A 55,732-nucleotide genomic window follows, 5' to 3' on the forward strand; every position below is an offset into this window, starting at 1 on the left:
CTACGAACCGACCCTCAAGAACACCACGAACTACTTGACGTCAGTTAGGAACTCATCGGCTTCCGGATTTTCGGCGCGCTCAAGGTCGTCCGGTGCGAGGCCGCCACGGGCGCGGCGGGCAGGGCGGCGGTGCCGACGAAGGCGACGGCGGCGGCGAGATCAGAACCAGACCGTACGATCCACCCTTGTGCCGCCGCCGTACGGTCCCGCCTCGCCCGCGTGCACGCCCGCCTCTCCGCGGCCACGCTCGCCCGCGAGCTGGAGGTGTCGACGCGGACCGTGCTGCGGGACATCGACGCACCGCGTACGGCGTGTCCGACGCACCGCGTACGGCGTGCCCGGTGGCGGGTGGCGGATGGCACAGGCCCGCAGCTCCGCCGGACCCTTCACAGCGGAAGATCGTCGGGCAGTACCCGGAACGACTTGTGACGGCTGAGGGGCCGGACCGCCCGGAAGTCGCGGCGGTCCAGAGTGAGGATCGCGTCGGTGTCGTAGTCGGCTGCGAGCGCCATGTTCACCGCATCGGCGAGGTCCAGATCCAGGTCCCGGTAGCGGACGCGTACGGACTGAGCCGCGCCGAGGTGCTCCTCCGTGACCTCCGGCGCGATGATTCTGCCCCGACGCATCCAGCCACGGATGTCGTCGATCGCGCTGAGGGCTGCTTCCCTGCCCAGTTCACGGGTGGCGACATGGTCGAGCTCCGCGAGCAGCAGCGGAGACATCACGAGCAGCCCCGCGGCGAGGATCGCCTCGCCCGCCGCCTCGTGCTCGGGGTGCGTGGAGTCCAAGGCCGCCAGCAGACCCGAGGTATCCGCGATGACGATGATCACGCGGCGGTTCCGCCGTCCGTCTCCCGCTGCACGGCGTCGGCGACGGCGTCCCGTACCTCACTCTTCGCGAGTGTGCGTCCCGGTCCCTCGAACGTGCGCGAGAAGAGCGGCTCGTCCCACACCCGGTTCGCCATGGCGGCCAGATGGATGCCCTGGCGGATTATCTCGGCCTCACTGATCCCGCGGCGCTTGGCTGCTTCCTTGATGATCGCCAGGTCTTCCGGATCGGCGTAGACGTTCGTTCGCTTCATGGACATGTACCAAGAGTAGGCCATGTACCAGATTGATGTACGAGACGACGGGTTTGAGCAATCGCGACCCCGGACTGCAGCAGGGCGATTACGCTGGGCTACGGCTTGAGTTGACGTCGTGAACCGTTCGGCCCGGGGGTGACCGTTCCATGGTCCACATCAGCGACCTCGATCCCAGCGCATCGCCGCTGGACTACTACGGCTCCGAGCTGCGCCGCCTGCGGGAGGCCGCCGGTCTCAAGCAGGTCCAGCTCGGCGAGATCATCTTCTGCACAGCCTCCCTGGTCGGGCAGATCGAGACGGCGCGGAAGGTGCCGACGCGGGACTTCTCGGAGCGGCTGGACGCGGCGCTCGGCACGGACGGGTTCTTCACGCGGCTGGTGGGGCTGGTGCTGCGCAGCCAGTTGCCGACCTGGTTCCGCGCGTATGCGGAGATGGAGGCGAAGGCGAGCTTCATTTCCACGTATCAGGCCCAGGTGGTGTACGGCCTGTTGCAGACGGAGGAGTACGCGAGGGCGGTCCTCGGCGTTGACCATCCCGCCAACCTGAACGACTTGGTCGCCGCGCGGATGGAACGCCAGCGAGTCCTGGCCAGGGAGGCACCACCCGCAGTCTGGGTCGTATTGGACGAGGCGGTTCTCGTCCGGGAAGTCGGAAGTCCCGACACCATGCGGGGCCAACTGCGCCGCTTGTTGGAATGTCAGGACCAGCCGTGGGTGGAGATCCAGGTGCTCCCCTTCTCCGCAGGCCAACACAGCGGCACGCGGGGTTCGTTCAACCTCCTTCGCTTCGAGAAAGATCCCGATCTGTTCTACGCCGAGAGCTACGACTACGGTCACATGACCGCCAACCCACAGGTGATCAGGGAGCGTTCGGTCGGTTACGCTCGCCTCCAGAGCGCCGCCCTGTCAGTGACGGACTCAGCCGCGCTCATTGCTCGCGTACTGGAGGAGCGCTATGGGGACCACGCAGAATCTGGCAAGCGCACGGTGGCGTAAGTCGTCGTACAGCGGCTCCAGCGGCGGTGAGTGCATCGAATGCGCCCCCCTCGGTACCGCAACGTGGCGTAAGTCGTCATACAGCGGCTCCGGCGGTGGCGACTGCGTCGAGGTAGCCGACCTCACCCCCCACATCGCCTTGCGTGACAGCAAGCGCCCCCACGGCCCCGTGTTCACCGTCTCCCCCGAGGCGTTCGCGCGGTTCGTCCGTGCCGCCGCGGGCGGGGCGCTTCGGGGCTGAACTACTTCCTCGCGTAGAGCCGCATCGTGATCGGGCCGAAGACCGCGAGGAGCAGGCCTGCCCAGCCGAGGGACCAGGCGATCTCCGTCGCGGGCCAGTCGCCCGCCATCAGTCCGCGTACGGCGGAGGCGAGGTGGGTGATGGGGCTGTTGTTGACGAAGGCCTGGAGCCAGCCGGGCATCGTGACCGGGTCGACGAAGATGTTGCTGAGGAAGGTCAGCGGGAACAGCACCATCATGCTGACGCCCATCACCGACTTCTCGCTGCGCAGAAGCAGGCCGAACATCGTCCAGATCCAGGAGAACGCGAAGGAGAAGACGATCAGGAGGGCGATGCCGGCGAGCACACCGGTCGCCCCGCCGTCCGGGCGGAAGCCCATGATCAGGCCGACGCTCAGCATCACCAGGGACGCGATCGCGTAGCGCAGGGCGTCGCCCAGGAGGTAGCCGACCATCGGCGCCGGGCGCCAGATCGGCAGGGTGCGGAAGCGGTCGAAGACACCCTTCTCGATGTCCGTGTTGACCGCGACACCCGTGTACATCGTGATCATCACGACGCTCATCACCATGATGCCGGGCAGCAGTTGCTGGATGTACGCGCTCGGCGAGCCCGCGAGCGCTCCGCCGAAGAGGTACGTGTACATCACGACCATCATGATCGGGAACGCGGTCACGTCGAAGAGCTGCTCGGGCACATGCTTGATCTTCAGGACCGCGCGCCAGCCGAAGGCCAGGGAGGTCGACCACGGACCGGGCCGCGGCGGCCGCTCCGTGGCGATGAGCAGTTCGGCGAGGGATTCGGTGGAGACCGGGGCGAGTTCGGCCGCTTCGGTGGTGGTCGCGGTGCTCATGCTGCTGCCTCCTCGGCGAGCGCGGACGCGGAGTCTGAGTCGGCGGGGGTGCCGGCGGGCGCGCCGGGCTTGTGGTCGGTGAGGGCCAGGAAGACCTCGTCGAGGCTGGGCTGGCCGAGGGAGAAGTTGTCCACGGTGATGCCGGCGTGGGCGAGTTCGGCGAGCGCGCGCGAGGCCTGCTCGGCAGCCGCCTCCCCGTTGCCCGCCCCGCCCACGCGGGCGGTCAGCGCCACCGGGTCGGGCTCCAGGGTGACGGCCGCGTCAAGGGTCAGCTCCAGAAGCCGCTCGGCCTCGGGCCGCTGGTGCGGATCGCGCAACCGTACGTGCACGGCCCCCGCGCCCACCGAAGCCTTCAACTCGCCCTTCGTGCCCTCCGCGATCACCTTCCCCTTGTCGATCACGGCGATGCGGGCGGCCAGTTGGTCGGCCTCGTCCAGGTACTGCGTGGTCAGCAGCACCGTCGTGCCCTGGGCGACGACCGCGCGGACGATGTCCCAGACCTGGTTGCGGCTGCGCGGGTCGAGGCCCGTGGTCGGCTCGTCGAGGAAGAGCAGGTCGGGGGTGTTGAGGATGGACGCGGCGATGTCGATACGGCGGCGCATACCGCCCGAGTAGTTCTTGACCTGCCGCCCGGCCGCCTCGGTGAGGCCGAAGGCCTCCAGGAGCTGGGCGCTGCGTTCATACGAGGCCTTCTTGGAGTGGCCGAGGAGGCGGGCCAGGAGCACCAGGTTCTCGGTGCCGGTCAGGTCCTCGTCGACCGAGGCGTACTGGCCGGTCAGGCTGACCCTGCTGCGTACGGCATCCGCCTCCCGTACGACATCGTGGCCGAAGACGTGGGCCTCGCCGCCGTCCGGGCGCAGAAGGGTGGCGAGCATCTTGACGGCGGTGGTCTTGCCCGCGCCGTTCGGGCCGAGGACACCGTAGACGGTGCCGGCCGGGACGGCGAGGTCGATGCCGTCGACCGCGCGGTTCTCGCCGAAGGTCTTCACGAGCGCGGCGGTCTCGATCGCCAGGCCCGAGGAGGGCGGCGATGCGGGGGTCTGCTTGCTCATCTTCCGGTCCTTCCGGGGTTCGGTCGGGGAGCGGGCGAGGCCCGGTCCGATGAGATGCAGACCGGGGCGGGGGCTGGAACTCATCGCGTACGAGGTGATGAAAACGTAGCGCATACGTTCGGACGCGGACTGTGGTTTTCAGGGCGACGCGGGCCCGGGAAGCCCGTGACCAGGGGCTCCGGTGGAGAGACCTCGGGTGCGGGTGTTTCCTGGAGGAGGGGGTTCCGGAGGGGTTCTGGAGGGGTTCCGCAGAGGATTCCGGAGGGAGTTTCCGGAGGGAGTTTGCGCAGAGGGTTCCGGAAGGAGTTTGCGGAGCGGTTCGGGAGGGGTTCGGGAGGGGCTCCAGCGGGGGGTTTCCCGAGGGGGCGAAGGAGGGCGATCATGCGTACGTCCCCGGTTCTGCGAACTCTGGCCGCCTCGTGTGTCGCGGCCGCTGCCCTGACCGTCTCGGCTGCCGGGCCGTCCCAGGCCGCCTCGGTGCCCGCGACGACCTCCGCGGCCGGTGCGCCACCGGGTGCGGTGCCCCTCTGGGAGAACGGGCCGATCTGGGGTACGGCGGTGGCCGGCACACTCAATCTGCGGGCCGAGCCCCATACCTGGTCCGCCGTCGTGGGACAGCTGTCCTACGGGGAGCGTGAGCGGATCAAGTGTGCGGTCTACGGGGAGAACATCAACGGCAACGCGTCGTGGTTCTGGCTGACGGAGTCCCGGGGCTGGGCGAGCGGGGCGTATCTGTCGACGAGCCGGGGTGTTCCCGACTGCGGGGACTGGCGGCCTTCGGGTGGGGGTCACCACCGCGATGACCACCGGCACGGGCATGACAACCCGTGCCGGGTGAATGACGAGTGCGACGCGTGCCGGGACGGCGGGTGGTGGTGGTCCGCCGGGGTGTGGTGGGCGTTCGGTCACGACTGAAGGATCGCCGTCCGGCGGGGTGCCGCCGTGCCCACCCGGGGTGCCGCTGCGCCCACCTGGGGGAGGGCGCAGCGGCACCTGCTGCTCAGCTCGCCGGGGACGCGGTCCCGGAGCCGGGGTGGGTCGTCCCGGAACCGGGGTGGGTCCGGTGGCCCTCGCCGTCCTCCGTCGTGTAGAAGCGGTAGAAGACTGCTGCGCCGAGGACCGTCGCGACGCTGACCGACATGATGATGCTGCGCAGTACGGAGGCGTCGGTGAGGCTGTAGAGCCAGCCGAAGGCGATGCCCACGAAGGAGGCCCAGGCGATGGCTCGCAGTTCGCGCTTGAGGCGCGGGGCCAGCTTCAGCAGGCCCAGGTAGACCACGGCGAAGGCGATCGTGGAGATGATGCCGAGCCAGACGTCACCGGCGGTGATCGGGCCGCCGGAACGGTGGTTCGCCGCGGCCCAGTAGCCGTAGACGAGGGCGAGGACCGGGGTGAGCAGCGCGGCCCTGCCGCCGAAAGCGCTGGTTCTGAACCCGGTGGGCCGGGGTGCCGCATGTGCCATGAGCTCGTCCTCTCTGGGAGCCCCTCTTCCAGAGCACCACCGGGTACCGGGCTCTGGCAACTCCTGACAGAACCTGACAGAACCTGGCAGCCCCCGGCCCCGCCACCCGCCCGTACCGCCTCCGCTGGCGCCCCGCGCCCCCGTCGCCGAGCGTGGAAGGCGTGCACAGGACCCGGGGTGTGGTCGCGCCTCGGTGAGTCTGCGGAAGGAAATGCACATGCTCCAGATCGCAGGGATCTGGCTGCCCGTCGCCGCGGTGCTGTGCGCGGTCGCGGGCATCGCGCTCGCGCTGCGCCGACGCCGCGCCGTGATCGCCACGGCGCTCGGAGTGGCGCTGGCCTCGGCGCTGCTCGGCGTGGGGCTGTGGGTATCGCGCCGCCTGAGCCTCTCGGACCTCCCGCCGGACGTCTCCAGGGGCGCGGCGGGCGCGGTCTTCGACGCGCTGACGTCGAGCCTGCGCACGGCGGTGTGGATCATTGTGGCGGTGGGTCTCATGGTGGCCCTGACGGTCTACCTGACCCGCCGCGTCCCGCTGCCCCGCCGCCTGCCGTCGGTCCGGCGCCGGACATGACCGGCTGGGTGCGGTGGCGCCGGACATGACCGGCTGGGTGCGGTGGCGTCGTAAGTGACCGGCTGGATGCGGTGCCGTCGTAAGTGACCGGCTGGATGCGGTGGCGCACGTGGCGTCGTATGTGACCGCCGGACGCGGGCGTTCTGTGCGATCGCCCGCCGGACACCCCCTACGTTTCCTTCCTCGTCGCCGTCGGCGAGGCGATGGCGCGGGCCGACTGGATCTCGCGGCGGAGCGGGGACAGGACGCTGGTGTCGTCGCCCTCCGGGAGGGGGACGCAGACCGACTCCAGGGTGTCGGTGTCGCGCAGGCCCTCGGCCAGTTCCTCCAGGTGGCGGCAGAGTTCCGCGGATTCGGCGGGCTCGGGGCGCGGGGCGCCGTGGCGGATCCGGACGCGGGCCGCCGTCGTCGCGTCGACGACGCGTTCCACGGCGACGACCAGCGGCCACCACGCGGCGGCCCGGGGCCCGGTGGGCGGCGGTTCCGTCAGGGCGCGCTGGAATTCGGAGCGTACGGTCGACAGGTCGCGGAAGAGCCGGCGCCGCATCCGCGCGCGGGCCGCGGGGTCGGGGACGCCCGGCGTGGCCGGGTCGAGGAAGGCCGTCTCGACATAGCGGGCAGTGTCGGCGACGGCGTCCGCGAGGCGGTCGCCGACGCGGGTGGACCAGCTCTCGGGCCACAGCAGATAGCCCACGGCCAGGGCGATCCCGCAGCCGATGAGGCTGTCGTAGAGGCGGGGCAGGACGAGGGCGAAGCCCTGCTGGTTGAGGGTGTCGGAGAGCAGCAGGATCACCGGGGTGATCGCGGCGGTCTGGTAGCCGTAGCCGCGCGGGGTCAGCGCCGGGATGAGGGGCGCGAGGACGAACAGGACCGGGACGTCCCACCAGCCGCGCGGTACCTCGGCGAGGACCGCGGCGGCGATGATGAGCCCGGCCGCGGTACCGACGGCGCGCAGCACGGCGCGCGAGAAGACCGAGCCGAAGTCGGGCTTCATGACGAAGGTGACGGTGAGCGCCACCCAGTACGAGCGCTCCACCTCGACCAGCGAGACCAGCGCCTGCGCGATGCCGATGCAGAGCGCGAGGCGCAGCCCGTAGCGCCAGGAGTCGCCGGAGATCAGCATGCTGCGCGCGGCGCGGCGGACGCGCTGGGTGAGGGCGGCCGGGGTGCCGAGGCGGTCGTCGACGTTGTCCGGATCGTCGCCGGCGAGCACCTCACCGGCGTGCTGCACGGCGTGTTCGACGGCGCGGCCCGCGGTGGATTCGGCGGGCGGCAGCCCGAGTTCCACCCGCTGCGGATCGCCGCGCTGCACGCCGTCCGCGAGGCGGCGCACGGCGGCGGGCACCTCGGGCGGCAGCGGACTGCCGCTCAGGTGGGCGGCGGGGGCGGCCTCCAGGATCAGGGTCAGCGCGTTGAGCTGGGTGACCAGGCGTACGAGGTCCCGGCTGCGGCCGTGGTCGAGGGCGCGGCGGGCGAGCACCAGGTCGTAGCTCTGGTTCAGCGCCTGTGTGACGTCCTGGCGGGCCTTCCCGTACGCGGCCTGATCGCCGCCCGCCGCCTCCAGCAGCGCGGCGACCCTGCGGTACGCCCCGGCCACCTCGGTCCGCTCGGCCCGCCCCTGCCGCAGCGGCCAGGCGAGCAGCGCGAGAAGGAGGACGAGCAGCCCGCCGCCGGTCATCAGGACCGGCGCGAGCCACCAGGCGCCGGGCATCGGCAGGCCGGCGCCGATGGTCGCGTTCAGGAGCAGCAGCAGCCCGGACACGGAGGCGACCGCGCCGATCGTCGAGATCATCCCGGAGACCAGTGCGACCAGGGTGAGCACGCCGACGGCCACCCAGCCGTGCCCGTACACGAGCGAGCCCAGCATGATGCCCACCGCGCCGAAGGACTGCGGGACGGCGATGTTGATGACCCGCATCCGGTAGGCGGCGGCGGTGTCGCCGATGACGCCGGACAGGGCGCCCATGGAGGCGATCGCCCCGTACGCGGCATGGCCGGTGGCGAGGCCGGCCGCCAGCGGCACCGACATCGCGAGCGCGGCGCGCAGCATGGCCGGCCACGGGATCGGCGCGGGGTTCGGCTTCAGCGTGCCCAGGGTCCTGACCAGCCACTCGGGCGGCGTGAAGGCCGGGGCGGCGGATCGGGGCGGGCGGGGCATGGGGCCATTATGGGCGCCGCGCGTGGCCTCCTGTCGCCTCCTGGCGCCTCTGGTGGCCCGGTGGGCCAGGTGGGATCATTGCCGTAGGAAATCCGGCAAAGGGGGCATCATGTCCGCCATCAAGGAAAGCGTCGAGATCGACTGCCGCCCCGAAGAGGCCTTCTCGTACACCTGCGACCCGTCCCACCTGACGGAGTGGCAGGAGAGCGCGGTGGCCGCGCACGTGATCGGCGAGCAGCCGCTGGGCGTCGGCTCGAAGATCGAGGTGACCCGGCGCATGGGCCGCGAGTTCACCACGACCCTGGAGGTCACCGAGTTCGACCCGCCGCGCAGCTGGCACTACCACGGCATCGAAGGCCCCGTCCGGCCCGACATCCACGGCACGGTCGAACCGCTCGACGGCGGCAGCCGCTGCCGCCTGACCATCGACATCGACTACGAGGGACACGGCCTGGGCAAGGCGCTCATCCCGCTGGCCGTCCGCCCGCGCGCCCGCAAGGAGTTCCCGAGGGACGAGCAGATGCTCAAGAGCCTGCTGGAGCGTGACGACAGGCCCTAGGAGCGCCCGGGAAGCCGCGAGGGCGCGGGGCCTACCCGTCCGTCGCCAGCGCCCAGATCACGAACACCCCGAGCGCGACGGCGATCACGGACCAGACGGGTGCGTACGGCAGGAAGAGGAAGTACTCGACGACGTACAGCGCCGCGAGGCCGATGCCCGCACCCCGCGCCCAGTCCTGGCCCTTCAGGATCCCGAAGCCGACGACCGCGACGACGATGCCGAGCAGGAGGTGGATCCAGCCCCAGGTGGTGAGATCGAAGGAGAAGACGTAGTCGCCGATGCGGGTGTAGACGTCGTCCTCGGCGATGGCCGCGATGCCCTGCAGCGCGCCGATGATGCCGCCGACGCCCATCAGGACCCCGGCGAACAGCGTGCCGCCCTCCGCCCAGGCCCCTCCGCCGTCGCCGGATCCCGTGGGCGGATGCGCGGGACCGCCGGAGGCGGCCGCCCAGCCGGGGTGGGTGTCGCCGGAGCGAGGGGCGCTCGGGTCGGTCGGCTGGGTCATGACGGTCTCCTCGCACGGGCGGGCTCACGCCGCATTTCGGACATCTGTCCTGCCAGGATCACCCCGCGCGGCCCACGTCGCACCCGTAGTCGCACCCGTATACGGGCGAACGGGCCGCCGCGCCCCCTGCCCGCGGCGGCCCCCCAGGCCCTCAGAGCGTGTCGCAAACCCGCTCTCAGACGCCGATGTCGCGGCCGTCCTCGCGCCACACCGCCACCACCGACGGGCGGACGTACGTGCCCGGACCGTCCGGCCAGGACGACAGCGGGTTCTCGACGCTCGCGCCGTCCAACTCGCCCGGGTGCTGCACCGCGACCAGGACGCGGCGGTCCTGGATGATCGGGCCGCAGGTCTCCGCGCCCTTCGGCACCGTCAGAAACTGCTTGAGCTCACCGCGCCGCTTGCCGCGCGTCGCGACGCCGAAGAGGCCGTCGTGGGAGCCGAGCCTGTTGCCGTCGGTGGAGATCCACAGGTTGCCGTGGGCATCGAAGGCCACGTTGTCCGGGCAGGAGATCGGCGAGACCCGGTCCTTCGGGAAGCCCGCGAAGTACGTCGCCGGGTCCTCCGGATCACCGGCGACCAGGAAGAGCGACCAGGCGAACTTCGTCTGCCGCGGGTCGTTCCAGCGCTCGGTCAGCTCCAGGATCTGGCCGTGCTTGTTGAGGTTGCGCGGGTTGGCCTCGTCCGCGCCCGGGTAGCCGTCCTTGCCGCGGTTCTTGTTGTTGGTGAGCGCGATGTAGACCTTGCCGGTGCGCGGCGAGGGCTGCACGTCCTCGGGGCGGTCCATCTTCGTCGCGCCGACCTTGTCGCCCGCGAGCCGCGTGAACACGAAGACTTCCTCGGCGCTCATGCCCTCGACATGCGAGACGGCGCCGTCCGCGGTGGCGGTCGCCAGCGGGATCCACTCGCCGCTGCCGTCGAACTCGCCGTCGCTCGGCAGCTTCCCGGTGCCGTCGATCTCGAACGCGGGCGAGTCGCCGGTGAGCTTCGCGACGTAGAGCGTGCCCTCGTCGAGCAGCGTCATGTTGTACGCGCGGTCCGCGCGGCCCTTGCCGTGCCGCATCCGCTTCGAGGAGACGAACTTGTAGAAGTAGTCGAAGCGCTCGTCGTCACCGCTGTAGACCACCGGGCGGCCGTCGCGCGTGAGCCGCACGGTCGCGCCCTCGTGCTTGAAACGGCCGATCGCCGTGTGCTTCACGGGTGTCGAGTCCGGGTCGTACGGGTCGAGCTCGACGACGTAGCCGAAGCGGTGTGCCTCGTTGGGCTCCTGCGCCAGGTCGAAGCGCTTGTCGAAACGCTCCCACTTGCGCCCGGACGGTCCGGAGCGGAGGCCGTAGCGCTGGTCGGTGTCGCTGGAGGCGTTGGCGAAGTACTGGTTGAAGTTCTCCTCGCCGTGCAGCGTCGTGCCCCAGGGCGTCTCGCCGCCCGCGCAGTTGTTGAGCGTGCCGAGCACCTTGGTGCCGGTCGGGTCGGCGGAGGTCTTCAGGAGGTCGCTGCCCGCCGCCGGGCCCTGCACGCGGAACTCGGTGGTCGCGGTGATCCGGCGGTTCAGGTGATGGCGCGGTACGTAGGTCAGCTTGCCGGACCTGCGCTCCGCCTCGACCACGACGACCCCGAGGCCGTGCGCCGCCCAGGCGATCTCGGCCTGCTCACGGGTCGGGTTCTCGGAGTCGTAGTCACGGAACATCAGCTCTTCGTCGGTGTACTCGTGGTTCGCGACGAGGATCTGGCGGCCGTGACCGTACGGGAGCAGGGCGAGGAAGTCGTTGTTGTAGCCGAACTGGCCGGCCTGCGCCTCAGCGCTCTGGTGCTCCGGATCGAAGTCCGGGGCGCCGCGCAGGATCGGGTCGCCCCACTTGACGACCACGTTCTGGGCGTAGCCCTCGGGGACGGTGACCTGGTCGGCGGTGTTCGGGGCGACCGGCGCGAAGCGCAGGCCGCGCGCCGCTCGGTCGTGTCCGTGACCCCGGCCGTGGCCGTGCCCGTGGCCTCGGCCGTGCGCGGCCGGGGCGGCCGCGGCCTGCGGGGCCGAGCCGACGACCGCGGCGCCCGCGGCGCCCGCGACGGTGACGGCCGCGGCGGCGCGCATCATCGAACGCCTCGACAGGGCGCCGGCTATGACATCGCCGACGTACTCGTTCCCGCTGGTGTTGGGCACCTCGTGGAAGCAGGCATCACCGCAGCGGAAACGGCAGGTCATCGCCGACCGTCCACCCGGGTGCGAGCCGTCCTTCATGATGAGCGGCAGCAGTTTGCGCACGTTTCCCCTCCGCGCCGGACTCGGCATCGGCATCGGCCTCACTGGACGCCGACGTGGTGTCGGCATCCCTGACAGCCGCGACGCTAAGGGGGGTTGCGGGCAGGGCGGCGGCGGGGACGTGAACGGTCAGTGAACCGCGTTCGTCCTGCCGGGAGTTGCGGGCACCTGCGAACGGGTGAAGCTGGGGGCGATGCGTGCGAGTGAGGCTCGGGCGGGGTCCCCCGCCCCTCCCCAAGATCGCCTGGAGCGGCCGCTAACCTTACGTGTCCGCCCTGGCCAGGGGTGAAGGATGACCCGGACATCCGGGGTGAACTCACGTTGAAGGGTTGCGCACATGGGCATTCTGGACCGCCTGCGGAACGTGTTCGGCCGGGGCAGGGTGCCTGCGGCGGCCACGGAGGAATCGTCTGCCCCGTCCGCCACGGAACCGACGATCCCGTCCCCTTCCAGGGAACGGGCTCCGGAGCCCGCGCCGGAACCTGCTGCTGAACCTGCTGCTGAACCTGCCACTGAACCTGGTGCTGAGGCCACCACGGAGTCCGCGTCCTCGGCCTCGGTCCCCGCGCCCGCACAGGAGCCGAAGCCGTCGACCCACGACGACCTGGTCTCGGCCGCCTTCGACAACCCGTCCCTGGGCTCCGTCCCGTCCCCGGCGACCCCGGTCGACCCGGCACCCGCCGCCGAGCCGACCGCCGCGAGCGAGCCCACGGCCAGTGTCGGCACCGTCGACGCCTCCGCCGAAACGGAGGCCGACTCAAGCCCCGCCACCACCGCTGAAGTGGAGGCGGAGGCGGGAGCGAAGGACGACGCGGAGGACGAGGCGGACGCCACCTCCGACCGCTGTGGGCAGGCGTCCCGCGAGGCGACGGATTCCGCGGAGACGGACGCGGAGGTGCACGCAGACACGGCACCCGCACCCGTACAGGAGCCCGCCCTCGCAGAGGAACCCGCCCCCGCCGCCGAGGTGGCCCCCGCCGCCGAGGCGGCCCCCGAGCCCACCTCCGAGGCGGCCCCCGAGCCCGCCGCCGAGGTGCCCGCGGCCGCCGGGAAGCCGGCCAGCACCCTGGCCAGGGTGAAGGGCAAGGCGCCCGGCCTGGCCACCGCCTACAAGGCCGCCGGAGCCGTGCTCAGGAAGCAGGGGCTCACGGGGGCCAGGGCCACCGTGTACCTGGTGCTCGACCGGTCGGGCTCCATGCGCCCGTACTACAAGGACGGCTCCGCCCAGAACCTCGCCGACCAGACCCTCGCCCTCGCCGCCCACGTCCACACCGGCGAGACCCCCACCGGCCCCGCCGTCGACGTCGTGTTCTTCTCGACGGAGCTCGACGGCACCGGCACCCTCACCCTCGAAGAGCACGAGGGCAGGGTCGACGCGCTGCACGCGGGCCTGGGCCGCATGGGCCGTACCAACTACGACCGCGCCATCGCCGAGGTCATCGCCCTGCACGAGAAGTCCGACGACCCCGACCGCCCCGCCCTGGTGATCTTCCAGACGGACGGCGCCCCCGAGTCGAAGACCGCCACCACGCAGGCCCTGAAGGCCGCCGCCGAGCACAACATCTTCTGGCAGTTCGTCGCCTTCGGCGAGACGGAGGCGAAGGCCTTCGACTACCTGCGCAGGCTCGACCTCGACAACACCGGCTTCTTCCACGCGGGCCCGGCCCCGAACGAGCTCACGGACACCGAACTCTTCAAGGGCCTCCTCGCCACCTGGCGCCCCTGAAAGCACAGCGCCCCGAGGGGCCGTCTCACCGGTAAAACCCCGGGGAGGCGGCCCCTTCCCGTCGGCTACGATTTGTGGATTCCAGGCGGCGAGCAGCCATCCAGACGCTCGTCACCGCACGTAGCGACCCGGGAGCAGCCCGCAATGGCTCGACACCTCATCACCAGCGCCCTTCCGTACATCAACGGGATCAAGCACCTGGGCAACATGGTGGGGTCCATGCTCCCGGCGGACGTCTACGCCCGCTATATGCGCCAGCGCGGCCACGACGTCCTCTACATCTGCGCCACCGACGAGCACGGCACCCCCGCCGAGCTGGCCGCCAAGGAGCAGGGTGTCCCGGTCGCCGAGTTCTGCGCGAGCGCGCACGACGCCCAGAAGGCGGTCTACGACGGCTTCGAGCTGTCCTTCGACCACTTCGGCCGCAGTTCCTCGCCGCAGAACGCGGAGCTCACACAGCACTTCGCGCGCAAGCTCCACGAGAACGGCTTCATCGAGGAGCGGGCGATCCGCCAGGTCTACTCGCCCGCCGACGGCCGGTTCCTGCCGGACCGTTACGTCGAGGGCACCTGTCCGCACTGCGGCTACGACAAGGCCCGCGGCGACCAGTGCGAGAACTGCACCCGCGTCCTGGACCCGACGGACCTGATCGAGCCGCGCAGCGCCATCTCCGGCTCCACGGACCTGGAGGTCCGCGAGACCAAGCACCTCTTCCTGCTCCAGTCGAAGCTGCAGCACGAGGTGGAGCAGTGGGTCGCGGCGCACGAGGACCAGTGGCCGCACCTGTCCACGTCGATCGCCCGCAAGTGGCTGAGCGAGGGCCTGCACGACCGCGCCATCACCCGTGACCTGGACTGGGGCGTGCCCGTCCCGGCCGACACCTGGCCGGAGCTCGCCGCCGAGGGCAAGGTCTTCTACGTCTGGTTCGACGCCCCGATCGAGTACATCGGCGCGACGAAGGAGTGGGCCGAGCAGGACGGCGGCGGCGCCCGCGACTGGAAGTCCTGGTGGTACGGGGCCGAGGACGTCCACTACACCCAGTTCATGGGCAAGGACAACGTCCCCTTCCACTCGGTGATGTTCCCGGCGACCGAGCTGGGCACCCGCGAGCCGTGGACGATGGTGCACCAGCTCAAGGGCTTCAACTGGCTGAACTACTACGGGGGCAAGTTCTCCACCTCGCAGAAGCGCGGCGTCTTCACCGGCCAGGCCCTGGAGATCCTCCCGGCCGACTACTGGCGCTACTTCATGATCGCCAACGCCCCCGAGTCGGACGACTCCTCCTTCACCTGGGAGCACTTCGCGGCCACCGTCAACAAGGACCTCGCCGACACCCTCGGCAACTTCGTCAACCGCGTCCTGTCCTTCTCGCGCAAGCGCTTCGGCGACGACGTGCCCGAGGGCGGCGCGCCGGGCGAGGCCGAGGCGAAGCTGGGCGAGGAGATCGCCTCGCTGCTCGCCGAGTACGAGACCCAGATGGAGGCCCTCCAGTTCCGCAAGGCCGCGGCGGCGCTGCGCGCGCTGTGGTCGGCGGGCAACTCCTACCTGGAGGAGAAGGCCCCCTGGCTGGAGATCAAGACCAACCCCGAGGGCGCGGCCCTCACCCTGCGTACGGCCATGAACCTGATCCACCTCTACTCGGTGGTCTCGGAGCCGTTCATCCCGTCCTCCGCGGCGGCAATGCGCTCGGCGTTCGCGCTGCCCGGGGACACGGCGAAGTGGATCACCGCGGACGAGGCCCGCGCCCTGGACAAGCTGCCCGCGGGCACGGCGTTCACGGTCCCGCCGGTCCTCTTCGCGAAGATCCAGGACGAGGACCTGGCGGCGTACACGGAGCGCTTCGGCGGGGATCCGGAGTAACTCCCCGCGCACGTACGGCGATGGCCCTGGAACCGCACGGTTCCAGGGCCATCGCCGTACGCAGGACCATCCCTCGCGGCCGAACGCATGTGCGCTGCTAGAGTCCCGACCTCTGCTCGTACTCGCATGTCGGTGCGTCATACAAGGGGGGACCTTGAGCGCGCAGTTGTATCCGGCGGCCCGGGAACTTGCCAAAGTTCTCTGGCCGCACCACACGCTCTACCGCGAACGCGACGGCGGGATGGTCATCCGCGGGGACTCCGTCCAGCGGTGGATCAGCCTCGGTGTCGCGGGTACCCGCGGAGACGTCCGCATCCGCGCGGGCCTGATCCTCGACGGCGGCACAACAGCCCCCGCCCGCACGGAAACGGTCCTGCCGCTGGCCTCCGGCACACCGGAACTGGCAGCAGCCTGCCGCCGCCTCCTCGCCGACCTCACGTCGGCGGCGGAGCCACCTACGCCCGACGTCCCGGACGACTCCCGGTCGCGACGGTCCCGGAAGCCCGGGAAGCCCGGGAAGCCCTGGAAGTCCGGGAAGCCTGGAAAGCCTGGGAAGTCCGGCAGATCCAGGACGGCTCAGAAGCCCCCGCGGCCCCCGAAGCCGCGACGGTCCAGGGGCCGCCGGGCCATGGTGTGGGCACTCGGCGTGACGGCGGTCAGCGCGGTCACCGTGTACGCGCTGTTCGCATACACGGCCGCGACGGGGGGCTAGCCTCCCGCCCGTCCGGGGCTCCGGAACGAGCTCGGTCCAGCAATCCAGCCTGTCCGGGGCTCCGGAACGAGCTCGGTCCAGCAATCCAGCCCGTCCGGCGCTTGAGGACGAGCGCGTTCAGCGCGATCGGGGGCAAGGGGCGCAGCCCCAGAAGGGGGTCCAGGGGCGAAGCCCCGGGTGGCCCGCCCACCCGTGGGTGCCACCGCACAACCGCGCCCACCCCGGTGGGGGGGTGCCCCGGACGACCAGGGCACCCCCACCTCGTACCCCCTACTTCTCCACCGGCTTGCGCAGCGAGATGTTGAGTTCCCGCAGGCGGGACTCCTCCAGCTCCGTGGGCGCGCCCATCATCAGGTCCTGCGCGTTCTGGTTGAGCGGGAACGCGATCGTCTCGCGGATGTTCGGCTCGTCCGCGAGCAGCATGACCATGCGGTCGACGCCCGGCGCGATCCCGCCGTGCGGGGGCGCGCCGAAACGGAACGCCCGCAGCATGCCGGCGAACTCGGCCTCCACGGTCTCCCGCTCGTACCCGGCGATCTCGAAGGCCTTGAGCATGACCTCGGGCTCGTGGTTGCGGATCGCGCCCGAGGACAGCTCGATGCCGTTGCAGACGATGTCGTACTGCCAGGCCAGGATGTCCAGCGGGTCCTTCTCCTCCAGGTCGGCCATGCCGCCCTGGGGCATCGAGAAGGGGTTGTGCGAGAAGTCGATCTTCCCGGTGTCCTCGTCCTTCTCGTACATCGGGAAGTCCACGATCCAGCAGAACCGGAAGACGTTCTCCTCGAAGTGCCCGGCCCGCTTCGCGGCCTCGACCCGCACCGCGCCCATGATCTTGGAGACCTCGTCGAACTCTCCGGCGCCGAAGAACACGGCATGCCCGGCGACGAGACCGAGGCGCTCGGTGAGGACCTTGTTGTTCTCCTCGGTGAGGAACTTGGCGATCGGGCCCTGGAACGAGCCGTCCTCGCCGACCCGGATCCAGGCGAGCCCCTTGGCGCCCTGCTCGACCGCGTAGTCGCCGAGCGAGTCGAAGAACTTGCGGGTCTGCCCGGCGGTGTCCGGCACGGGCAGCGCCCGCACGTGCTTGCCGGCGAAGGCCTTGAAGTCGGAGCCCTCGAAGACGTCGGTGATGTCGACGAGCTCCAGCTTGGCCCGCAGGTCCGGCTTGTCGTTGCCGTACTTGAGCATCGACTCGCGGAACGGGATCCGCGGGAACGGCGAGGTGACCTCGCGGCCGCCGCCGAACTCGGTGAAGATCTCCGTCATCAGCTGCTCGATCGGCTGGAAGACGTCCTCCTGCTCGACGAAGCTCATCTCGACGTCGAGCTGGTAGAACTCGCCCGGCGAACGGTCCGCGCGAGCGTCCTCGTCACGGAAGCAGGGCGCGATCTGGAAGTAGCGGTCGAAGCCCGAGATCATGAGCAGCTGCTTGAACTGCTGCGGGGCCTGCGGCAGCGCGTAGAACTTGCCGGGGTTCAGGCGCGAGGGCACGACGAAGTCGCGGGCGCCCTCGGGCGAGGTGGCCGTCAGGATCGGCGTGGCCATCTCGTTGAAGCCGAGCGCGACCATCTTCTCGCGGATCGAGGCGATGACGGCGGAGCGCAGCATGATGTTGCGGTGCATGCGCTCACGGCGCAGGTCCAGGAAGCGGTACTCCAGGCGGCGCTCCTCGCCGACCCCGTCGTCCGCGTTCACCTGGAACGGCAGGTGCTGGGAGGCGCCGAGCACCTCGACCTCGGCGACCTCGACCTCGATCTCGCCGGTGGGCAGCTCCGGGTTCACGTTCTCGGCGCCGCGGGAGACGACCTTGCCGTCGATGCGTACGACCGATTCCTTGGTCTGCTTGTCGAGGGTCTCGTAGACGGCCGTGCCGGGGCGGGCGACGAGCTGCGTGATGCCGTAGTGGTCGCGCAGGTCGATGAAGAGGATGCCGCCGAGATCGCGCCGGTTGTGCAGCCAGCCGCTGAGCCGGACGTCCTGGCCGACGTCGGTGGAACGGAGCTGTCCGCAGGAATGGGACCGATAGCGGTGCATGTTCTTCATCCAGTTCTTCGCGGGCGCGGGGCCTCATGGGTCCGGCCGCGGGACTTGTTCGCGTGGTTCGTCGCGAGACAGGCGGGAATCAACGCGCCCAAGGTTACCCGCCGCGCGGAACCACCCCGGTGGAGTCGCGGGGTCCACTCCGGTGGGGTGCGGGACCACTCCGGTGGAGTGCGGGAAGGGATCCGCCGTGGGCACTATCCGCCCGTACCCGCTTAAAGTGGGGCAATGCGAACGGACCCGAACGACGAGCCGGCCATCGGCCTGCCCCCGGTCGGGGACGTGCTGCGTGCCGTCGCCACGGGAATGTGGTGGTGGGAGAGCAGCACCGGGGCCGCGGCGGTGGACGCCGAGGCGGCCCGCCTGATCGGCCTGGACACCAGGGAGGCGCCCGCCGGGGGAGAGGCCGGTACGGGAGAGGCCGGTACGGGAGAGGCCGGTACGGGAGAAGCCGGTACGGGAGAAGCCGGTACGGAGGAAGCCCGGACGGAGGAAGCCCGGGCCGGGGGTGTCATCGCCGTGACCGAGGCCGCCGTCCGCTCCTGCTTCCACCCGGTGGACTGGAGCGAGATCAACGGCGTCGTCAACCTGGCCATCCTCGAAGGCACCCTGGCCGAGGCCCGGCTGCGCGTCATGGACGAGAACCACCAGATCGTCCGTACCGTCCGCTGCCGTACGAAGCCGCTGATCCACGGCGACCGCATCGAGCTGATCGGCACCGTCCAGGAGGTCACCGACCCGCACCCGGCCGCCTCCGCCCGCGCCCCCGTCACCGGCGACTGGCGCCGCTCGCGCGAGGCCTTCCTGCTCGACGCGGGCCGCGCGCTGGCCGAGGCGCGCTCCACCGCCGAGGTGCTGCGCGTGGCCGGCGCCCTGTCCATGCCGGGCTTCGAGCCGAACGGCCTCGCGGTCTTCGGCATCGAGGGCGACCACCTCACCGTCATCGGCCACCACGGCCAGCGCCCGCACGACGAGGCACCCTTCCGCAGCCTGCGGCTCGACAGCCCCTACCCGGCCTCCGAAGTGATCCGCACCGGCCGGGCGGTCTACCTCTCCTCCCCCGACGAATACCGCGCGCGCTACCCCACCATCTGGCCGGTGGCGCAGCGCTTCGGCCGCCAGTCCTGGGCCTTCCTCCCGCTGACCGTCGCGGGCCGCACGATGGGCGCGTGGATGGCGGGCTTCGCGCACCCCGTCGCGTTCACCCCGGACGAGCGCTCCGTCCTGACGACCGTGGCCCGGATGCTCGCCCAGGCCCTGTCGCGCGCGAGCACCGCCGAGACCGAACGGGCCCTCGCCGAGGGCCTGCAGCGCACCATGCTGCCGACCCTCGGCCCCGAGATACCGGGCCTGTCCATCGCCGCCCGCTACATCCCGACCGGCGGCGGTCTGCAGGTCGGCGGCGACTGGTACGACATGATCCCGCTGCCCGGCGGCACCCCCTCGGGCAGCGGCCGGATCGCGCTCGTCATCGGCGACGTCCAGGGCCACGACGTACGCGCGGCGGCCCTGATGGGCCAGCTGCGGATCGCCCTGCGCGCCTACGCCGCCGAGGGGCACCGCCCCGACGCGGTGCTCTCCCGCGCCTCCCGCTTCCTCTACGGCATGACCGAGTCGATCACGTACGGCTCCACCGGTCACACCACGGCCGACGCCGTCGACGACCCGCGCTTCGCCACCTGCCTGTACGTGGAGGCCGACCCTGCGACCGGACAGCTGGAGATCGCCCGCGCGGGCCACCCCGACCCGGTGGTGCGCACCAGCGACGGCATGGCCATGATCCGGCCCACCGCAGGCGGACTGCCGCTCGGCATCAACCCGGACGCCGACTATCCGACGACGTCGATCACCCTCGAACCCGGCGAGATGCTGATGCTGTGCACCGACGGCCTCATCGAGACCGGGGGCCACGACCTGCACACCGGGTTCACCCGGCTCCAGCCCATCCTGGAGGAGCACCGCGGCGAGGACCTCGAACAGCTGGCGGACGCGCTGGTCCAAGGCGTGCACGGGCCGTCCTCGCACCACTCCACGGGCCCCCTCGCCGACCGCCGCGAGGACGACATCGCCCTCGTCCTGCTCGCCCGCCCCGCCCCGGAGGGCGCCGCGGGCGTCCTGCAGCACGAGCCCGTACGCCGCATCCTGCTCTCCGTCGACCAGGCCGAGCCGCAGCGCATCGCCGACGCCCGGCAGCAGCTGCGCCACCTCCTGGACGACTGGACGAACTCCGACCAGATCGACTCGGCGGTCCTGATGGTCTCCGAGATGGTCACCAACGTCCTCGTGCACACCGACGGCGATGCCCTGCTCGTCGCCGAGGCCCGCGGCGAGCCCGGCCGCCGCCGCCTGCGCGTCGAGGTCGCCGACTCCAGCGACGACCTCCCCCACAAGCGCAGCCCGGGCGAGATGGCCTCGTCGGGCCGCGGCCTGATCCTGATGGAACTCCTCGCGGACGCCTGGGGGGTGGACCCGCGCGGCCAGGGCAAGTCGATCTGGTTCGAACTGCACGAGGGGTCTTCCGGCCGCTGAGCACCGCCCGGCGTCCCCGCGGTGTTTCACGCCTCGGCGGTGGACCACACCTCGGTGAGCCCCGGCTCGGCGGTGGACCACGCCCGGCGGTCCGGTTCGCCGAGCAGGGGGCACAGCGGCGCACAAGAGGCCCTACGCGTCGCTCGCCGCGCGCCACTGCTCCGTCGGCGCGACCCCGGGCACCGGCTTGCCGATCAGCGCCAGCGGGATGAAGAAGTTGACCTGCCCGATCAGCATCGCGAGCGTGGCCAGCTCCTTGGCGTCGTAGTGCTCGGCCGCGCGGGCATACAGCTCGTCGGGGACGCGCTCCCCGTGCGGGCTCGGCAGCAGCACGGCCTCCACGAGTTCCAGCGCCACCCGCTCGGCTTCGCTGAAGCAGGGCGCGTCCCGCCAGGAGGCCACGGCCGTGATCTTCTCCTCCGACACCTTCGCGCGACGCAGGTTCCCGGTGTGCAGCACCGTCAGATACGTATTGCCGACGATCTGCCCGGCCCGCAGGTGGACCAGGCCGACCGTGCTCCTCGGGACGGTCCCGGTGCCGAGGATCCTGAACAGGGCGGCGCTGACGTCGCCGAGTTCGGGCACCAGCTGCTGCGGGTCGGAGAACCGGGAGGTGAGGTCCGCGGAGTTGTTCGCGATCATGTTCATGTGGATGTCCCTTCGGGAATGGGGGGGGCCTTCGCCCCGCCCTGCTTTCCGGTTCACCGCTCTGACGACGGGGACGAGCCGAAGGTGACCGCCCCGGGGGACTTATTTCGGACCCCGGGGCGGGCCACTCGGCAGACCCGGCTCAGCCCTCGCTCGGGGCGAGGTTGAGCCGGGCCAGGCGTTCGGGGTCGGAGAGGATGTCGATCGCGCCGATCCTGCCGTCCGCGATGGTGAAGCTCATGACGGAGATCGGTTCCCTGTCGATGGTGTTGACGAGCCCCGCGAGGCCGTTGACCAGCGCGGGATGCGCGGTGGCGGCCGTGGCCATCCGCCGGAACGTGGCGGCCTGACCGGACACGGCCTCGGCACCGCGCAGGACCCGCAGGGCACCGTCGGGGCCGCCGGTGTCCGCGCGCAGCACGACGTCGGGATCGAGGAGGGACACCAGCTCCGCGAAGTCGCCGCCGCGGGCGGCGGCGAGGAAGGCGTCCACCACGCGCCGCTGGCCGGCCGGATCCGGATCCGGCGGCGGGGTCGCGCCCCGGACGCGCTGGCGCGCGCGGCTGGCGAGCTTCTTCGCCGTGGCGGGCGTACGGTCGACGATCGGCGCGATCTGCTCGAACGGCAGCCCGAACATGTCATGCAGGACGAACGCGAGGCGCTCCGCCGGGCTCAGGGACTCCAGCACCACGAGAAGCGCGAGCCCCACCGAATCGGCCAGCAACGCCTGCTGCTCGGGGTCGGCCCCGTCCTCGTTGCTGACCACCGGGTCGGGCAGCCGCGCGTCCAGCGACTCCTCGCCCCGGCGCTTGCGCGCACGGAGCATGTCCAGGCAGACCCGGCCGACCACGGTGGTCAACCAGCCGCCGAGATTGTCGATCCGGTGTTCGTCGGACCGGGACAGCCGCAGCCACGCCTCCTGGACCGCGTCGTCCGCCTCGCTCAGCGAACCCAGCATGCGGTAGGCGACCGCCTTCAGGTGATGACGGTGCTCCTCGAACCGGACGGACAGAAGATCGGGGGAACTCAAGGCCACGGGTCCTTCCCATCGACGGTGTCGTCCCACTGACGTTCTCAACACCGTGAAGGTGACAGGGCACCGCCCGTCAGGCCTCGGCGCTCCTCCCCCTCGCGTACTGCGTCCGCAGCTCCGAATAGATCCCGAACGCGGCCGCCGTCAGCGGCACCGCGAGCAGCATCCCGAGGATCCCCGCCACCGAGGCACCCGCCGTGATCGCGAGCATCACCACCGCCGGATGCATCTGCACGGTCCGGCTCTGGATCATCGGCTGCAGCACATGCCCTTCGAGCACCTGCACGGCGAGCACCACGCCGAGCGCCCACAGGGCGATCACCCACCCCCGGTCGGCCAGCGCGACCAGCACGGCCACCGCACCCGAGATGAACGCCCCGAGATACGGGATGTACGCCCCCACGAACACCAGCGCCCCGAGCCCGACCGCCCCCGGCACCTGCAGGATCAGCAGCCCCACGGTGATACAGACCGCGTCGATCAGCGCGATGACCGTCGTCCCCCGCATGAAGCCCTCGATGGCCTCGAAGGCCCGCCGTGCCATCACCTCGGCCGCCTCCCCCCGCCCGCGCGGCACGAAGGAGTGCAGGGCGCGCACGGCCCGCTGCGAATCCCGCAGGAAGAAGAAGACGAGCAGCAGCGCGAGCACCGCCATCGCGATCATCTGACCGACGACGCTCACCCCGCTGATCACCCCGGACGCGGCGGTACCGCCGAACTTGCTCAGCAGGTCCTTCGAGTTCGCCGCGAGATCGTCGAGCGAGGTCCCGGCCGCCCCGAGGTGCTCGGCGAGCGACTGCGCCGCGTCCCTGAGCGAGGCGACGATCTGGTCCCCGGTCTCGATCAGCGCACTGACGACGATGTACACCGCCCCGCCGACCACGACCACCACGGCCGCACAGGTCAGCCCCGCGGCCAGGGACCTGTGCACCCGCATCCTGAGCAGCCGCCGGTACAGCGGCCCGAGCAGCGCGGTCCCCAGCAGGGCGAGCAGTACGGGGGTGACGGCGGTCTTGAGGAGCGCGCACAGCCAGATCCCGACGGCCAGCACCGCGGAGACCAACAGAACCAGCACACACCAGGCACCGAGCCGCCGGGCACCCTCGGGCAACAGAGTCAGCACGAACCCACCCGACCACCGCCGCCGGGGGCCCGCACCGCGGGCGGTGCCGCGCGGGTGATGGCGCGCGGGTGACGGCGCGCGAGTGACGGCGCGCGAGTGACGGCGCGCGGGCGGTGACGCGCGGGGCCCCGGACGGCGTTCCGCAGCGGCGCCCCGGGGCACGACAGTTCCCGCGGTATCCCGCAGACTCGAAGAAAGCCGTGCCGTCGATCGGGTCTGCGGGGTCGGGGCTGTGTATGACGTGCCGTTGTGGTTGTGGCTGGTGTTCGCCGCCACCGTGCTCGTGTCGCTGGCGGTCGATCTGCTGGCGCACCGCGAGGCGCACGTCATCGGGTTCCGGGAGGCCGCCGCCTGGAGCGGGGTCTGGGTGGGCCTCGCCATCGCCTTCGGCGCGCTGGTCTTCCTGGTGGTCGGGGCGAAGGCCGGGGTGGAGTACACGACGGCGTGGCTGCTCGAGAAGAGTCTGTCGGTCGACAACCTCTTCGTCTTCGCCCTGATCTTCGGCTATTTCCGGGTGCCGCGCGCCTACCAGCACCGGGTGCTCTTCCTGGGCGTGCTCGGCGCCCTGGTCCTCCGGGGCGTCTTCCTCACGGCGGGGGTCGCGGTGGTCAGCCGTTTCACCGCCGTGCTGTTCGTCTTCGCGGTGATCCTCTTCTACAGCACGTACAAGCTCCTGAAGGAGGAGGACGACAGCTTCGACCCGGGCCGGAGCCTCGCCGTGAAGCTGCTGCGCAGGATCGTCCCCGTACAGGACGACTACGCCGGGGCCCACTTCTTCGCGAAGGAGGCGGGGCGGCGTGTGGCCACTCCGCTGCTGGCCGTCGTCGCCGCGATCGAGGCCGCCGACCTCGTCTTCGCCGTCGACAGCGTGCCCGCCGTCCTCGCCGTCAGCAGCGATGCCTTCATCGTCTACACCAGCAACGCCTTCGCCATCCTCGGCCTGCGCGCGCTGTACTTCATGCTCGCCGGGCTGCTCGACCGCTTCCACTACCTGGGCAAGGGTCTTGCGCTGATCCTCGCCTTCATCGGCGTCAAGCTCATCCTGCAGGCGTCGCACGAGACGGTCAGCACCGCCGTGCCCGAGATCCCGTCCCCGGTCAGCCTCGCGGTCATCGTGTCGGTGCTTGCCGTGTCCGTCGCGCTCAGCGCGCTCCGCCCTCCGCCCGAGGGCGCCGCAAGCCCCGCCGCCGAGGCCCGGCCGCCCTCGTCTCCGTCGCCGCCGGAACCTCCCAAAACTACCTAAAGCGGTAGTAAAATATGCGCATGGAACCGCGGCCGAAACGGACCACACCTCCCCCCGACTACTTCTGCGGCGCGTGCGGGAAGCCGGTGGAGGCGGTGGTGGAACGGCACAAGACGATGGGGGTCTACGTGCCCCACTGGATCGCCGGCCCCTGCCACAACCCGAAGTGCGAGGAGTACGTGCCGGAGCAGGTGCCGATCACCTCGGTCCGCAGCTCCACCTGGGAGAAGCTGACCGACTGGTCACACCACTGACCGCTCCTGACACCACCCCCTGCCCGGGCGGGAGCGAGCCGACCCCGCGCTTGACCTCAACCAAGCTTGAGCTTCTACGTTCCTTCCAGAGCCGCCGGAGCCGACCGGCGGCGCCTCAGGGAGGTTCGAAGTGACCGAGCACGCACCCCACGCCGAGATCCCCGACCGCTACCGCTACGCCGTGATCCCGCACATCATGGTCGACGACGCCGCCGCGGCGATCGACTTCTACCAGCGGGCCTTCGGCGCCCGCGAGCAATTCAGGATCGACGCTCCGGACGGCGGGATTCTGCACGCCGAGATCACCATCGGACGCTCGGCCCTGATGCTGGGCGACGTCAGCCTGGACGAGGCGGAGGCCGCCGCCTTCGCCGCACCGGCCTCACTCGGCGGAGGCACGACCGTCACGCTGCACGTCTTCGTGCCGGACGTCGACAGCCTGGCCCAGCGCGCGGAGGCCGCCGGCGCCGAGATCATCCAACCGCCGAAGGACATGTTCCACGGCGACCGCACCGTCATCCTCAAGGACCCTTCCGGTCACCTCTGGGTATTCCTCACCCACGTGGAAGACGTCCCCGAGGACGAACTACGGCGCCGCCTGGCCGCCGCCGGGTGACCGGGCGGGCCCTGCGCGCGCGGCGCTCCGGACCGGGTGCCGGTTACCACAGGGCAGAAACGCCACGGTTCGGTCAGCGCGGACGCCAGCGACAGCCCCGGGGCTACGGCAGTGCCGTGCTGACCGCCTCGACGAGCATCATCCACATCGGCTGACCGCCCGCGCCGAAGGCCGCGGACAGCGCGTATCCGACCGCCGCGTCCAACGGCTCGATCCCGACGCCCTCCTGCCACTGCGCCGTCACCCGCCGGTCGCCGTCCGAGACGAAGTCCCCGAGGTGCTTCCCGTCCCGCGTCAGCCTGCTGCTCGGGACGGAGTCGGGCACCAGCCGGTAGGTCGTGCCCGCGTACGTGACGTCGACCCGGTAGGAACGCCGGCTGAACCTCCCTTTGGCCGGGGCGATCGTCGCTTCGTCACCGTCCACCGTGAGGGTGAGATGCCCGGGGTCGCGGGTGCCGATGGCGATCTGCTCGTCGACCTCGGCCTCCGGGGCCCGGGTGAGCGTGATGCGCGGGATCTTCTCGCCGCTCACCACGAGTGTCTCGGCGTGCTCGCCTTCGAGGGCGACGGTTATTTCCCCGTGGTGGTCGTCCTCGGCCACGGCGGGCGGAGGGGCGGTGTCCGTCATCTGGTTTCTTGACGCCTTCTGTCGGCCCGAAAGGTGGTCAGGGGTGGTCAGGGGTGCTCAGCAGCGCTCAGGGTATTCCGGCCGGTCAAGCCGTGAAGGTGCGCCGGTAGGCGGTCGGGGTCAGGCCCGTGTGGGTGGTGAGGCGGGTACGGAGGTTGGCGGCGGTGCCGAGGCCGCTTCGGTGGGCGACCTGGTCGATGGTCAGGGTGGTCTGTTCGAGGAGCCGGCGGGCGTGCTCGACACGGACGGCGGTCAGCCACTGGTTCGGGGTGCAGCCGAACTCGCTGCGGAAGCGGCGGTGCAGGGTCGCCGGGCTCATCGCCGCCCGGGAGGCGATGTCGGTGACCGTGATCGGGCCGGTCGCCCGCTGCTCGGCCCAGGCGAGCGCGGCCGCGAGCGGGCTCTCCGGCTCCTGCGGCAGCGGACGTTCGATGAACTGCCGCTGCCCGCCCGGCCGGTGCCCCGGGAACACGAGGCGGCGGGCGACGGCCGCCCCGGTCTCGGCGCCGTGGTCGCGGCGTACGACGTGGAGTGCGAGGTCGAGAGCGGCCGCGCTGCCGGCCGAGGTGAGGATGTCTCCGTCGTCGACGAAGAGGACGGCGTCGTCGACACGGACCCGTGGGTACCGGGCCCGGAACTCGTCGGCCCACTGCCAGTGCACCGTGACACGGCGCCCGTCCAGCACACCGGCCTCGGCGAGGGTGAACGCCCCGCTGCACATCCCGATCATCCGCGCCCCGCGGTCACCGGCGCGCGCGATGGCCCGGAGCACGTCGGGGTGGTGGGGTGCGGCCGTGTCGGGGCGGTTGGGGACGATCACCGTGTCCGCCTGTTCCACGGCCGAAAGGTCCGCGATGCCGGTCATCGCGAAGAAGCCCTGCCGCATGGACACCTCCGGCTCGCGTGCGCACATCCGGAAGTCGTAGAGCAGCCCGCCGGCCTCGGGCCGGTCGATACCCAGGACTTCGGTCAGGCATGCCAGCTCGAACGGGTTCGAGCCGTCGTCCACGAGAGCGACGACGGAGTGCAGGTGCGAGGAATCTTGCGGCATGCGCCATTCCTCGCACTGTCGGGGCGATGGGCGCAAGCCCGAGGATCGGGCCATGACGCACCGGACAACGAACATCGACACCGTCCTGGCCTCCTTCCAGGAGACCTGGAGCCCGCGGATCCTCACCCGCGTCAACGACTACGACGTCCGCCTCGCCAAGGTCGAGGGCGACTTCGTATGGCACTCCCACCCGGACACCGACGAGCTGTTCCTCGTGCTCGACGGCAGTCTCGACATCCGCCTGCGGGAGGCCGGAGCCGAGACCGCCGTACACCTCGAACGTCACGACGTCTTCGTCGTCCCGCGCGGAGTCGAGCACTGCCCTCGGTCGCCGGACGGCGCGAGCGTGCTGCTGCTCGAACCGGCCGGGACGCTCAGCACCGGCGACTATGTGGGAGAGGTTCCGGGTCACATCGACTCGACGACAGGAGTCGAGTCGACATCGGGCGGCGAGTCGACGACGGGCGGCGAGGTCTGACCCCCGGCACCCTCCGCACGGCGGCGACAGCACTCACGTGTGCGGCAGACGCTCCGTCGTCGGGATGACGCCCAGGCGGCCCGCCTGGAAGTCGTCGAAGGCCTGCTGGAGTTCGGCCCGGGTGTTCATGACGAACGGGCCGTAGTGGGCCATCGGTTCGCGGATCGGCTGCCCGCCGAGCAGGACGACCTCCAGGTCGGGCGTGTGCCCGTCCTGCTTCTCGTCCGCGCGGATGGTGAGCGAGCCTCCGTCGCCGAAGACCGCCGTCTGACCCAGGTGGATCGGTCGGCGCTCCTCGCCGACCGCGCCGCGTCCGGCCATGACGTACGCGAGGCCGTTGAAGTCCGGGCGCCAGGGGAGGGTGACCGAGGCACCGGGGCGGACGGTCGCGTGGATCATCGTGATCGGCGTGTGGGTGATGCCCGGGCCCTCGTGCCCGTCCAGCTCACCGGCGATGACGCGGAGCAGCGCGCCGCCGTCGGGGGAGCTGAGGAGCTGGACCTGGCCGCCGCGGATGTCCTGGTAGCGGGGGTTCATCATCTTGTCCTTGGCGGGCAGGTTCACCCACAGCTGCAGCCCGTGGAAGAGGCCGCCGGACATGACGAGGCTCTCCGGCGGGGCCTCGATGTGGAGCAGGCCGCTGCCGGCGGTCATCCATTGGGTATCGCCGTTGCGGATGGTGCCGCCTCCGCCGTTGGAGTCCTGGTGCACGAAGGTGCCGTCGATCAGGTACGTGACGGTCTCGAAGCCGCGGTGCGGATGCCAGGGGGTTCCCTTCGGCTCGCCCGCTTCGTACTCCACCTCGCCCATCTGGTCCATCATGATGAACGGGTCGAGGTACTTGTAGTTGATGCCCGCGAAGGCGCGGCGCACCGGGAAGCCCTCGCCCTCGAAGCCGGACGGTGCGTCCACCACGGCCAGGACCTTGCGCGCCGGCGCATCGGCGGGGGCGGTCACCTTGGGCAGGGTCAGCGGGTTCTCGACGGTCACTGCAGGCATGGTCGGTACCTCCTTCGCAGGTTCGAGAATAGTTGAATCTCGAACTTCCTGCCACCTGGAACATGGCAGACCCCGGAGGAATTCCCCCGGACGCGCACAGCTCCCTCAGACCCGGGCCCGCACCGGCACCTCGCGGGCCAGCAGCAGGGCGACGGCGCCCAGGAGCGTTCCGGTGATGCGGCGCTGCACGGTGGCCAGGCTCGGGCGCGCGGCGAGGAAGGCGGCGACGGTGCCCGCGGCGAGGACGATCAGGGCGTTGACGGTGAGACTCACGGCGATCTGGACCGAGCCGAGCACCAGGCCCTGTACGGCGGGGTGGCCGCGCTGCGGGTCGATGAACTGCGGGATCAGGGTCAGGTACATGATCGCCGCCTTGGGGTTGAGCAGGTTCGTGAGCAGACCCATGCGGAAGAGGCGGGACGGGCTGTCGCGGGGGACGTCCCGGACCTCGAAGAGGGCCCGCCCGCCCGGACGCAGGGCCTGCCAGGCGAGGTGCGCGAGGTAGAGGACCCCTGCGGCCTTGAAGGCGATGAACAGCCAGGGCACGGCGACGAAGACGACCGCGAGGCCGAGGTTGGCCATCAGCAGGTACACGACGAAGCCGAGTCCGGTACCGGCCAGCGAGACAAGGCCTGCGGTGCGGCCCTGGCCGATGCTGCGCGAGACCAGGTAGACCATGTTCGGCCCCGGGGTCAGGACCATGGCCAGCGCGGTGAGCGCCATGGCGAGGACGGCTGCAGTGGAGACGGGCGCGGACGGCAGGGTGAGCTGGGCGAGCGGCATGGCGTCACCCTGATGTAATGCCCTTGTGCATCTCAACCCTTACGGGGAGTACGCGGTGCTCCTCGCCGGTTCCCTGGCCGACGACTGGCCCGCCACGCGGTCCGGGATCGTGGAGCGGACCCGTGCGTACGGCATGACGATGGCCTTCCCGGAGCGGGCCGACGACCACGCCCGCTGCCGGGCCGTACTCGACGACTGGCTGCGGATCGTCGACGCGCCCGGCCCGGACGAGCGGGCGGCACTCCTCAACGCGCAGATGGCCGCGGCCACGGCGTACCCGCGGATGACCGACCACAACGGCGAGGGCTGGCATCTGCACTACCGCGACGTGGACGACGACCTGCCGCGCGTGCTGCACGCCGTCCTCAGCGTGGGCACCGCCCTGCACCTGACCACGCGCGGCATGCACCGCCTCGGCCGCTGCGCGGCGGCCCCGTGCACGAACGTCGTCGTGGACGTCTCCCGCAACGGCACCCGGCGCTACTGCTCACCGCGCTGCGGCAGCCGCGACGCCGTCCGCCGCCACCGGGCCCGCCGAAGCGGGCGCTGACGGCCTCGGACCGGGCGGGGACGGCCCGGCTCGGCCGTGCGTACGGACTGCTGGTCAGCGTGCTGGTCAGCGGGTCCCGGTCTCGGGCTCCGGGCGGGGGAGCTCGTCGAGGTCGAGAGTGAAGGTGCGGCCGTCCGCCAGGGGGATGGGGAGCTTGCCCGTGCCGTACTTGTGGGTCTGCGCGGTGATGTAGCCGGTGGCGGTCGGCTGGGTGTGGAGGACGACTTCCTGGGCGTAGGGGTCCACGACCAGGTAGACGGGAATGCCGTAGCGGCCGTACTTCGCGGTGCAGTCGTCGTAGTCCTTGCGGGCGGACGAGGTCGAGACGACTTCGGAGATCAGCAGGACGTCTTCGAAGCCGTAGCGCTTGCCTTCCCGGCGGGCGTCCTCGCGGAAGATGGCCAGGTCGGGGGCGGAGTTCTCGTCGGCCGGGAAATCGACGTAAACGTCGGAGGCGGTCTTCGCATGACGCCCGAGGGACACGATCGTGTCGTATTGCATTGCCTTGATCGTGCTCGAGTGCTCGAGGCTCTGCGGGGTCATGATCACCTTCCCGTCGGCACCGAAGAAGACCGTGTACCCCTCGGGGAACTCGGTGTGCACGATCGCGTCCACGCTCATGTGACGACTCCTTCCCGTGTGCAGCCAGGATACGGCGGAGGTCAGCCGTACATCCGCCGCATCGCGAAGTCGACCATCTCCTCCACGGCCTTCGCGTCGAAGACCATGCGGTGCTCGCCCTCCATGTCGAGGACGAAGCCGTAGCCGGTGGGGAGGAGGTCGATGACCTCGGCGCCGGTGATGACGAAGTACTTGGACTCCTTGCCCGCGTACCGGCGCAGCTCCTTGAGGGAGGTGAACATCGGAATGACCGGCTGCTGGGTGTTGTGCAGGGCCAGGAAGCCGGGGTTGTCGCCGCGCGGGCAGTAGACCTTCGACGTGGCGAATATCTGCTGGAAGTCCTCGGCGGCCATCGAGCCGGTCGTGAAGGCGCGCACGGCGTCCGCGAGGGAGGGCGGGGACGGCTCGGGATAGAGCGGTGCCTGCTGGCCGTATCCGCCGGCCACGCCGCCGCCCGGCATGGCTCCGGGCGCGCCGCCCTGCATGCCGCCGGGTACGCCGCCCGGCATCCCGCCCGGCATGTGCTGGCCGCCCTGGGGCGGTGCGTACTGCTGCCCACCGGGGTTCTGGTCGTAGCCGTACATGGCCACGAGCGTACTGGGTCACCGGATGGCGACGGTCACAGATGGCGGGTTTGGGGTTGCGCCTTATTACCGACGGGTAGCATCATGGTTGTTACCAGTTGGTACGCATACGAGGATCCTGCCGGAGCAACGGTGTGATCCGCCCACTCCCGGACTTAACGGAGCCGTCGCCATGGGGCACTACAAGTCGAATCTCCGCGACATCGAGTTCAACCTCTTCGAGGTGCTCGGCCGCGACAAGCTGTACGGCACCGGCCCGTTCGCGGAGATGGACACCGACACCGCCAAGAGCGTGCTCGCCGAGCTCACCCGCCTCGCGGAGAACGAGCTGGCCGAGTCCTTCGCCGACGCCGACCGCAACCCGCCGGTCTTCGACCCGGAGACCAACACGGCCCCGGTCCCGGCCTCCTTCAAGAAGTCGTACAAGGCGTTCATGGACTCCGAGTACTGGCGTCTGGGCCTGCCCGAGGAGATCGGCGGCACCACCGCCCCGCCGTCCCTGATCTGGGCGTACGCGGAGCTGATCCTCGGCGCGAACCCGGCGATCTGGATGTACTCCTCCGGCCCGGCGTTCGCCCGGATCCTCTTCGAGGAGGGCACCGAGGAGCAGAAGAAGTGGGCGAAGATCGCCGTCGACAAGCTCTGGGGCTCCACGATGGTCCTCACCGAGCCGGACGCCGGCTCGGACGTGGGCGCGGGCCGCACCAAGGCCGTGCAGCAGCCTGACGGCTCCTGGCACATCGAGGGCGTGAAGCGCTTCATCACCTCCGGTGAGCACGACATGGAGGAGAACATCCTCCACTACGTCCTCGCCCGCCCCGAGGGCCACGGCCCCGGCACCAAGGGCCTGTCCCTCTTCCTCGTCCCGAAGTACCACTTCGACTTCGAGACCGGCGAGCTGGGCGAGCGCAACGGCGTCTACGCCACCAACGTCGAGCACAAGATGGGCCTCAAGGCCTCCAACACCTGTGAGATGACCTTCGGCGACCAGGCCGACAAGCCGGCCGTCGGCTGGCTCATCGGTGACAAGCACGACGGCATCCGCCAGATGTTCCGCATCATCGAGTTCGCCCGCATGATGGTCGGTACGAAGGCGATCTCCACGCTCTCGACGGGTTACCTGAACGCCCTGGAGTACGCCAAGGAGCGCGTGCAGGGTCCCGACCTGGCGAAGTTCATGGACAAGACCGCGCCGAAGGTCACCATCACGCACCACCCCGACGTGCGCCGCTCGCTGATGACGCAGAAGGCGTACGCGGAGGGCATGCGCGCCCTCGTGCTGCACACGGCCTCCGTGCAGGACGAGATCGCCCTCAAGGAAGCGGCCGGCGAGGACACCGCCCAGGCCGAGGCGCTCAACGACCTGCTCCTGCCGATCGTCAAGGGCTACGGCTCCGAGAAGGGCTACGAGCAGCTCGCCCAGTCGCTGCAGACCTTCGGCGGCTCCGGCTTCCTGCAGGAGTACCCGATCGAGCAGTACATCCGCGACGCGAAGATCGACACCCTCTACGAGGGCACGACCGCGATCCAGGGCCAGGACTACTTCTTCCGGAAGATCGTCCGCAACCAGGGCGCGGCGCTGAACTCGCTCGCCGAGGAGATCAAGAAGTTCCTCGCGGTGAACACCGGCGGCGAGGAGCTCGCCACCGCGCGCGGGCAGCTCGCCAAGGCCGCCGCCGAGCTGGAGGCCATCGTCGGCCTCATGCTCACCGACCTCGCGGCGACCGAGAAGGACGTCCGCGAGATCTACAAGGTCGGTCTCAACACGACCCGCCTGCTGCTCGCCTCCGGTGACGTCGTCGTCGGCTACCTGCTGCTGCGCAACGCCGCGGTGGCCGCCGAGAAGCTGCCGAACGCCTCCTCGAAGGACGTCGCCTTCTACACCGGCAAGATCGCGGCCGCGAAGTTCTTCGCCGCCAACGTCCTGCCCGGCGTCACGGGTGCCCGCAAGCTCGCCGAGGGCGTGGACCTGGACCTGATGGACCTGGACGAGGCCGCTTTCTGATCCCTCGTCCGCCGCACGTGACGGCCCGCCCCGGTCGGGGGGCGGGCCGTTCACGTTTCCGCGCCGCACAGGCGCCGGATACGCCGACCCCGAATTCCCGGCCCCCGGCGGCGTGTCGGTAACGGTCGTTAAGGTGAAGCCATGAGCAGCAGCGCAGCCGCCCGGTTCGACCGTGGGCACACCGATGACCTGATGACCTATCTCGCCGCCAGCCCCACGCCCTACCACGCGGTCGCGAGCGCGGCCGAGCGGCTGGAGAAGGCCGGGTTCCGGCAGGTGGACGAAGAGGCCGCGTGGGACGGCTCAAGCGGCGGGAAGTACGTGCTGCGCGGCGGCGCGCTCATCGCCTGGTACGTGCCCGAGGGCGCCTCGGCGCACACCCCGTTCCGCATCGTCGGCGCGCACACCGACTCCCCCAACCTGCGCGTGAAGCCGCTGCCGGACTCCGGTGCGTACGGCTGGCGGCAGGTCGCCGTGGAGATCTACGGCGGCCCGCTGCTCAACTCCTGGCTGGACCGGGACCTCGGGCTCGCCGGGCGCCTCTCGCTGCGCGACGGCAGCACCCGGCTCGTCAACGTCGGGCGCCCGCTGCTTCGCGTACCGCAGCTCGCGATCCACATGGACCGCGGGATCTACGACAAGGGCCTGCAGCTCGACAAGCAGAAGCACATGCAGCCCGTCTGGGGCCTCGGCGAGACGAGCGAGGGCGACCTGATCTCCTTCCTGGAGGAGGAGAACGGAATCGCGGCCGGTGACGTGACCGGCTGGGACCTGATGGTGCACTCCATCGAACCGCCCGCCTACCTCGGCCGCGACAAGGAACTCCTCGCGGGACCGCGGATGGACAACCTCCTTTCCGTGCACGCCGGAACGGCCGCGCTCACCGCCGCGGCCCACTCGGGCAGCCTGAACCACATCCCGGTCCTCGCCGCCTTCGACCACGAGGAGAACGGCTCCCAGTCCGACACCGGCGCAGACGGACCGCTGCTCGGCAGCGTCCTTGAGCGTTCCGTGTTCGCGCGCGGCGGCACGTACGAGGACAGGGCGCGGGCCTTCGCGGGCACCGTCTGCCTGTCCTCCGACACCGGGCACGCCATCCACCCCAACTACGCCGAGCGGCACGACCCGACGCACCACCCGCGCGCCAACGGCGGCCCGATCCTCAAGGTCAACGTCAACAACCGCTACGCCACGGACGGTTCGGGCCGCGCCGTCTTCGTCGACGCCTGCGAACGCGCCGGCGTCCCGTACCAGCACTTCGTCTCCAACAACGCGATGCCCTGCGGCACCACGATCGGCCCGATCACGGCCGCGCGGCACGGCATCAAGACGGTCGACATCGGCGTCGCGATCCTGTCCATGCACAGTGCCCGTGAGCTCTGCGGCTCGGACGACCCGCATCTGCTCGCCAGTGCGCTGACGACGTTCCTGGAGAGCTGAGGACGCTTCGACACCGGCCGTGCCCCGGCCGTACGGAACTGCGGGCGCGACCCGTGTCGTCTTCGTGCCCGGGGCGGCCCTCCCGGACGGAAACGACACCTACGAGGACCGTGCCCACCGGGGGTACGGTCCTCGTGCCCGTCACACCACCCATTCCGGCTCGGGGGATTCATCCATGCGTACGAAGCTGCGTCGGCGCGCCGCACTCACCATCGCCGCCACGGCCGCCACCGGCCTGGTCCTGTCCGGCTGCTCGGGCTCGGGGTCCGGGCACAAGTCGAAGGGCAAGAACCGCGGCTCGTCCTCACGCGGCTCGTCCTCCGTCGGGAAGTCCTCCGGTTCCTCGTCCGTCGGGAAGTCCTCCGGCGGGGTGGGCAAGGACGACGACCACGCCACGTCGACGGGTGGCACGAGCACGGGCGGCACGAGCACGGGCGGCACGAGCACGGGCGGCACAAGCACCGGCAGCAGGTCCGGGCCGTGTACGAGCAGCGAGACGAGGATGTCGGTCCGGGCCGTGTCCCGCCCGGTCAACTACCGGCTGATCACCCTCACCAACACCTCGAAGCGCACCTGCACCGTGCTCTCCTACCCGGTGGTGAGCTTCGCCCCGGACCTCGACGGCACGGCGGAGGCCTTCGCGGGCTCCAGGCCGCAGGCCGTCGTCACGCTGAAGCCCGGCGCCTCCGCGTACGCCGGGCTCAACACCAGCCCGGCCAACCGGGCGGACGACGGCAACAAGCCGCACGCCAAGACGCTCGCCGTCGACCTGATCAGCAAGGTCGAGGCGAACGGCTCGACCCGCCAGTTCGGCCGCCCTCAGACCGTCCGGGTCGGCGACCTGTTCGTGTACGAGCCGAAGGTGACGTACTGGCAGCAGAACCAGGCGGCCGCGCTGCGCTGAGCAAGGGGCCCGCGCAGGGCGGCACGCAGATCCGCTGGCGGCGGTCCCTGCCGACGCCGTCCTACGCGTCCATCCCCGCGAGCACCAGCGCCAGCCGGTCCGTCGCGCCCTCGGCGAGGCGGACCGGGACGCCCCAGTCCTGCTGGTGGACATGGCAGGCCGGGTACTCGTTCGCGGGGTCGTCGTCGCAGGAGGCCGCCATCGCCGAGACATGCAGCACGCCCTCCGGCACGGCGGGGTTCAGCTCAAGGCCGCGGCTGAGGTCCGTGTCCGCGCCCTCGCCCGAGAGCAGCAGCTCCGGCGGCGTGGACGAGACGAGCAGCCGGGTCGACGGGCCGTACCTGGTGTCGAGCTTCTGCCCCGTCGGCGCCTGGAAGACCACGTCCAACCGCAGCTTGCCCGGCGCGACTTCGGTCGCGGCCCGCTGCGTACGGTGGGCCACCGCCTCCACCCGTACGGCCTCCTCCGGCAGCCGCAGCCGGGTCAGCCGGTGGCGGGCCGACTCGACCACCACGATGTCGTCCCCGGCCAGCACGGCGGCGCTGGGCTCACGCAAATCCGTGGCCAGCGTGGTGACTTCGCCGCCCGAGCCACCCGCGCCGCCCGCCGGGTCGTAGCGGCGCAGCGCGTGGTTGTACGTGTCGCTGACCGCGACCGAGCCGTCGGGGAGCGCCGTGACGCCCAACGGGTGCTGCAGAAGCGCCTGGTCGGCGGCCCCGTCGCGGTGGCCGAAGTCGAAGAGGCCGGTTCCGACGGCCGTGTGGACGGTCCGGTCCCGGTCGATCCAGCGCAGCGCGCTCGTCTCCGAGTCGGCGATCCACAGCCGGTCCTCGGTGGCCGCGAGACCGGAGGGCTGGGCGAACCAGGACTCGGCCGCGGGCCCGTCGACCAGGCCCTCGTTGGTCGTACCGGCCGCGACCCGCACGCTCCCGTCCGCCGGGTCGTACGTCCACAGCTGGTGCACCCCGGCCATCGCGATCCACACCAGGGAGTCGAACCAGGCCACGTCCCACGGCGAGGACAGGTCCACCTCGCGCGCGGGCCCGGAGGTGGGCGAGCCCTGCCACCACTGCCGCCCGGTCCCGGCCACCGTCTCCACCGCGCCGGTCTCCGGGTCGTACGTGCGCAGCGCGTGGTTGACCGTATCGGCGACGATCACCCGCCCGTCCGGCAGCAGCGCGAGCCCCTGCGGCTCGCTGAACCGCGCCTCGCCCGGGCCGCCGTCCGCGAGCCCCCGCTCCCCGCTGCCGATCCGCCGAACGACCGTCTCGCCGTCCTCCGCCAACTCCACCAGCTGGTGCCGGGTCGTGTCCGAAACCAGGAAATTCCCGCCCGGCAGCAGCAGCGCCTTGCCGGGGAAACGCAGATCGCTCGCGACCGGCTCCGGCGGCACATACGGCCCGTCCCCGCGCCGCAGCGTCCCCTTCGCCTCGTGCTCGGCCTCCAGCTCCTCGACCAGCTTCGCGATCGCGTGCGCATGCCCCTCACCGGCGTGCTGCGCGACCACGTACCCCTCGGGATCGATGACGACCAGCGTCGGCCAGGCCCGTACGGCGTACTGCTTCCAGGTGCTCAGCTCGGGATCGTCGAGCACGGGGTGGTGCACCTCGTACCGCTCGACGGCATCGACGACGGCCGCGTGCTCGGCCTCGTGCACGAACTTCGGCGAGTGCACCCCGACGATCACCAGGGTGTCCTTGTGCTTCTCCTCCAGCTCACGGAGCTCGTCGAGGACGTGCAGGCAGTTCACACAGCAGAAGGTCCAGAAATCGACGACAACGCACTTACCGCGCAGGTCGGCGAGGGTGAGCTCTTTGCCCCCCGTATTGAGCCAGCCGCCCTTGCCGGTCAGCTCGGGGGCACGGACTCGGGCGCGGCGCGGGGCAGGGGAGGCAGCGTTGTTCATGCTTCAAGGGTGCCATCCCCGGACGGCAGGGCCGCCACCCATTCCGGGGAGGGAGAGCCGTCGGGATCCAGACCGTGTGGCCAGTGCTCGTGGAACCGGAAGGTCCTGGCCACATGCATCGTGGTGAACTCACCGGTCCAGACGGATTGATGCACGCCGTCCGACCCGCCGGCGTCGGCGAGTTTCAGGGCCAGGGCCTGCGCCCCTTCGGCATCCCCCGCGTCCTCGCGCAGTCTGATCAGAAGAACCAGGGGAAACGTGCTGTCGAGGTCGATCGCCGTCATCGCCATGCGCTCGGCGCCCTCGTGGGCCCCCGCCTCCTCACACATGCGTGTCAGCTGCAGAAGTATCTCCACGTCCTCGCTCCGGACGGCCCGCTGGACGAGGGCGTCCAGTCCCTCCAGGTCCTCCGCCTTCCGGCGAGCACGGGCCAGATGCATCAGTCCGCCGATCGCGTGCCGGTCCGCCGCTCGCCAGGCCATGTCCTCGGCCCCGCGTCGGTCTCCCGCGTCCTCCAGGATCATTGCGAGGAGACCCAGGACGGTGCCTTCGGCACCCTTCTCCTCGGCTTCCCCGAGGAGGGCGTCGAGGCCCGTACCGTCCCCTGCCCGCCTTCGCCCATGGGCCAGGTGCGCCAGGGCAGCGCGGGAACCCGCGTCCGCGGCCTCCCGGAAGAAGGCGTCGGCGCCCTCGTCGTCGCTCGTGCTCTGCAGCATCAACGCCAGGATGACCAGGCCGTCCGGGTGACCGGCCGCCGCAGCCGCCCGCGCGGAGGCCTGCGCTCCCTCCCGGTCACCGGCTCGGCTGTGCAGTTGTGTCAGAAGCACATGCGCGCCTGACTCGCCGGCCTCAACGGCCCGTCGGTACAGTGCTTCGGCGCCTTCGAGGTCATCCTCCCTCTCCCGCAGCCCGCCCAGTGCCGTCAGGGCATGGGCGACGCCGGCGTCGACAGCCGCCTGGTAGTAGTGCGCGGCACCTACGAGGTCACCCCGCTGTTGACGCAGGTCGCCGAGGCGCATCAGCGCGTCGGTGTCGCCGCTCTGCGCAGCCAGCAGCTCGAACATCTCCTGCAACGCCGCCACGGCGTCGGGGTCGCCTTCGGAGACCCGGTCGAGGAAGGCCCTGCCGGCCTCGTCCCGCGCCACGACGGGAGCCCAGCTCACTTCGAACGGCGAATCCTCGTCGTCGGAAACCGGCATCAGCACGGCTTCGGGGCCTCCCTGACCCTCCTTCAGCTTCCGCAGGCGGGCGAGTTCATGCCCGGCGTCGGTGCTGCCCGCGTCTTCGGCCTGGCGGAACAGCCTCTCGCCCTCTTCCACGGCGCCCCGGTCCAGCTTCAGGCGTGCCAGCCGGATCAGCGCGTCGGTGCTCCCCGCGTCCGCGGCCCGCCGGTACAGCTCCTCGGCCTCTTCCACCGCCCCCTCATCCTGCTTCAGACCCGCCAGCCGGATCAGCGCATCGGTGCTCCCCGCGTCCGCGGCCCGCCGGTACAGCCGCTCGGCCTCTTCCACGGCACCTGCCGTGGTGCGCATGGCTGCCAGCCGAAGCGTTGCTTCCTGGTCGCCGTCCTGGACACACCGGAGCAGCAGGTGGTGAGCCCACTGAAGGCGGTGGCGGTCCGAGGCCGCCTGTGCCAGGGCGATGAGGTCGTCGGACCGGGTGAGGTGGTTGAGTGCGGCCTCCCAGAAGGACGCGGGGGGACAGGATCGTCTGCGTGAGTCGCGTCCGTGTTCGTCGAGGTAGTCGGCGAGGCGGAACGTGGGACCGGACACCGCGGTGTGGGCTGGACGCTGTGTCGGGGTGCCCGGGGAACGACGGGTCGGACGCTGGTTGGTACGGCGCAGGGGCGCCTGCTTGCCGTGCACCAGCCGTGCGAGGTCGGCGAAGGCCGCCTCGGCCCAGTCCGTGGTGAGCTGGTCATAGTCGTCGTCGGCCAGGTAGTCGATGGCCGCATCCGTCAGAAAGGCCTGCGGGAGCTGGAGGCCGACGCCCAGGCGGCGGGCGTCCATCGCCGCCTCCAGCACAGCCCGGCAGGCGGGCGAACCCTGTTCGAAGCGGCGCAGGAGTTCCGGGGCTCCGGCCAGGTCCTGCGTGACCCGCCCGTGCACGCGGGCGCGGCTGAGCGAGTCCGCGAGGAGTTCGTCGCCGTCCTGCGCGTACGACTCCGCCGTACGCAGGTCTCGTTCGTCGAAGGCGTCGGGAACAGTCAGGACGCGACCGGTCAGAAGTGCCCGGGCCTGACTGTGGGGATCTTCGCCGCCGGGATCCGGCAGGCTCAGGTACCGGTCGGCGTGGTCGGGCCACAGGGTGCCGAGGACCAGGAGAGGCCCGTGGTCGGGGTGGCTGAGGAGGCGTTGCAGCGCGGCCGCGACCTTCTCCCCGTGCCGGGGGTGGCCGAGGTAGTGCTGGGAGTCGTTGAGCCAGACCACGGTGCGCGACGGCACCCGGTCGAGAACCGTCGGTACGGCCGGATCGCGGCCGGAGGGGACCGGTGGCCGCCAGAGGCGCCACCCCAGATCCGCGAGTGGCTGGACGGCCTCCCAGCACGCCCGGGTCTTGCCCGTCGACGACGAGCCGACCAGCACCACCATGCGGCTGTGGCCGTGTGAGGCTTCTTCGACGACCTCGGCGAGCGTTTCGTCGTGGCCGCGCCTGACGTAGCGTGGCAGGGTGCGCGCGGCCAGACCGCCTGGAGCCGTGCCGGCCGGATGCACGTCCAGATCGAGTGGGTTCCATGCCTGGATCGACCGTCCCGGTCCATCGTCTCCGGAGGGCCGCCCGGCCCTGTCCCGTCCCTCTTCCACCACATCGCCCCCGGCCCTCTGCCCGATTCCCGCCTTCATCCTGCCCCGCGGCACCCGGGCACGAACGGCATCGCGGTGAGGTTCGGAACCGCAGCGGTTTCGACCGCGAACGGCTCGGGCAGATCCGCAGACGGGAGGGCGTGTGGACCAGGAGTTGGTGACGGCCTTGGTCGCGGCGGGCTCCGCGCTGGCCGGCGGAGGGCTCACGGGCTGGTTCACCCTGGGCGCCGCCAGGCGTCAGGCGGATGCGGCATGGGCGGCCGGGCAGCGGCAGGCGGACGCCGCATGGGCGGCCGGAAGCAGGCAGGCGGATGCCGCGTGGGCGGCGGGGCAGCAGCAGGCCGACGCCCAACTGGCTGTCGCCCGGCAGGCGATGCGGGAACAGGCGCGTGCGGTCGAACGCGATATGCGCCGCTCGGCCTACAGCGCGTTCCTCGGGAAGGCGGAAACCGCGCACCAGGCGAAACTCGCCTATCAGGCGGTCGTGGGCACGCCGTCGGCGGCGACGCGGATGCAGGAGCTGGCGGCCGCGATGAACACACTCAACGGTGCCCTGAACCTGGTGAGGCTGGAAGGGCCCGACCCTGTGGTCGCGGCCGCGGAAACCCTGACGGGACACCTCACTCCCACCGCCGCACCCACGTCGTACGAGACGGACCGTGGCGCTTTCGTCGCCGTCGCCCGCGCTGCGGTGAGCGCGCCCTGAGGGCTGTTCCGGCCCGAGCCACCACTCTTGCGGACCCGAGCCGCCACTCGTGCGGGCCCGCTCAGCTCCGCGTCCGCCGGGTACGCATAGCGGCATGAAATTTCTCGTACGCGACCGGATCTTCGGGATCGGGGACGACTACTGGATCGAGGACGAGCAGGGGCGCAAGGCCTTCCTCGTCGACGGCAAGGCGATGCGGCTCAAGGAGACCTTCGAGCTCAAGGATCCGCAGGGGCGGGTGCTCATCGACATCCGCGAGAAGATGTTCGCCCTGCGGGACACGATGACCGTCGAGCGGGACGGCGAGGCGCTCGCGAGCGTGAAGAAGAAGCGGTTCTCGCTGCTGCGCAACCACTATCGCGTGGAGCTCGTGGACGGCACCGAGCTGGATGTCAGCGGGCGGATCCTCGACCGCGAGTTCGTCATCGAGTACGAGGGCGAGATGCTCGCGCACATCTCGAAGCGGTGGCTGCGGCTGCGGGACACGTACGGCGTCGATGTCGTACGGGAGGAGGCCGATCCGGCGCTGATGATCGCGCTGGCGGTGTGTGTGATCCGGCTGGCGGAGAAGGAGGGGCTGGGGGACTGAGGTCTCAGCCGCGAGGCGGTGTGGCCAGGCCCAGGACGCGGTCCTTGAGGGCAGGAAACTGCTCCCGGGTGGCGCGTACGCGGGCCGGGTCGAAGTCCACCCGCAGCACCTCCTCGCCGGGCCCTGCCTCGCCGAGGATCTCGCCCCACGGGTCCACCGCGAGGGAGTGCCCGGCCTGTTCGACGCCCGCGTGGGTGCCCGCCGTGCCAGTCGCGAGGACGTAGCACTGGTTCTCGACCGCCCGCGCCTGCGCGAGCAGCGTCCAGTGGGCGCGGCGGCGCTCGGGCCAGCCGGCCGAGACGACGAGGGTCTCGGCGCCGCGGTCGACGAGCGTGCGGTACAGCTCGGGGAAGCGCAGGTCGTAGCAGGTGGTGATGCCGAGCGTGGTCTGCGGGAGCACGGCGGTGACCGGTTCGGTGCCCGCGCCCATCATGACGGCCTCGCCCTTGTCGAAGCCGAAGCGGTGGATCTTGCGGTAGGTGGCGGCGAGTTCGCCGTCGGGGCTCAGGATCAGCGCGGTGTTGTAGAGGGTGCCGTCGGCGGCGCGTTCCACGATCGAGCCCGCGTGCAGCCAGACGCCCGCATCGCGCGCGGCCTTCGCCATCGCGGTGTGCGTGGGGCCGTCGAGGGATTCGGCCTCGTCCGTGAAGAGTTCGTAGGCGAAGGCCCCGACGGGCCACAGCTCGGGCAGCACCACGAGGTCGGCGTCCGACTCCTCCCGTACGAGAGAAGCGGCCCGCTCACGGCGGGTATCGGCCGAGTCGTCCGGGTTTACCGCGATCTGGATGAGCGAGGCGCGCACAGTACCACCGTCCTGGCATTCGAACCGGCAGGCCACGCGAGAACAGCGCCTACGATCGTCAGTCGAAAGCACTGCGTGGGGCCCTCGCGGCAGCGTAACTTAAGGTGCGCGAGAGCCTCCCCCGCAGACTCCAGTCCGATGCCGATATCGATGCCGATGCAGAACGTCTTCGCCGAGCCCGCGCAACCGAACCGCCCGAGGGGTCCCGTCCTGTGAGTCTCCATCCCAGCCTTCAGTCCTACGCCGATGCCTGGACCCACTCCGTGGAAGCGATATCCGAGCTGCTGCAGCCGCTCGCGGAGGACGAGTGGAACAGGGCGACGCCCTGCCCCGGCTGGTCGGTGCGGGACATCGTCTCCCACATCATCGGCGTCGACTGCGAGATGCTCGGCGACCCGCGGCCCATCCACACGCTGCCACGCGACCTGTACCACGTGCAGACCGAATCCCAGCGGTACATGGAGGTGCAGGTCGACGTACGCCGGCACCACACCGCGCCCGAGATGACCGCCGAGCTGGAGTACACGATCATCCGGCGCTCCCGGCAGCTGCGGAACGAGTCGCGGCAGCCCGAGGCCAAGGTGCGCGGCCCGCTGGGCAGCGAGGAGAGCCTGGAAGACGCCATGCGCAGGCGGGCCTTCGACATCTGGGTGCACGAGCAGGATCTGCGTACCGCCCTGGACAAGCCCGGCAACCAGGACTCGCCCGGCGCCCTGGTGGCCCGCGACCTGCTCCTCGACGCCCTGCCCAAGGTGGTCGCGAAGCGGGCGTCGCCGCCCCCGAACTCGGCCGTCGTCTTCGATGTGCACGGCCCGGTGGAGTTCCTGCGTACGGTGCGGATCGACGCCGAGGGCAGGGGCAGCGTCGACAGCGCCCCCTCGCTCGGCCCCGCGGCCACCCTCGCGCTCGACTGGGAGACCTTCCACCGGCTTGCCGCCGGGCGCCTCGCGCCGGAGAGCGTCACCGACCGCGTCAAGGCGGAGGGCGACCAGGGCCTGGCCCGCGCGATCGTCGACGGCTTCGCGATCACGCCGTAGCGCACGGGGTTCGTGGCGCAGCGCGCAAGTTCGTGGCGCGCGGGTTCGTGGCGCGCGGGTTCGTGGCGCGCGGGTTCGTGGCGCGCGGGTTCGTGGCGGCTCGCCCCGTCGCGGCTCGCGCCGTGACCGCCCGCGCGCGCCGTCACGCCGGTACGTGCAGGGTCTCCACGCGGCTTGCCACGAGCCGTTCGCGCTCGCGGCGGGCCGCGTGCCGGCGCAGACGCAGGATCTGGCTGAGCCCGAGCGCCTGCAGGACGAAGAGCGAGCAGAAGGCGATGCGGTAGTTGTCGCCGGTCGCGTCGAGCAGCACACCGACCGCGAGCAGCGTGGTCATCGAGGCCATGAAGCCGCCCATGTTGACGATGCCGCTCGCGGTGCCCTGGCGTTCGGGCGGATTGGCGGGGCGCGCGAAGTCGAAGCCGATCATCGAGGCGGGCCCGCAGGTGCCCAGGCCGATGCAGAGCAGCACGAGCAGCCACGTCGGCGCCCGGTCGCCGTAGGCGCCGAGGGTCAGCGCCCAGAGCAGCGCGGTCAGGCCGATGGTGCCGAGGGCGATCGGGGTGCGGGCGCGGTGGCTGCGGGCGATGATCTGGCCGTAGACGAGGCCGATGGTCATGCTCGACAGGACGGTGAGCGTGAGCAGTTCACCGGCGGCGCCGCGGGTCAGGCCCTGTGCCTCGACGAGGAACGGCAGCCCCCACAGCAGGGTGAAGACCATCATCGGGAACTGGGTGGTGAAGTGCACCCACAGGCCGAGCCGCGTGCCGGGTTCCCGCCAGGCCTCGGCTATCTGGGCGCGCACGAAGGCGAATCCCCGGGCCTTCACGGGTTCCGGTGCGTGGCCTTCGGGGTGGTCCTTGAGGAAGAGCAGCATCAGGGCGAGGACGACCACGCCCGCGAGCGAGCTGCCGACGAAGGCGGCGGTCCAGCCGATGCCGTGCAGCAGCCTGGACAGGACCAGGGTGGAGACGAGGTTGCCGCCCATGCCGATCAGTCCGGCGAGCTGCGCGACCAGCGGGCCGCGGCGGGCGGGGAACCAGCGGGTGCCCAGGCGCAGCACGGAGATGAACGTCATCGCGTCCCCGCAGCCCAGCAGGGCTCGGGCGGCGAGCGCCATCCCGTACGAGGGGGCGAGGGCGAAGGACAGCTGGCCGAGCGTGAACAGGACGGCCCCCATGGTGAGGACCCTCTTGGTGCCGAGGCGGTCCACGAGCAGGCCGACGGGTATCTGCATGCCTGCGTAGACGAGCAGTTGGAGGATCGAGAAGGTGGAGAGCGCGGAGGCTCCGACGTCGAAGCGTTCGGCGGCGTCCAGGCCCGCGACGCCCAGGGACGTGCGGAAGATGACGGCGACGAAGTAGACCGAGACGCCGATCGACCAGACCAGGACGGCGCGCCTGCCGCCGGGCGGATCACCGGGCAGGCGCACTGCCGCAGCGCTCATCGGGCTTCCCCGCGGGCCAGCGTGTGGAACCAGCCGATGTGCCGGTGGACCGCGGCGACCGCCGTCTCCGCCTCTCCGGCGCGCAGGGCCTGAAGGATCTCGGAGTGCTCGGCGAGGGTCTTGGCGGTGCGGTCGGGATGCGAGTGCATCACGGCGATGCCCATGCGCAGCTGGCGGTCGCGGAGCTGGTCGTAGAGGCGGGAGAGGATCTCGTTGCCGCCGCTGCGGACGATCTCGGCGTGGAAGCAGCGGTCGGAGTGGGCGGCGGCCGTGTAGTCCCCGGCGGCGGCCTGTTCGCGCTGCTGTGCGAGGAGTTCCTCCAGGCGGGCGATCAGCTGCGGCGGTGCGGGGACGGCCTTGCGCAGCGCGTGCTCCTCGACGAGCAGCCGGGTCTCGACCACGTCGGCGATCTCCTGCGCCGATACAGGCAGGACCAGGGCGCCCTTCTTCGGATACAGCCGGATCAGGCCCTCGACCTCCAGTTTGAGCAGCGCCTCGCGGACGGGCGTGCGGGAGACGCCCACGTCGGCGGCGAGTTCGCCCTCGGTGAGGAGGGTGCCGCCTTCGTAACGCCGCTCCAGGACGGCCTGCTTGACGTGCTGGTAGACGCGTTCGGCGGCGGGTGGCTGCTTGAGGGAGGGTACGGGCGCGGCGGGCATGCGCACAGCATAGATACATCATGTGCGCAACACAGGTCCCGCCCACAATGCGGACGGGACCTGCGGGCTACGGGGCGTGAGCACGATACGGGCCGGACCTGCGGGCTACGGCGCGCGCGGGTGACCTGCGGGACTACGGCTGTGCGGGCTTGCCTTTCCCGTACAGCCAGACGTCGAAGATCTTCCGTACGTTCTTCCCTGACGTGAACTCCGCCACCGCGATGAATTCCTTGATCCTCGCCGGCTTGCCTGCGAACTCGGAGGTCCAGAACTTGAGGATCTCCTCGAACTTCGCGTCGCCGACCGCCTCGCGCACCTTGTGCAGGGCCATCGCGCCGCGGTAGTAGACGGCCGGGTGGAAGATGTTCCCGGCCTTGCCCGGATCGCCCGGCGCCACCTTCCACAGGTCGTCGTCGGCGGGCACGGTGTCGTAGAGGTGGTCGAACCAGTCCTGCGCGCTCGCCTCGCCGTGGTCCTCCTCCCACAGCCACTGCGCGTACGTGGCGAAGCCCTCGTTCAGCCAGATCTGCGACCAGTCGGCGAGCCGCACGGAGTTGCCGAACCACATGTGGGCGTATTCGTGGGCCATCACGACGTCCTCGGGCGCCTGCCCGTAGATGGGACGGCCCATGGTCTCCAGGGCCGCGCCCTGGTCAAGGTCGTGGTCGACGATCGCGCCCGCGGAGTCCACCGGGTAGGGGCCGAAACGCTCCTCGGCCCACTCCACGAACTCGGTGATCCGGCCGAGGGTCCGCTCCGCGTCCTTCGCCTGCCGCGGGTCGGCAGCGGTCACCACGGGCACGCCGGAGGCCGGCTTGCGCGTCTTCACCTCGAAGCGGCCGACCGCGAGCACGGTCTGGTACGGGGCGGTCGGGGTCGCGTTGTGCCAGCTGAAGCTGCGCATCCCGGACCCGGCGGGCTCACCCTCCGACTTGCCCACGAGCCGGCCTGCGGCGATGCCGCTGAGCCCCTCGGGGACGGTGATCTTCGTGTCGTACGTGGCCGGATCCAGGGTCGTGTTGTTGACGGGGTACCAGGTCATCGCGCCGAGTGGCTCGCCCATGACGTAGGCGCCGTCGTCGGTGGTGTACCAGCCGTCCTTGTGCTCGTCGCCTTCGCCGAGCGCCTTCGGATTGCCGGAATAGCGCACCTCGACGGTGAAAACGCGGGCCCCGACAAGGGGTTCGGCAGGCGTGACGGTCAGCTCGGTTCCCTCGTGCCGGAACTCGGCCTCGGCCTTGTTGACGGTGACCGCGGAGACCTTCAGGCCGGACAGGTCGAGGTTGAAGGCCGAAAGGTCCTGGGTGGCCTTCGCCTTGAGGGTGACCACGCCGTCGAGGACCCTGTCCGTCTTCGGGCGGACGGTGAGGTCGAGGGCGTAGTGCAGGGCGTCGTAGCCGCCGTTGCCGGCGTCCGGCAGCAGGGAGTCGCCCGCGCCTGGGGCGCCAGGGGTGCCCTGGACCGCCGCCGGGGGCTTGGCGTCGGTCGGCGGGGACGAGTCGGCGGGGTCGTCCCTGCCCGGGCCGCCGGAGGAACACGCGGTCAGGAGCGTGAGTGCGCTCAGCGCCATCAGCGTGGGAACAGGTCTTCGCATGACCGCATCAGACACGAAGGCGATCACCGGAAGAAAGGGTTCTTCGGCAACCGTGCCCAAGGGGTTACGGCTGTCACGGCTGGTGGCGCGTCACGGAGGGGCTGGTGGCGCGTCACGGACAGGCCGGTGGCGCGTCGCGGACAGCCCGGTGCCGCGTCACGGACAGCCCGGTGCCGCGTCACGGACAGGCCGGTGGCGCGTCACGGACAGGCCGGTGGCGCGTCATGGAAGGGACAAGTACGCACCCTTGCCTGTGGAACCCCCAGCATGTTGGCTGTACACCGCCAAAACTGAACATCCGTCAGGAATGACCGCCGACTGTGCCGGAGGCCGCCCGTGTCCCGAGTCCGCCGCGCGTACCGCTTCGCCCTCGGCGCGCTCCTGTCCTGCGCCTTGCTGGCCGGACTGACCGTGCTCACCGCCCCGGCCCCGGCACGTGCCGCCGCGGCGCCGCAGGACCACAGGTCGCCGGGACGGCCCGGCCACCAGGAACCGCCGCCGCTCACCGACGACCGCGGCCGGGTGCTCACGCTGCGCGGCTGGAACGTGGAGGACAAGACGAACCGGGGCGACAAGGCCCTGTCCGCGATCACCGAGCAGCACTTCCGCGATCTGCGGGCCCAGGGCTTCAACTTCGCCCGTCTGCTGGTCTTCTGGGACGACCTGGAGCCACGGCGCGGCCAGTACAGCGAGCGCTATCTGCGCAAGATCGAACGGATCCTCGACTGGGCGCGGCACCACGACATCCACGTACTGATCGACGCCCACCAGGACGTCTTCGGCCCGGCCTTCGACCACCGCGGCATCCCGGAATGGGCCACCCGCACCGACGGCCTGCCCTTCACCCCGCACCCCGAGGACTGGTTCTCCGAGTACTTCGAACCCGCCGTGCAGCGCGCCTTCACCCATCTCTACGAGGACGCGGACCTGCAGCGCGCCCAGGCCGCGATGTGGCGGGTCCTCGCCGCGCGGCTCGGCGACCACCCGGCCGTGCTCGGCTACGACCTGATCAACGAGCCCATGGGCGAGATCCGCCCCGGCGAGGACCTGCCGACGGCCGCCCGACGGATCGAGAGCGAGCAGGTCACCCCCATGTACCGGCGCCTGGCGCGGGCCATCCGCACGGTCGACCGGGACAGCTGGCTGTTCGTCGAGCCCACCCCGATCGTCGGCGAGGCGGTCCCGACGGGCCTCGGCGAGGTCAGGGACCCGAAGGTGGTCTACGCCCCGCACTTCTACAACACCGCGATGGAGGCCGGCCAGGACTACGATCCCTCGGCGGGCTGGATCGAGGCCTACGAGGCGGCGATCGTCCAGTACCCGACCCGGTACCGCGTCCCCGTGGTGGTCGGCGAATGGGGGCCGCTGAACAACTCGCTCCCGAACATGGGCCGCTTCTACGCGGACGCGCTCGACTCCCTGAACCGCTACAGCTCGGGCTGGGCGGGCTACGTCTGGTGCTACGGCGGCGGCTACTGCGCGGTCGACGGCGAGGGCCGGTTCCGTACCAACAAGGAGCAGACCGCGTCCCCGTACGCCCCGGCGGTGGCGGGCCGGGTCCGCACCGACCACTGGCAGCCCGACACCTCGGTCTACCGCCTCGACTACCGGGCCCGCCCCTCGTGGGCCGGGACCGAGCTCTCCCTGCCCCCGTCCCCGGACGGCTGGCGCATCGAGGTCCACGGCGCGGCCCGCGCGGACACCACGACGGTGGCCCGGGACCGGCAGGCGACGGTACGGATCCACGCCCGGCCCGGCGCCCGGGTACGCGTCACCGTCACCCCGCGGTGAACGGCACGGAGGTGACGGCACGGAGGTGACGGCACGAAGCCCCGCCGTGGGTGCGCGGTCTGCGCACCCGGGGCGGGGCTTCGGGCGTACGGGGTCGTACCGGGTCGGGCTATGCCCAGGTCATCAGGCGCTTCGGCCGTTCCAGGACCGCCGCGATGTCCGCGAGAACCTTGGAGCCGAGTTCACCGTCGACCAGGCGGTGGTCGAAGGACAGAGCCAGCGTCATGACGTGACGCGGCTTGACCTTCCCCTTGTGCACCCACGGCTGGAGCTTGATCGCGCCGACCGCGAGGATCGCCGACTCACCGGGGTTGAGGATCGGCGTACCGGTGTCGACGCCGAAGACGCCGACGTTGGTGATGGTGACCGTGCCGCCCTGCATGGCCGCCGGGGTCGTCTTGCCCTCGCGGGCCGTGGCGACGAGTTCACCGAGCTCGGAGGCGAGCTGGGGCAGCGTCTTGTCGTGCGCGTCCTTGATGTTCGGCACGATCAGACCGCGCGGGGTGGCGGCCGCGATGCCCAGGTTCACGTAGTGCTTGAGCACGATCTCCTGGGCTGCCTCGTCCCAGGACGCGTTGACGTCCGGGTTGCGCTTGATCGCGACGAGCAGCGCCTTCGCGATCAGGAGCAGCGGGTTGACCCTGAGGCCCTGCATGTCCTTGTCGGACTTCAGTTCCTCGACCAGCTTCATGGTGCGCGTGACGTCGACCGTCACGAACTCCGTGACGTGCGGCGCGGTGAAGGCCGAGCCGACCATCGCGGCCGCGGTGGCCTTCCGTACGCCCTTGACCGGGATACGGGTCTCGCGGCCACCTGCCACGGGAGCCGGAGCCTGAACGGGGGCCGCAGCGGCGGGCGTTGTTTCACGTGAAACAGCGGGGGCGGGTTCGGCCTCGGGAGCCGGGGCGACCGCCGCGTGCACGTCCTCGCGCGTGATGATCCCGTCCGGGCCGCTCGGCGTGACCGTGGCGAGGTCCACGCCCAGGTCCTTGGCGAGCTTGCGCACGGGGGGCTTGGCGAGCGGGCGGGCGCCGGGCACCGCGGTGGCGGCGGGTGCCGCGGGAGCGGGGGCGGCCGGGGCGCGGCCGTTCAGCTCCGCCTGCACGGCCGCGGCGGGCGAGGCGGGGGTGGCCGCGGACGCGGTCTCCTGGGCGGGTGCCCCGGAGACGTCCTTGCGGGCGCGTCGCTTCGTCGAGCTCTGCGAGACGCCGTAGCCGACGAGCACCGGCTGGCGGCCCTCGGGCTCGGCGGCGCCCTCCTCCGCGGCGGGGGCGGCGGGGGCCTCGGGGGCGGCGGCAGCGGGTGCCGCGGCCGGTGCCTCGGGAGCGGCACCCGAGCCGGGCGCCACGTCCACGGTGATGATCACCTGGCCGACGTCGACCGTGGTCCCCTCGGGAAAGCGCAGCTCGTGCACCACACCGTCGTAGGGGATGGGCAGCTCGACCGCGGCCTTCGCGGTCTCGACCTCGCAGACGACCTGCCCGTCGGTGACGCTGTCACCGGGCTTGACGTACCAGGTGAGGATCTCGGCCTCGGTGAGTCCTTCGCCGACGTCCGGCATCTTGAACTCGCGGAAGCGGGCTTCAGTCATGGTGGTCACGACCCTCTCCTCAGTACGCCAGCGAGCGGTCGACGGCGTCGAGCACCCGGTCGAGGCCCGGCAGGTACTCCTCCTCCAGCCGCGCCGGCGGATACGGCGCGTGGAAGCCGCCGACCCGCAGCACGGGGGATTCGAGGTGGTAGAAGCACCGCTCGGTGATCCGCGCGGCGATCTCCGCACCCGCACCGTAGAAGACGGGGGCCTCGTGCACCACCACGAGGCGGCCCGTCTTCTCCACCGAGGTCTGGATCGAGTCGAAGTCGATCGGGGACATCGACCGCAGGTCGACGACCTCAAGGGACTTGCCCTCCTCCTGGGCGGCCGCGGCGGCCTCCAGGCAGACCTTCACCATCGGGCCGTAGGCCACGAGGGTCGCGTCGGTGCCCTCGCGGACCGTGCGCGCCTTGTGCAGGGGCGCCGGGATGGACTCCCCCGCGGCGGAGCCGCTAATAGGCGCAGTGACCTCGGACTTGTCCCAGTAGCGGCGCTTGGGCTCGAAGTAGATCACCGGGTCATCGCTCTGGATGGCCTGCTGCATCATCCAGTAGGCGTCCTGTGAATTGGACGGCGAGACGACCTTCAAACCCGCGACATGCGCGAACAGCGCCTCCGGCGACTCGGAGTGGTGCTCGACCGCGCCGATGCCGCCGCCGTAGGGGATACGGATGACGACCGGCAGCTTGACCTTGCCGAGCGAACGGGCGTGCATCTTCGCGAGCTGCGTGACGATCTGGTCGTACGCCGGGAAGACGAAACCGTCGAACTGGATCTCCACGACGGGCCGGTAGCCGCGCAGCGCGAGGCCGATCGCGGTGCCGACGATGCCGGACTCGGCGAGCGGGGTGTCGATGACCCGGTCCTCGCCGAAGTCCTTCTGCAGGCCGTCGGTGACCCGGAAGACACCACCGAGTTTGCCGATGTCCTCGCCCATGAGCACGACCTTCGGGTCGGTCTCCAGGGCCTTGCGCAGCGATTCGTTGATCGCCTTCGCGAGGGGAAGCTTCTGTGCGGCCATGGTTACTTGCCCTCCCCGTGAGCACCCGCGGCGGAGCCGCTGATGGATTCCGTGGCGAAGGACGCCTGGTAGGCGGCGAACTGGGCGCGCTCCTCGTCGACGAGGGCGCTCCCGTCCGCGTAGACATTCTCGAAGATCGCCATCATGTCCGGGTCCTCCATGGCGCGCACGGCCTCACGGACCTGCTTGCCGAAGGCCTCGGACTCGGTCTCCAGGTCCGCGAAGAAGGCCTCGTCGGCCATCTTCTCGGCGAGGAGGTAGCGGCGCAGGCGCAGGATCGGGTCCTTGGCCTCCCAGGCGGCGCGCTCCTCGTCCTGGCGGTACTTCGTCGGGTCGTCGGAGGTGGTGTGGGCGCCCATGCGGTACGTGAAGGCCTCGATCAGCATCGGGCCCTCGCCGCGGCGGGCACGCTCCAGGGCCGCACGGGTGACGGCGAGGACGGCGAGCACGTCGTTGCCGTCGACGCGGACGCCCGGGAAGCCGAAGCCCTCGGCGCGCTGGAACAGCGGGACGCGGAACTGCTTCTCGTTGCTCTCCGAGATCGCCCACTGGTTGTTCTGGCAGAAGAACACGACCGGGGCGTTGTAGACGGCGGCGAAGTTGAAGCCCTCCATCACATCGCCCTGGCTGGAGGCACCGTCGCCGAAGTACGCGACGACGGCCGAGTCGGCGCCGTCCTTGGTGATGCCCATGGCGTAACCGGTGGCGTGCAGGGCCTGGGAGCCGATGACGATCGTGTACAGCTGGAAGTTGTTGGTGTTCGGGTCCCAGCCGCCGTTGTTCACGCCGCGGAACATGCCGAGCAGCTTCGACGGGTCGACCCCGCGGCACCAGGCGACGCCGTGCTCGCGGTAGGTCGGGAAGACGTAGTCGTCGTCCTTCGTGGCGCGTCCTGAGCCGATCTGGGCGGCCTCCTGGCCGAGCAGCGAGGGCCACAGGCCCAGCTCGCCCTGGCGCTGCAGCGCGATCGCCTCGGCGTCGAACTGCCGGGTCATGACCATGTCCCGGTACAGGCCGCGCAGTTCGTCGGCGCTCAGCTCGATCGCGTAGTCCGGGTGCTCGACGCGCTCGCCCTCGGGGGTGAGGAGCTGGACGAGCTCGGGCTCACCGGGCTTCGCGTTCTTGGCGGCGGTCTTGCTCGCTGCGGTCTTGGCGGCCTTGGTGCCGGCTGCCTTGCCACCGGCTCGCTTGCCACCGCTGGTGCGGCGCGGTGTGCGCGCGGCGGTGCTTTCCACGGTCACGTGTACTCCTCCGTCGGTCCGGCCCCCGGGATCGGCCGGGAACCAGTGCGGCTCACCTGGATCCGTACCCGCGCACGGGGTGGGTGCGTTCGGGAATGGCGGGTTCAGGTGTGACAGGTGCCCCGGCGAGCGCCCTGTACAAAGCACGTTACCCACGGGATCGCATATCTGCGAAACCCCATCTGACCTGCGATTTTGCTTGGATTTCCAAGTAAATCCCAGATCCCGGGAACAGCCGCTGGTCAGCGCCGTGCAAGGGGCCGGAACCCGTGCACGTTATCCCGGTCACCCACGCCTTTGGAAGAGTCATTTTTCCGGGCGGGCACCGCACCGGCCTCCCGGCGGGGGCCGGGCGGGTGCTTTCCGGGGCGCATGGGGCGGCATCGCCCCGGGCGGCGGAAGGGGCCGTGTGTGACACTGGCGACGTGCGCGAAGATGGAAAAATCACCGTATTCCTTCTCGACGATCATGAAGTAGTACGTCGAGGAGTCCATGAGCTGCTGTCCGTCGAATCGGATATCGAAGTGGTCGGCGAGGCGGGAACGGCCGCGGACGCGCTCGTGCGCATTCCCGCCACCCGCCCCGACGTGGCCGTACTCGACGTCCGGCTGCCCGACGGCAGCGGAGTCGAGGTATGCCGGGAGATCCGCTCGCAGAACGAGGACATCAAATGCCTGATGCTCACGTCGTTCGCGGATGACGAGGCGCTTTTCGACGCGATCATGGCGGGTGCGTCCGGATATGTGCTGAAGGCGATCCGCGGAAACGAGCTGCTCACGGCGGTACGGGATGTGGCGGCCGGCAAATCGCTCCTCGACCCCGTCGCCACCGCACGCGTCCTGGAGCGCCTGCGGGACGGGAACAGGCGCGGCGACGACCGGCTCGCGAACCTCACCGACCAGGAACGCAGGATCCTGGACCTGATCGGCGAGGGCCTCACCAACCGCGCCATCGGCGAACGCCTCCACCTCGCCGAGAAGACCATCAAGAACTACGTCTCCAGCCTCCTGTCCAAACTGGGCATGGAACGCCGCTCGCAGGCGGCGGCGTATGTGGCGCGGATGCAGGCGGAGGAAAGGCGCTGAGGGGTTCGCGGGGCTGACGTCCCGTGCGTCCCGTGCGCCCCGTGCATGGGCTCCGCCCCCTGCGCCCCGGGCGGCGGGACACCTCGTCGGCGTACGGCAGCCGCCCTCGGGCGTCCTCGGACGTCCTCGGGGGGGGCGTCCTCGGGCGTCCTCGGGGGGGGCGTCCTCGGGCGTCCTCGGGGGGGCGTCCTCGGGCGTCCTTCGCAGCCGCGCTCGGACACCTTTCGCAGGCACCCCGGGGTGTCTTTATTCGGGACTTACGTCCTGAGTGTGGGGGGCGGGAGGCTCTTTCGGAGGCGGCGGGCCGCGCCGATCGTGGAAGCATGCCCACCGATGCACATGACGCGCCCCGCGCGCTGCAGCTCCTCTCCGACGTTCCGTACGGGCGGGTGGCCACCAGCATGCGGGCGCTTCCCTTCCTCGCCCTGGCCCGGCACATCGTCGTGGACGGCCGCGTCCTGCTGCGGATGCACAAGGGCTTCGGCTACCACCAGGCCTGCGTCGGCAGCGTCGTCGCCTACGGCTGCGACAACATCAACTCCGACGCGGACGACCTCTGGTCCGTGCAGGTCGTCGGCCTGTGCGAGGCCGTCGAACCGGGCATCGAGGAGCTCGACGGCTTCGGCCCGACCCCGCACTTCGTGAACGAGACCCCGTACGAGCCCGTCTACCTGCGCATCGACCCGCAGGTCTTCACCGTGCACAGCATCAGCCGGGCGCATGCCTGGCAGCTGGAGCAGGCGGGCTGAGGCCCGGCCTGCGGGGGGTGGTTCAGGCCCCGTCGGGTTCGTCACCCGGGTCAGGGCTGCCCGACCCGCCGCCCGTGGACGGCTCCGAGGGCTCGTCCGTCGGATCCTCCGTCGCGGGCTCGGAGCCGTCCGTGGGGTCCGGCTCCGTCGTCGGGTCCTCGGTCGGCGGCTGGGTCGTCGGGTCCTCCGTAGGCGCCTGGGTCGTCGGCGCCTCGGTCGTCGGGTCCTGGTTCGTCCAGTTGCCGCCCGTGCCGCCCGGCTCCGTCTCCTCCTCGGTGGTCGGGTCCTTCGAAGGCTCCTCGGTGGGTTCCTGTTCGGACTGCGTCACCGACGGGGACTCGGTGGGGTTCTCGCCCTTGTTGCCGCTCGTCTGGGAGAGCGCGAGCGCGACGCCCGCGATCACGGCGATCACGGCGAGCACCACGAACATCCAGGCCTTGCCGCCACGGGAGCCCCCGTTGCCCTGCCCGCCGTAGCCGCTGCCATAGCCGCCGCCGTAGCCGCCGTCGTCGTAACCGTCGCCACCGGGGCCGCCCGGGCCGTACGGCAGCATCGGCTGCGGAATCTGCGAGGTCCCCCCGCCGTCCGGATGGCCCGCCGCGGGCGAACCCATCGGGGGCGTACCGCCGCCGCCCTCGTGCATCAGGACCGGGCCGGTGTTCCAGGTCCCGGTGTGCCCGCCCTTCTCCTGCAGCATCTGCAGTGCGTACTGGACGAGCCCGCGCATCTCCTCGGCGCTCTGGAACCGGTCGTCCGGCTCCTTGGCGAGCGCGCGCAGCGCGAGCCCGTCGAGCTCCGGCGGCACCCCGTCGGACATCTCGGACGGCGGGATCGGCTGGTCCTGTACGTGCTGGTAGACCACCGACAGCGGCGTCTCACCCATGAACGGCGGCCGCAGCGCGAGCAGTTCGTAGAGCAGACAGCCCGTGGCGTACAGGTCGGAGCGGTGGTCGACGGCCTTGCCGAGCGCCTGCTCCGGGGACAGGTACTGGGGCGTGCCCATGACCATGCCGGTCTGCGTCATCGTGTTGGACGCGCCGTGCAGGGCGCGCGCGATGCCGAAGTCCATCACCTTCACCGCACCGGTGTGGGTGATGATCACGTTCGCGGGCTTGATGTCGCGGTGCACGATCCCGTGCTGATGGCTGT

At 70.9% G+C, this 55,732-nt stretch carries 51 protein-coding genes and 1 pseudogene (1 of these 52 cut by a window edge); 24 read left to right on the plus strand and 28 right to left on the minus strand.

Annotation, left to right across the window (positions count from 1 at the left end; translation table 11 throughout):
• Positions 1-177 precede the first annotated feature (177 nt).
• A pseudogene (locus ACLF6P_RS01340) lies at positions 178-312 on the plus strand (HTH domain-containing protein); the annotation flags it as partial.
• Positions 313-386: 74 nt separating this feature from the next.
• On the opposite strand, the gene ACLF6P_RS01345 reads toward ACLF6P_RS01340, so the two are convergent.
• Positions 387-830 carry a PIN domain-containing protein gene (locus ACLF6P_RS01345; RefSeq protein WP_415947410.1) on the minus strand — a complete coding sequence of 148 codons (444 nt, stop codon included), beginning with the start codon at positions 828-830 and terminating at the stop codon, positions 387-389.
• The gene (locus ACLF6P_RS01350; RefSeq protein WP_415947411.1) at positions 827-1,087 is read right to left on the minus strand and encodes a ribbon-helix-helix domain-containing protein; all 261 of its coding nucleotides are present in this window, start codon (positions 1,085-1,087) and stop codon (positions 827-829) included. The genes ACLF6P_RS01345 and ACLF6P_RS01350 overlap by 4 nt, the downstream gene beginning before the upstream one ends.
• Before the next feature lie 143 nt (positions 1,088-1,230).
• On the opposite strand from ACLF6P_RS01350, the gene ACLF6P_RS01355 reads away from it, so the two are divergent.
• Positions 1,231-2,079, plus strand: coding sequence for a helix-turn-helix domain-containing protein (locus ACLF6P_RS01355; protein ID WP_415947412.1), 849 nt, complete (start codon positions 1,231-1,233; stop codon positions 2,077-2,079).
• Entirely contained in the window at positions 2,039-2,320 is a 282-nt protein-coding gene (locus ACLF6P_RS01360) for a DUF397 domain-containing protein (protein ID WP_415947413.1), read from the plus strand. Before ACLF6P_RS01355 ends, ACLF6P_RS01360 begins: the two co-directional genes overlap by 41 nt.
• Position 2,321: 1 nt before the next feature.
• Here ACLF6P_RS01360 and ACLF6P_RS01365 read toward each other — a convergent pair whose 3' ends face one another.
• Both ACLF6P_RS01365 and ACLF6P_RS01370 read right to left on the minus strand, forming a co-directional pair.
• Complete coding sequence (locus tag ACLF6P_RS01365) at positions 2,322-3,170, minus strand: ABC transporter permease (RefSeq protein ID WP_415947414.1); 849 nt, start codon at positions 3,168-3,170, stop codon at positions 2,322-2,324.
• Positions 3,167-4,222, minus strand: coding sequence for an ATP-binding cassette domain-containing protein (locus ACLF6P_RS01370; RefSeq protein ID WP_415947415.1), 1,056 nt, complete (start codon positions 4,220-4,222; stop codon positions 3,167-3,169). Before ACLF6P_RS01370 ends, ACLF6P_RS01365 begins: the two co-directional genes overlap by 4 nt.
• A gap of 381 nt (positions 4,223-4,603) precedes the next feature.
• Between ACLF6P_RS01370 and ACLF6P_RS01375 the strand changes: the two genes are divergently transcribed.
• Positions 4,604-5,137: an SH3 domain-containing protein gene (locus tag ACLF6P_RS01375; protein ID WP_415947416.1), complete on the plus strand. Its 534-nt coding sequence runs from the start codon at positions 4,604-4,606 to the stop codon at positions 5,135-5,137.
• An 85-nt stretch (positions 5,138-5,222) separates the two neighbouring features.
• Here the strand turns inward: ACLF6P_RS01375 and ACLF6P_RS01380 are convergent, their stop codons facing one another.
• Complete coding sequence (locus ACLF6P_RS01380) at positions 5,223-5,684, minus strand: hypothetical protein (protein ID WP_415947417.1); 462 nt, start codon at positions 5,682-5,684, stop codon at positions 5,223-5,225.
• Between the two features lie 217 nt (positions 5,685-5,901).
• Between ACLF6P_RS01380 and ACLF6P_RS01385 the strand changes: the two genes are divergently transcribed.
• Positions 5,902-6,255 (plus strand): hypothetical protein, encoded by a 354-nt coding sequence (locus ACLF6P_RS01385; RefSeq protein WP_415947418.1) that lies wholly within the window; start codon positions 5,902-5,904, stop codon positions 6,253-6,255.
• Between the two features lie 169 nt (positions 6,256-6,424).
• Here the strand turns inward: ACLF6P_RS01385 and ACLF6P_RS01390 are convergent, their stop codons facing one another.
• Positions 6,425-8,413, minus strand: a complete 1,989-nt coding sequence (locus ACLF6P_RS01390; RefSeq protein ID WP_415947419.1) for an FUSC family protein — start codon at positions 8,411-8,413, stop codon at positions 6,425-6,427.
• Between the two features lie 109 nt (positions 8,414-8,522).
• Here ACLF6P_RS01390 and ACLF6P_RS01395 point away from each other — a divergent pair, with 109 nt between their 5' ends.
• Complete coding sequence (locus ACLF6P_RS01395) at positions 8,523-8,972, plus strand: SRPBCC family protein (protein WP_415947420.1); 450 nt, start codon at positions 8,523-8,525, stop codon at positions 8,970-8,972.
• Between the two features lie 31 nt (positions 8,973-9,003).
• Here the strand turns inward: ACLF6P_RS01395 and ACLF6P_RS01400 are convergent, their stop codons facing one another.
• Both ACLF6P_RS01400 and ACLF6P_RS01405 read right to left on the minus strand, forming a co-directional pair.
• Positions 9,004-9,477, minus strand: a complete 474-nt coding sequence (locus tag ACLF6P_RS01400; protein ID WP_415947421.1) for a DUF7144 family membrane protein — start codon at positions 9,475-9,477, stop codon at positions 9,004-9,006.
• A gap of 175 nt (positions 9,478-9,652) precedes the next feature.
• Positions 9,653-11,737 (minus strand): PhoX family protein, encoded by a 2,085-nt coding sequence (locus ACLF6P_RS01405; RefSeq protein ID WP_415947422.1) that lies wholly within the window; start codon positions 11,735-11,737, stop codon positions 9,653-9,655.
• Positions 11,738-12,071: 334 nt separating this feature from the next.
• On the opposite strand from ACLF6P_RS01405, the gene ACLF6P_RS01410 reads away from it, so the two are divergent.
• The 3 genes from ACLF6P_RS01410 (at position 12,072) to ACLF6P_RS01420 (ending at position 16,032) form a co-directional block, all read left to right on the plus strand.
• Positions 12,072-13,460: a VWA domain-containing protein gene (locus tag ACLF6P_RS01410; RefSeq protein WP_415947423.1), complete on the plus strand. Its 1,389-nt coding sequence runs from the start codon at positions 12,072-12,074 to the stop codon at positions 13,458-13,460.
• Positions 13,461-13,604: 144 nt separating this feature from the next.
• Positions 13,605-15,320, plus strand: coding sequence for a methionine--tRNA ligase (gene metG, locus ACLF6P_RS01415; protein ID WP_415947424.1), 1,716 nt, complete (start codon positions 13,605-13,607; stop codon positions 15,318-15,320).
• A 154-nt stretch (positions 15,321-15,474) separates the two neighbouring features.
• Entirely contained in the window at positions 15,475-16,032 is a 558-nt protein-coding gene (locus ACLF6P_RS01420; protein WP_415947425.1) for a hypothetical protein, read from the plus strand.
• 270 nt (positions 16,033-16,302) lie between these two features.
• Here ACLF6P_RS01420 and aspS read toward each other — a convergent pair whose 3' ends face one another.
• The gene (gene aspS, locus ACLF6P_RS01425; RefSeq protein ID WP_415947458.1) at positions 16,303-18,066 is read right to left on the minus strand and encodes an aspartate--tRNA ligase; all 1,764 of its coding nucleotides are present in this window, start codon (positions 18,064-18,066) and stop codon (positions 16,303-16,305) included.
• A 234-nt stretch (positions 18,067-18,300) separates the two neighbouring features.
• Between aspS and ACLF6P_RS01430 the strand changes: the two genes are divergently transcribed.
• A complete protein-coding gene (locus ACLF6P_RS01430; protein WP_415947426.1) occupies positions 18,301-20,601 on the plus strand; it encodes a SpoIIE family protein phosphatase in 2,301 nt (766 codons plus the stop codon).
• Between the two features lie 132 nt (positions 20,602-20,733).
• Here ACLF6P_RS01430 and ACLF6P_RS01435 read toward each other — a convergent pair whose 3' ends face one another.
• From ACLF6P_RS01435 to ACLF6P_RS01445, 3 genes are all read right to left on the minus strand, one after another.
• Entirely contained in the window at positions 20,734-21,249 is a 516-nt protein-coding gene (locus tag ACLF6P_RS01435) for a carboxymuconolactone decarboxylase family protein (protein ID WP_415947427.1), read from the minus strand.
• A 142-nt stretch (positions 21,250-21,391) separates the two neighbouring features.
• Positions 21,392-22,279: an RNA polymerase sigma factor SigJ gene (gene sigJ, locus ACLF6P_RS01440; protein ID WP_415947428.1), complete on the minus strand. Its 888-nt coding sequence runs from the start codon at positions 22,277-22,279 to the stop codon at positions 21,392-21,394.
• 76 nt (positions 22,280-22,355) lie between these two features.
• Positions 22,356-23,402, minus strand: coding sequence for an AI-2E family transporter (locus ACLF6P_RS01445; protein WP_415947459.1), 1,047 nt, complete (start codon positions 23,400-23,402; stop codon positions 22,356-22,358).
• Positions 23,403-23,637: 235 nt separating this feature from the next.
• Here ACLF6P_RS01445 and ACLF6P_RS01450 point away from each other — a divergent pair, with 235 nt between their 5' ends.
• From ACLF6P_RS01450 to ACLF6P_RS01460, 3 genes are all read left to right on the plus strand, one after another.
• Positions 23,638-24,648, plus strand: a complete 1,011-nt coding sequence (locus tag ACLF6P_RS01450; RefSeq protein WP_415947429.1) for a TerC family protein — start codon at positions 23,638-23,640, stop codon at positions 24,646-24,648.
• A gap of 20 nt (positions 24,649-24,668) precedes the next feature.
• Positions 24,669-24,902, plus strand: a complete 234-nt coding sequence (locus ACLF6P_RS01455; RefSeq protein ID WP_415947430.1) for a hypothetical protein — start codon at positions 24,669-24,671, stop codon at positions 24,900-24,902.
• A gap of 196 nt (positions 24,903-25,098) precedes the next feature.
• Positions 25,099-25,518, plus strand: a complete 420-nt coding sequence (locus tag ACLF6P_RS01460) for a VOC family protein (protein ID WP_415947460.1) — start codon at positions 25,099-25,101, stop codon at positions 25,516-25,518.
• Positions 25,519-25,621: 103 nt separating this feature from the next.
• Here ACLF6P_RS01460 and ACLF6P_RS01465 read toward each other — a convergent pair whose 3' ends face one another.
• Both ACLF6P_RS01465 and ACLF6P_RS01470 read right to left on the minus strand, forming a co-directional pair.
• Positions 25,622-26,146, minus strand: coding sequence for a hypothetical protein (locus ACLF6P_RS01465; protein ID WP_415947431.1), 525 nt, complete (start codon positions 26,144-26,146; stop codon positions 25,622-25,624).
• Positions 26,147-26,231: 85 nt separating this feature from the next.
• Positions 26,232-27,197, minus strand: a complete 966-nt coding sequence (locus tag ACLF6P_RS01470) for a GlxA family transcriptional regulator (protein WP_415947432.1) — start codon at positions 27,195-27,197, stop codon at positions 26,232-26,234.
• A 52-nt stretch (positions 27,198-27,249) separates the two neighbouring features.
• Between ACLF6P_RS01470 and ACLF6P_RS01475 the strand changes: the two genes are divergently transcribed.
• Positions 27,250-27,675, plus strand: a complete 426-nt coding sequence (locus ACLF6P_RS01475; RefSeq protein ID WP_415947433.1) for a cupin domain-containing protein — start codon at positions 27,250-27,252, stop codon at positions 27,673-27,675.
• A 33-nt stretch (positions 27,676-27,708) separates the two neighbouring features.
• Here ACLF6P_RS01475 and ACLF6P_RS01480 read toward each other — a convergent pair whose 3' ends face one another.
• Positions 27,709-28,674: a pirin family protein gene (locus ACLF6P_RS01480; RefSeq protein WP_415947434.1), complete on the minus strand. Its 966-nt coding sequence runs from the start codon at positions 28,672-28,674 to the stop codon at positions 27,709-27,711.
• Positions 28,675-28,779: 105 nt separating this feature from the next.
• The gene (locus ACLF6P_RS01485; RefSeq protein WP_415947435.1) at positions 28,780-29,457 is read right to left on the minus strand and encodes a LysE family translocator; all 678 of its coding nucleotides are present in this window, start codon (positions 29,455-29,457) and stop codon (positions 28,780-28,782) included.
• A 25-nt stretch (positions 29,458-29,482) separates the two neighbouring features.
• Between ACLF6P_RS01485 and ACLF6P_RS01490 the strand changes: the two genes are divergently transcribed.
• On the plus strand, positions 29,483-30,007 hold the full coding sequence (locus ACLF6P_RS01490; protein WP_415947436.1) for a CGNR zinc finger domain-containing protein: 525 nt from the start codon (positions 29,483-29,485) through the stop codon (positions 30,005-30,007).
• A gap of 66 nt (positions 30,008-30,073) precedes the next feature.
• Here the strand turns inward: ACLF6P_RS01490 and ACLF6P_RS01495 are convergent, their stop codons facing one another.
• On the minus strand, positions 30,074-30,628 hold the full coding sequence (locus tag ACLF6P_RS01495) for a Uma2 family endonuclease (RefSeq protein WP_415947437.1): 555 nt from the start codon (positions 30,626-30,628) through the stop codon (positions 30,074-30,076).
• 41 nt (positions 30,629-30,669) lie between these two features.
• Positions 30,670-31,212 carry an SseB family protein gene (locus ACLF6P_RS01500; protein WP_415947438.1) on the minus strand — a complete coding sequence of 181 codons (543 nt, stop codon included), beginning with the start codon at positions 31,210-31,212 and terminating at the stop codon, positions 30,670-30,672.
• 172 nt (positions 31,213-31,384) lie between these two features.
• Between ACLF6P_RS01500 and ACLF6P_RS01505 the strand changes: the two genes are divergently transcribed.
• The 3 genes from ACLF6P_RS01505 to ACLF6P_RS01515 all read left to right on the plus strand — a co-directional run bounded on the left by ACLF6P_RS01505 (position 31,385) and on the right by ACLF6P_RS01515 (position 35,561).
• A complete protein-coding gene (locus ACLF6P_RS01505; protein WP_415947439.1) occupies positions 31,385-33,217 on the plus strand; it encodes an acyl-CoA dehydrogenase in 1,833 nt (610 codons plus the stop codon).
• A 141-nt stretch (positions 33,218-33,358) separates the two neighbouring features.
• Positions 33,359-34,657 (plus strand): M18 family aminopeptidase, encoded by a 1,299-nt coding sequence (locus ACLF6P_RS01510; RefSeq protein ID WP_415947440.1) that lies wholly within the window; start codon positions 33,359-33,361, stop codon positions 34,655-34,657.
• Positions 34,658-34,832: 175 nt separating this feature from the next.
• A complete protein-coding gene (locus tag ACLF6P_RS01515; RefSeq protein ID WP_415947441.1) occupies positions 34,833-35,561 on the plus strand; it encodes a DUF4232 domain-containing protein in 729 nt (242 codons plus the stop codon).
• A gap of 61 nt (positions 35,562-35,622) precedes the next feature.
• Here ACLF6P_RS01515 and ACLF6P_RS01520 read toward each other — a convergent pair whose 3' ends face one another.
• Both ACLF6P_RS01520 and ACLF6P_RS01525 read right to left on the minus strand, forming a co-directional pair.
• Positions 35,623-37,467, minus strand: a complete 1,845-nt coding sequence (locus tag ACLF6P_RS01520; RefSeq protein WP_415947442.1) for an NHL domain-containing thioredoxin family protein — start codon at positions 37,465-37,467, stop codon at positions 35,623-35,625.
• The gene (locus ACLF6P_RS01525) at positions 37,464-40,181 is read right to left on the minus strand and encodes a tetratricopeptide repeat protein (RefSeq protein WP_415947443.1); all 2,718 of its coding nucleotides are present in this window, start codon (positions 40,179-40,181) and stop codon (positions 37,464-37,466) included. The genes ACLF6P_RS01520 and ACLF6P_RS01525 overlap by 4 nt, the downstream gene beginning before the upstream one ends.
• A 232-nt stretch (positions 40,182-40,413) precedes the next feature.
• Between ACLF6P_RS01525 and ACLF6P_RS01530 the strand changes: the two genes are divergently transcribed.
• Together ACLF6P_RS01530 and ACLF6P_RS01535 are read left to right on the plus strand one after the other, a co-directional pair.
• Entirely contained in the window at positions 40,414-40,977 is a 564-nt protein-coding gene (locus ACLF6P_RS01530; protein ID WP_415947444.1) for a hypothetical protein, read from the plus strand.
• A gap of 94 nt (positions 40,978-41,071) precedes the next feature.
• The gene (locus ACLF6P_RS01535; RefSeq protein WP_415947445.1) at positions 41,072-41,566 is read left to right on the plus strand and encodes an LURP-one-related/scramblase family protein; all 495 of its coding nucleotides are present in this window, start codon (positions 41,072-41,074) and stop codon (positions 41,564-41,566) included.
• Between the two features lie 4 nt (positions 41,567-41,570).
• Here ACLF6P_RS01535 and ACLF6P_RS01540 read toward each other — a convergent pair whose 3' ends face one another.
• Positions 41,571-42,368, minus strand: a complete 798-nt coding sequence (locus tag ACLF6P_RS01540; protein WP_415947446.1) for a carbon-nitrogen family hydrolase — start codon at positions 42,366-42,368, stop codon at positions 41,571-41,573.
• 212 nt (positions 42,369-42,580) lie between these two features.
• Here ACLF6P_RS01540 and ACLF6P_RS01545 point away from each other — a divergent pair, with 212 nt between their 5' ends.
• Complete coding sequence (locus ACLF6P_RS01545; RefSeq protein ID WP_415947447.1) at positions 42,581-43,405, plus strand: maleylpyruvate isomerase family mycothiol-dependent enzyme; 825 nt, start codon at positions 42,581-42,583, stop codon at positions 43,403-43,405.
• Positions 43,406-43,547: 142 nt separating this feature from the next.
• On the opposite strand, the gene ACLF6P_RS01550 is transcribed toward ACLF6P_RS01545, so the two are convergent.
• From ACLF6P_RS01550 to ACLF6P_RS01560, 3 genes are all read right to left on the minus strand, one after another.
• On the minus strand, positions 43,548-44,849 hold the full coding sequence (locus ACLF6P_RS01550; RefSeq protein WP_415947448.1) for an MFS transporter: 1,302 nt from the start codon (positions 44,847-44,849) through the stop codon (positions 43,548-43,550).
• On the minus strand, positions 44,846-45,508 hold the full coding sequence (locus tag ACLF6P_RS01555; protein WP_415947449.1) for a GntR family transcriptional regulator: 663 nt from the start codon (positions 45,506-45,508) through the stop codon (positions 44,846-44,848). Before ACLF6P_RS01555 ends, ACLF6P_RS01550 begins: the two co-directional genes overlap by 4 nt.
• 133 nt (positions 45,509-45,641) lie before the next feature.
• Positions 45,642-47,102, minus strand: a complete 1,461-nt coding sequence (locus ACLF6P_RS01560) for a M1 family metallopeptidase (RefSeq protein ID WP_415947450.1) — start codon at positions 47,100-47,102, stop codon at positions 45,642-45,644.
• 381 nt (positions 47,103-47,483) lie between these two features.
• Between ACLF6P_RS01560 and ACLF6P_RS01565 the strand changes: the two genes are divergently transcribed.
• A complete protein-coding gene (locus ACLF6P_RS01565) occupies positions 47,484-48,893 on the plus strand; it encodes a cellulase family glycosylhydrolase (RefSeq protein ID WP_415947461.1) in 1,410 nt (469 codons plus the stop codon).
• A gap of 109 nt (positions 48,894-49,002) precedes the next feature.
• Here ACLF6P_RS01565 and ACLF6P_RS01570 read toward each other — a convergent pair whose 3' ends face one another.
• From ACLF6P_RS01570 to pdhA, 3 genes are read right to left on the minus strand one after another with little or no spacing between them, the layout of a single operon-like run.
• Positions 49,003-50,493, minus strand: a complete 1,491-nt coding sequence (locus ACLF6P_RS01570) for a dihydrolipoamide acetyltransferase family protein (protein ID WP_415947451.1) — start codon at positions 50,491-50,493, stop codon at positions 49,003-49,005.
• Positions 50,494-50,503: 10 nt separating this feature from the next.
• Positions 50,504-51,508 carry an alpha-ketoacid dehydrogenase subunit beta gene (locus tag ACLF6P_RS01575; RefSeq protein WP_415947452.1) on the minus strand — a complete coding sequence of 335 codons (1,005 nt, stop codon included), beginning with the start codon at positions 51,506-51,508 and terminating at the stop codon, positions 50,504-50,506.
• Positions 51,509-51,510: 2 nt separating this feature from the next.
• Entirely contained in the window at positions 51,511-52,749 is a 1,239-nt protein-coding gene (gene pdhA / locus ACLF6P_RS01580; protein ID WP_415947453.1) for a pyruvate dehydrogenase (acetyl-transferring) E1 component subunit alpha, read from the minus strand.
• A 425-nt stretch (positions 52,750-53,174) separates the two neighbouring features.
• On the opposite strand from pdhA, the gene ACLF6P_RS01585 reads away from it, so the two are divergent.
• Both ACLF6P_RS01585 and ACLF6P_RS01590 read left to right on the plus strand, forming a co-directional pair.
• Positions 53,175-53,834: a response regulator gene (locus ACLF6P_RS01585; protein WP_415947454.1), complete on the plus strand. Its 660-nt coding sequence runs from the start codon at positions 53,175-53,177 to the stop codon at positions 53,832-53,834.
• A gap of 323 nt (positions 53,835-54,157) precedes the next feature.
• On the plus strand, positions 54,158-54,583 hold the full coding sequence (locus ACLF6P_RS01590; RefSeq protein WP_415947455.1) for a pyridoxamine 5'-phosphate oxidase family protein: 426 nt from the start codon (positions 54,158-54,160) through the stop codon (positions 54,581-54,583).
• A gap of 22 nt (positions 54,584-54,605) precedes the next feature.
• Here ACLF6P_RS01590 and ACLF6P_RS01595 read toward each other — a convergent pair whose 3' ends face one another.
• Positions 54,606-55,732: the 3' portion of a protein kinase domain-containing protein gene (locus tag ACLF6P_RS01595; protein WP_415947456.1), read on the minus strand. 463 nt of this gene lie beyond the right edge of the window; 1,127 of the gene's 1,590 nt are visible here — the last part of the coding sequence; its start codon lies off the right edge, out of view — the gene reads right to left on this strand; its stop codon occupies positions 54,606-54,608.

Source organism: Streptomyces lothianensis (genome assembly GCF_047779955.1).
In the GTDB taxonomy this organism is placed as follows: domain Bacteria; phylum Actinomycetota; class Actinomycetes; order Streptomycetales; family Streptomycetaceae; genus Streptomyces.

Bases quoted from the DNA above. Each gene is read 5' to 3' on its own strand.
- ACLF6P_RS01350 (WP_415947411.1), bottom strand. From the start codon at position 1,087: ATGTCCATGAAGCGAACGAACGTCTACGCCGATCCGGAAGACCTGGCG.
- ACLF6P_RS01355 (WP_415947412.1), top strand. From the start codon at position 1,231: ATGGTCCACATCAGCGACCTCGATCCCAGCGCATCGCCGCTGGACTAC.
- ACLF6P_RS01360 (WP_415947413.1), top strand. From the start codon at position 2,039: ATGGGGACCACGCAGAATCTGGCAAGCGCACGGTGGCGTAAGTCGTCG.
- ACLF6P_RS01365 (WP_415947414.1), bottom strand. From the start codon at position 3,170: ATGAGCACCGCGACCACCACCGAAGCGGCCGAACTCGCCCCGGTCTCC.
- ACLF6P_RS01370 (WP_415947415.1), bottom strand. From the start codon at position 4,222: ATGAGCAAGCAGACCCCCGCATCGCCGCCCTCCTCGGGCCTGGCGATC.
- ACLF6P_RS01375 (WP_415947416.1), top strand. From the start codon at position 4,604: ATGCGTACGTCCCCGGTTCTGCGAACTCTGGCCGCCTCGTGTGTCGCG.
- ACLF6P_RS01380 (WP_415947417.1), bottom strand. From the start codon at position 5,684: ATGGCACATGCGGCACCCCGGCCCACCGGGTTCAGAACCAGCGCTTTC.
- ACLF6P_RS01385 (WP_415947418.1), top strand. From the start codon at position 5,902: ATGCTCCAGATCGCAGGGATCTGGCTGCCCGTCGCCGCGGTGCTGTGC.
- ACLF6P_RS01390 (WP_415947419.1), bottom strand. From the start codon at position 8,413: ATGCCCCGCCCGCCCCGATCCGCCGCCCCGGCCTTCACGCCGCCCGAG.
- ACLF6P_RS01395 (WP_415947420.1), top strand. From the start codon at position 8,523: ATGTCCGCCATCAAGGAAAGCGTCGAGATCGACTGCCGCCCCGAAGAG.
- ACLF6P_RS01400 (WP_415947421.1), bottom strand. From the start codon at position 9,477: ATGACCCAGCCGACCGACCCGAGCGCCCCTCGCTCCGGCGACACCCAC.
- ACLF6P_RS01410 (WP_415947423.1), top strand. From the start codon at position 12,072: ATGGGCATTCTGGACCGCCTGCGGAACGTGTTCGGCCGGGGCAGGGTG.
- metG (WP_415947424.1), top strand. From the start codon at position 13,605: ATGGCTCGACACCTCATCACCAGCGCCCTTCCGTACATCAACGGGATC.
- aspS (WP_415947458.1), bottom strand. From the start codon at position 18,066: ATGCACCGCTATCGGTCCCATTCCTGCGGACAGCTCCGTTCCACCGAC.
- ACLF6P_RS01430 (WP_415947426.1), top strand. From the start codon at position 18,301: ATGCGAACGGACCCGAACGACGAGCCGGCCATCGGCCTGCCCCCGGTC.
- ACLF6P_RS01435 (WP_415947427.1), bottom strand. From the start codon at position 21,249: ATGAACATGATCGCGAACAACTCCGCGGACCTCACCTCCCGGTTCTCC.
- ACLF6P_RS01455 (WP_415947430.1), top strand. From the start codon at position 24,669: ATGGAACCGCGGCCGAAACGGACCACACCTCCCCCCGACTACTTCTGC.
- ACLF6P_RS01460 (WP_415947460.1), top strand. From the start codon at position 25,099: ATGGTCGACGACGCCGCCGCGGCGATCGACTTCTACCAGCGGGCCTTC.
- ACLF6P_RS01465 (WP_415947431.1), bottom strand. From the start codon at position 26,146: ATGACGGACACCGCCCCTCCGCCCGCCGTGGCCGAGGACGACCACCAC.
- ACLF6P_RS01470 (WP_415947432.1), bottom strand. From the start codon at position 27,197: ATGCCGCAAGATTCCTCGCACCTGCACTCCGTCGTCGCTCTCGTGGAC.
- ACLF6P_RS01475 (WP_415947433.1), top strand. From the start codon at position 27,250: ATGACGCACCGGACAACGAACATCGACACCGTCCTGGCCTCCTTCCAG.
- ACLF6P_RS01480 (WP_415947434.1), bottom strand. From the start codon at position 28,674: ATGCCTGCAGTGACCGTCGAGAACCCGCTGACCCTGCCCAAGGTGACC.
- ACLF6P_RS01485 (WP_415947435.1), bottom strand. From the start codon at position 29,457: ATGCCGCTCGCCCAGCTCACCCTGCCGTCCGCGCCCGTCTCCACTGCA.
- ACLF6P_RS01495 (WP_415947437.1), bottom strand. From the start codon at position 30,628: ATGAGCGTGGACGCGATCGTGCACACCGAGTTCCCCGAGGGGTACACG.
- ACLF6P_RS01500 (WP_415947438.1), bottom strand. From the start codon at position 31,212: ATGTACGGCTACGACCAGAACCCCGGTGGGCAGCAGTACGCACCGCCC.
- ACLF6P_RS01505 (WP_415947439.1), top strand. From the start codon at position 31,385: ATGGGGCACTACAAGTCGAATCTCCGCGACATCGAGTTCAACCTCTTC.
- ACLF6P_RS01510 (WP_415947440.1), top strand. From the start codon at position 33,359: ATGAGCAGCAGCGCAGCCGCCCGGTTCGACCGTGGGCACACCGATGAC.
- ACLF6P_RS01515 (WP_415947441.1), top strand. From the start codon at position 34,833: ATGCGTACGAAGCTGCGTCGGCGCGCCGCACTCACCATCGCCGCCACG.
- ACLF6P_RS01520 (WP_415947442.1), bottom strand. From the start codon at position 37,467: ATGAACAACGCTGCCTCCCCTGCCCCGCGCCGCGCCCGAGTCCGTGCC.
- ACLF6P_RS01535 (WP_415947445.1), top strand. From the start codon at position 41,072: ATGAAATTTCTCGTACGCGACCGGATCTTCGGGATCGGGGACGACTAC.
- ACLF6P_RS01550 (WP_415947448.1), bottom strand. From the start codon at position 44,849: ATGAGCGCTGCGGCAGTGCGCCTGCCCGGTGATCCGCCCGGCGGCAGG.
- ACLF6P_RS01555 (WP_415947449.1), bottom strand. From the start codon at position 45,508: ATGCCCGCCGCGCCCGTACCCTCCCTCAAGCAGCCACCCGCCGCCGAA.
- ACLF6P_RS01560 (WP_415947450.1), bottom strand. From the start codon at position 47,102: ATGCGAAGACCTGTTCCCACGCTGATGGCGCTGAGCGCACTCACGCTC.
- ACLF6P_RS01575 (WP_415947452.1), bottom strand. From the start codon at position 51,508: ATGGCCGCACAGAAGCTTCCCCTCGCGAAGGCGATCAACGAATCGCTG.
- ACLF6P_RS01590 (WP_415947455.1), top strand. From the start codon at position 54,158: ATGCCCACCGATGCACATGACGCGCCCCGCGCGCTGCAGCTCCTCTCC.